The organism is Idiomarina sp. X4, from assembly GCF_002808045.1.
Classification (GTDB): domain Bacteria; phylum Pseudomonadota; class Gammaproteobacteria; order Enterobacterales; family Alteromonadaceae; genus Idiomarina.
Genome location: NZ_CP025000.1, coordinates 2,291,678 through 2,349,348 on the forward strand (window position 1 = coordinate 2,291,678; position 57,671 = coordinate 2,349,348).

Sequence of the window (57,671 nt, forward strand, 5' to 3'; positions counted from 1 at the left end):
TATTCCGGGTTGGTTCGATAAGAGACTTACTTGGCGTCGGACTACTGGCAAGAAGTGGCCTAATGTTATTTTCATTAGTCCGTCTGAGGCGTTTATTAAGTCGTTACCTTACGGAAAAATTCCTGACCGAACCGACTTTGCTAATTTAGATGCAGCAACCCGCATGAATTACTGGCGTAAGGCAATTGACGCTGGACGCCGAATGGGTGACCAGCTACAAGACTGGGTAGAAAACGGCACGTTAAGAGAAAAAGTAAAGCTGTGGACGCCGTAGTGTATTGCTAGCTTAGAGTCCATGAGTGTCAAAACTGGCATCGCATAACTGCTCAAAACGCTCGGCGGCTAGGCGCCGGGCGCTATTAAGTTGCTTCGCTGTTAATTGGTGGATCAGTGACTGTAGCAGTTCACTTGCGCCTTCCTCACCCGCATTTTCAGCTAATGTCAGCCAGCAACACGCGTGAAAAGTGCTGTGCGGTAAATCGCGGCCTTGCATAAACATTTGCCCCAAATACAGCATGGCTTTGCTGTGTCCGAATAGTGCGGCGCGGCGGAAATGCTTAGCGGCTTCAAACGCCTGACCCTCTTTCATTAAATCGGCTGCTCGCACGTAGTGGTGTTTAGCAAAGCGCTGCCAGTATTCAGGACCGCGAACTGTGGGTTTGTTTTTAGCGGGCAGGCGAGTTTTGGCCAGCTCAATGAGCTGATCAACCTGTTGTAATAGTGCATTTTGCCATTCGTTGACGTTCGCCTGACTCATCCGGAATTGGTTATTTTTATGTTATTGTTGGCGTCAGTGTACACTATGTTTTTCAGTGGGCAAACTGCCTGACTCATAAGGACTATTCTCGCTTTCATGAAAACGCCAATTTCAAACGATAACCTTGCTGCACTGTTGAACGCAGGGACGCGGCTGAGTCTTTTTATCTGGGAAGACGTGCCCGGCTGGCCGGTGTTATTTGTTTCTGACAACGTTGAATCTTTATTGGGCTATCCTAAAAGCCGGCTGGTAAGCCGGGAAATTGAGTATAAGTCACTGGTGCACGAGGAAGATTTGCCACGGGTTTTGAAAGAAGTTGAACGGCTTACAAGCCTTGAATCAGGCGAGTCTATTACGCATGAAGACTATCGTTTGAAGCATGCACAGGGACACGACATTTGGGTGTCTGATACTACGGTTGTGATGACCGATGATAATGGCATTAATTACTTGTACGGTTACCTTATTGATATTACTGAGCGTAAACAATTAGAACTGGCGTTAGAAACAGAACGCAACCGCTTAAAGCTGCTATTGGATGCAACACGCTTAGGTACCTGGGAGTGGAACCCGCAAACCGGTGTGACTCTGTATAACGAACGCTGGGCGCAGATGTTTGGGTGGGAGTTACACGAGCTGGAAGCGCACGTAGCCAACTGGTCCAGTATTTTGCATCCGGACGATTATGAGCGGGTGTGGGAGTCGATTAAAAATCATCTTGACGGGGTAACGCCTTATTACGAGAGCGAACACCGTATTCGCCACAGAAACGGCAGCTGGGTGTATGTATTAGACCGGGGGAAGGTCATAGAGCACGACGAAAATGGCAGAGCGACACGTTTCACCGGAACGGTTACTGACTTGACCGAGCAAAAACGGTCAGAGCTTGATGCCAAACGCGCAGCGCACGCTAAAAATGTGTTTTTGGCGAATATGTCTCATGAAATAAGAACACCGCTGCACGGAATTTTGGGCGTGACTTCGGTTTTGGAAGCGTCTGAGCTTGATAGTAAGCAAAGTGAGCTGGTCGAGACGATAAAAGACAGTGGCGATTACCTGCTGACCACCTTGAACGACATTCTGGACTTGACCAAAGCAGAAGAAGGACAGTTAAAGCTGGTACTGGGCTCTCACTCACCGAAAAAAGTGCTTGAACACATTGCGCACTTATTTGAAAAGCCAATAACCGATAAGGGCGTCAAGTTTACTTTGAATATAGCCGATGACATTCCGGCAGTGACACAGATGGATCAGTCGCGTACAGCTCAGGTTGTCAGTAACTTGGTTAACAATGCGATGAAGTTTACTGAAACCGGTGAAATTAGTCTTTCGGCTCGCTGGAACGAAGAGTCGAGTTATGCGGGCGAACTCATTATAGAAGTTAAAGATACCGGCTTGGGCATAGAAGATACACAACGTATTTGGCAATTGTTCGAGCAGGAACAATACGGACTGAACAGGCCAAAAGGTGGTAGTGGTTTGGGTCTGGCTATTGTTCGTAGCCTTGTGCAATTGCTTGATGGCACCATCAGAGTGGATAGCGTGCCGGGTGAGGGGTCTTGCTTTACTGTTGAACTGCCCATGAGAACACAAAGTGGGGCTAGTGCTCATGCGCTTAAAAAAGAGTTACCGAATTTATCCACGCACCGGGTGCTGGTTGTTGATGACAATAGAGTTAACCAATTAATTATTAAAGAAATGCTGAGATCGCTAGGGCAAAAAGTGGAAATTGTCAGTGATGCTAAGCAGGCGTTTAAATTGTTTGCGACACATTCGTACGATGCACTCTTTATGGATGTACACATGCCGGGGATTGATGGGATGCAGGCGACACAGAAATTGCGGGGGATGAATATTAGGCAACCTTATATCGTGGCGCTAACCGCGGATGCTTTCCCGGAAACACGCAAGCAAGCGATGAACGCCGGTATGGATGATTATGTCACTAAACCCTTTGTTAAAATGGATATTGCGCAGGCCCTTAAGCGTTACGAAGCTCGTCAGAACTCGCACTTGCACAAACGTTTGCGATAGTATGTGCATCACTTTTAAGTCAGAACAGATAATAGGATCGCCGAATGGAGTTTAACAGTCGTTCTTACGTCGTATCTAAAGAGCTGGCGACAGCCGTCAATGCAGCAGTAACATTGGAGAAGCCTTTACTATTAAAAGGCGAGCCAGGTACCGGAAAAACACGTTTGGCTGAAGAGTTGGCCGATGCTTTAAATACCGAATTACTAACATGGTCTATCAAATCAACGACCAAAGCTCAGCAAGGGCTGTATGAATATGATGCAGTATCACGTTTGCGCGACAGCCAGTTAGGCAGCGACAAGGTTCACGATATTAGCAACTATATTCGCCCGGGAAAGTTGTGGCAGGCATTTACCGCTGACAGACGTCCTGTGCTGTTAATTGATGAAATTGATAAAGCCGATGTGGAGTTTCCTAACGATCTACTGCATGAGTTGGACCAAATGGCTTTTCATGTTTATGAAACAGGCGAGCAGGTTAAGGCCAGGGTGCGACCGATTGTACTCATCACCTCTAACAACGAAAAAGCGTTGCCGGATGCGTTTCTGAGACGCTGTTTCTTCCATTATATTCAGTTCCCTGATGAGGCAACGCTAAAACAAATTGTCGATGTGCATTATCCGGACATTCAAAAAGAGCTGATAGATGCGGCTTTGTCGCTATTTTTTGACTTGCGTGAAGTGCCGGGGCTTAAGAAAAAACCGTCAACGTCTGAGTTGCTCGACTGGCTGCGCCTGCTGCTGACGGAAGATATCAATGCTGAACAATTACAGCAAAGTCAGCAAACTGGCGACCTCTTACCGTTGTCTGGGGCGTTATTGAAACACGAGCAGGACATTGAACGAGTCACTGAACTTGCCCGCATGAAACGCCGGTAGTCGCCATGTTTGTTGAGTTTTTCCAAACATTACGGCGTCATGGTTTAAAAACCAGCATTACCGAATGGCTGGATTTACTGGCGGCCATGAAAGCTAATTTAGCGTTTGCTGATGTTGATCAGTTTTACCATTTGTCGCGATTAATACTGGTAAAAGACGAGTCTTACTACGATAAGTTTGACCGGGCGTTCGGCGAGTACGTCGAAAAGGTGTCAAAAACTGATGTTGCTGAAAAAATCCCGAACGACTGGCTTGAAAACGCGTTAAAGCGAGAGCTCAGTGAAGAAGAAAAGCAGAAAATTCAGCAGCTGGGCAGTTTGGAAGAGTTGATTAACACCTTTCATGAACGCTTGAAAGAGCAGCAAAAACGGCATCAGGGTGGCTCAAAATGGATAGGTACCGGGGGGACGTCTCCGTTTGGCGCTTACGGGTATCACCCTGGCGGTATTCGCATTGGTCAGGAGGGCAATCGTAATCGCAGTGCCTCCAAGGTCTGGGACAGGCGTGAATTTAAAGACTTAGATCGAAATGCCAGATTAGAGCAACGAGGGTTTCAGGTCGCGTTGCGTAAACTCAGGCAGTTTGCTCGCACCGGCGCCGCATCAGAGCTTGATTTGGATGAAACCATTGCTGCAACGTCAAGAAAAGGCGGTTTGCTTGATTTAAAATGGCGGGCAGAGCGTCACAATGCCGTTAAAATTATATTGCTGTTGGATGTTGGCGGCTCAATGGATGACTACATTTATCAATGTGAACAGCTATTTACCGCATTGAAAAATGAGTTTAAGCATTTAGAACTGTTTTATTTTCATAACTGCGTGTACGAAGGGGTATGGCGCGCGAACAGTCGCCGCCGGGAAGAGCAAATTCCGACCCAACAGCTGATACAAACGTACGGTGAGGATTATAAGCTGTTGTTTGTGGGGGATGCCACCATGGGCCCGTACGAAATAGCTTATCCGGGCGGCAGTGTCGAGCACTGGAATGAAGAGCCGGGCCAGGCATGGCTGGAGCGTTTAACTCGACATTTTGATAAAGTGGCTTGGCTGAATCCGCAACCTAAACAATACTGGCAGTACTATATGTCGGTTCGAATGATTAACGACTTAATGGCTGGTCGCATGTACCCGCTGACCATTGAAGGACTTGAAGAGGCGATGGAAAAGCTACGATGACATCAAAGGTTAACGTTGCACAGGTAAGTCAGTTTCAGCTGCTGTCAGATGCGCACCAGGCGTTGATCGAGCGGGTGAAACTGCTGCGCTCCGCAAAGAAACATATCGCGATGCAATACTACCTGTGGCGGCCGGACACCAGTGGGTTAACCCTCTTGAAGGAACTGCTGAATGCGGTAGAACGGGGAGTGACTGTCGACTTACTGCTGGATGATCATCACAGCAGACCCATAGAACCATTGTTGCGTGACTTATCCCGCCGTAGCAACTTTAACGTGAAGTTTTTCAATCCGTTTCGACATCGTCGCTGGCGCTGGGTGAATTGGCTGACCGATTTCAAGCGTATGAACCGACGTATGCATAACAAGGCGTTGGTTATTGACCAGCAAATAGCGATAGTGGGCGGGCGTAACGTTGGTGATGAGTACTTCGGAACTCATGCCGGTCAGCTTTTTTCTGATTTGGATGTTATTGCCCGAGGTCCGGTGGTCGCTAAAGTGCTGGAAGATTGGCGTCATTATTGGCAATGCGCTCTGTCTAAATCGGTTGGTTTGATAAAGCGAACTCATCGCAGTCGACTGTTTGAAGAAATATGGAAAGTGTTTGAGTCCAAGCCGGAAACGCAAGATTTAAACAAGTATGTGTTGTCGGACGAACAGTTAAATGATGATACCAAAGCATTGCCTGAATTTTCAGCATCAGCGCAGGTCGTCAGTGATGACCCCTTAAAAGCGGACTTGACCTCAAAACCTAAACGTTCGTTAACGCAGCAAATAGCCAAAACCATCGGCTCTGCGACTCATTCTATCTTGTTAGTCTCGCCATATTTTGTCCCCACGGCAACCGGTGTAAAAGAATTAGAAAGTTTAGCTGAGCAAGGTGTTGAAGTACGTGTTTTGACAAACTCATTAGCCGTTACCGACGTGCCGGCCGTGCATGCAGGATATCAGCGCCGTCGTCGTCGTTTGTTGTTGGCAGGCATTAAATTGTTTGAGTTACGCCGAACGGAAGAGAAAAAACTACGAAAAGACATGAAACCTTACTTTCGCCGCTCTGCGTCAAGTCTGCATGCCAAAACCGTTACTGTAGACGGCAGCAAAGTCTTCGTAGGTTCATTTAATTTCGATCCACGATCAGCGCAGATCAATACAGAATCCGGAATTATTATTGAGTCGGTCGCTATGGCACAGCGTATTAACTCAATGTTTGATCATGAGCTTCCTATGCGTGCTTATGAAGCAAGATTGAACCGTTTTTATAAACTGTATTGGTTGGATAAAAGCCAAATTCCGGCGCAAAAGCTCTATAAAGAGCCCGGCGCTGGTATTGGCAGACGCTTAACGGTTTGGTTGACTGCGCGTCTGCCGGTGGACCACTTACTCTAAAGCCGTTCGGCTATCCAGCGTCTGACTTTTTGTTCCAGAATGACAAGTGGCACAGCGCCGTCTTCTAAAATGACCCGGTGAAACGCCTTAATATCAAATTTGTCGCCGAGTTTGCTTTCGGCACGGCGGCGTAACTCGCTGATTTTTAGTTCACCCACTTTATAGGCCAGTGCTTGCCCTGGTAATGCCATGAAACGTTCTGCTTCCGAAACAGCACGTGCTTCAGCAACTGGTGCATTTTCGTACATGTAGTCGAGCACTTGCTGACGCGACCAGCCTTTGAAATGAATACCGGTATCGACAACTAATCGAATAGAGCGCCACAATTCAGCAGCGAGTTGGCCAAAGCGTTGGTATGGGTCATCGTATAGGCCTAAATCGTAACCGAGTGCCTCAGAATACAGTCCCCAGCCCTCGGTATAAGCGGTTTCTCGACCGTACTTACGAAACTCGGGTAAGTCTTCAAGCTCCTGTTGAATGGAAATTTGGAAGTGGTGACCCGGCGCTGCTTCATGCAAAAACAGGGCGGTTTTGGCCCAGTTAGGGCGTGACCCTAAATCATAGGTGTTCAGGTAAAATATTGCCGGGCGTGAGTCATCTGCAGGTGCTGATTGATAAGAACCTGAACTGGCTGACTGCTCACGAAATTCTTCAACTTTTCTGACTTCGTAGTCGGCTTTCGGAAAAATATTGAAAAGCTTACTAACACGTTCATCAACTGTGCTGCGTAGTGCTCGGTAGTCCTCGACCATTGCTTCACGACTTTCGTAAATAAACTGAGGGTCGTTGGTCATAAAGTCAAAGAATTGTGACAGGTCACCGTCGAATTTAATTTCCTCCATAATGTCTCGCATTTGTGAATGAATGCGCGCCACTTCGCTTTTTCCTATTTTATGAATGCGGTCGGCGTTAAGTTGCGTTGACGTATTGGCCTCTATCTTATGTTGGTACCAGGCATCGCCGCCGGGTAATTGGCCAAGACCGAAAGTTTCGGTGCGAGTATGAGGTAAATAGTGATCTTCCAAATAACTGGCTAACATTTTGTAGGCAGGTATTACGGCATCGCTTAATACCTTTTTATAGCGCTGCTTTATCGCCTCTGCTTCTGAGCCTGAAATAGTCTCAGGCATATTGGCTATGGGCGTCCAAAAGAGAGTGTTCTCCACATTATTATCAATATGTGCCGTAATTTGCGGTATGGCCTTTTCAATTAATACGCGCGGTTGAACAATGTCTTTCTCCACGCCTTTTTTCATGTTGGCAATGGCTTGCTCGAATAGGCGCGGAATTTGTTCCATTCGCGAGGCCCAATTTTCATAGTCCTGAACCGTTTTAAACGGTTGCGCCGACTCACCGGATCCCAGCATGGCTAAACGACCCGCCAGATTATAAAACTGATTAATTGGAATAAGGTGCTCCGGGTACTGCAGCCCTTCAAGCTCTAACTCCATTTTACGTTTGAAAATGTCGTAGCTGATGCGTTGGCTGCGTGAGAGTTGCTCGGCATTAATGCCGGATATTTTATCCAGGAAGCGTTGGTTTAACTTACGTTGCTTTTCAATGTGTTGTTCGGACAAGTAATTGGGCAGCAGGTCGTTATAGCGCTTGTCGCCAATGTATGTCGCTAGTAGCGGGTTAAGCTTCAGGTTCTGCTCAAAGTAGTTGTTGTAAATGGCATCAAGCTGTTCAGAGACGGACGATTGCTTAATAACGGAACCAGCGCTTTCCGAGCCTGAGTTGTTTGTCGCTTCGCCACAACCGCCTAGAAGTAAAGAAATAGAAACCGCAATCAGTGTCTTTTTCATCGTTGAACCTTTCATTGTCGTTATTGTTGCTAAAATACTAGGTGTTTGGCTGCTATGGTGCAATCCAAAAGACAAAACGAACAGTAGAAGTAATACACCGTTTCAAGAAGGAGTTTTTATGACTAAGGCATACGCAGCGGAATCTGAACAGTCAGGTTTAGCCCCTTATGGTATTGAGCGTCGTGAATTGAGAAGTGACGACGTTGCTATTGATATTCTTTATTGTGGTGTATGTCACACCGACATTCACTATGCTGAAAATGACTGGGGCGGCACCATCTACCCGGTGGTTCCGGGTCATGAAATTATTGGCCGTGTGACCTCTGTTGGTAAAGACGTCAACAACTACAAAGAAGGTGACTTGGTTGGTGTTGGCTGTATGGTCGATTCTTGCCGCAAATGCAGTTCTTGCGCTCAGGGCCTAGAGCAGTACTGCTTAAACGGCATGGTGCCAACCTATAACGGTGAAGACCTGCACGATAAAAGCATTACCTATGGCGGCTATTCCGAAAAAATTGTGGTCAGCGATCGTTTCGTGGTGCGCGTGCCTGAAAAACTGGATGCGGCAAAAGCGGCTCCTCTGCTATGTGCGGGCATTACCACCTACTCACCGTTGCGCCATTTTGGCGTGAAAGAAGGCCATAAGGTTGGTGTTATTGGTATGGGTGGCTTAGGTCACATGGGTGTAAAGTTTGCCAAAGCCATGGGTGCTGAAGTCACCATTTTCACTCGTTCAGAAAGTAAGGTCAGCGAAGCGAAAAAGCAAGGCGCTGATCACGTTATTATCTCGACCGATGAAAAGCAGATGGAAGCGGCGGCGGAAACGTTCGATTTCTTGTTAGATACGGTGCCTGTTCAGCATGACTTAAATCCGTACATTAACTGCCTGAAAGTAGACGGCACGCACATTTTGGTTGGTTTACTGGAGCCGGTAGACCCTGCTTTACAAGCTGGCCAACTAGTAATGAAGCGTCGAGTCTTAGCTGGCTCGCTCATTGGTGGAATTCCTGAAACTCAGGAAATGTTGGACTTCTGTGCCGAGCATGACATTCACTGTGATATTGAAATGCTGGATATTAAGAACATTAATGACGCGTTCAAACGAATGAAAAAAGGCGATGTGAAGTACCGTTTCGTCATTGATATGGACACGTTAAAGCAGTCGTAGATTGAATATAAACCGCATTTTGTGGTTTACTAGAGTCTGGAAGAGGCGCGGTACTCAGGCAGCTTAGCAACCATCTACCAAAGAGCTAAGTGAGGGGAGTAACCGCCGAGGCGCAAGTGCATGGCATGGCTTGCGTCGGCTGTTGAGTTTGAACACTTGCGGCTGTCACCGTTAGGTGGAGAGCTTCTGGAGACCCTCCTTTTTAAGCTCTCTGAACGTTGTTGTATTCAGTTCAGGGGAAACTATGTTACCCATTCATGTTGCAAAGTTCGGCGGTACCAGTATGGCCAATGCCGAGTCGATACAAGCTTGTGTCGAGGTTGTCGAACGCCAGAATAACCCAACCTTGGTTGTAGTCAGTGCCTGTGCCGGCGTCACTAATCGGTTAGTGGCAATCAGCCATTCTCACACACAAACTGAACGCCAACGTTTATTGGATGAAATTGTCAATATTCATTGGCAGGCAGCGTCAGCATTGCCTAAAGACGATGCGGTGCATCATCATCTTGCACAGTTACATCAGTTATTAGGTATGTTGGTAGAGCAAGCGCCGGCGGCTTTGGAAAGCCATCAGCGCCAGAGCCGCGATGACATTTTAAGTTTTGGCGAGCGGTGCTCGTCACGCTTGTTTTCAGCCTATTGGTCGCGAGCGACTGGTGTAACTACTGATGTGGCAGATGCCCGCTCTTTGCTTGTCACAAACAGTAACTTTGGTAATGCGCTACCCAATATAGAGAAAACCCGGGAGTACTGCGTTACGTTGCGAGCATGCTTAACGGAAGGTGCCAGGATAGTGACGCAAGGCTTTATTGGTGCTAGCGAAGACGGCAGCACTACAACCTTAGGCCGCGGAGGTAGTGACTACAGTGCAGCAATACTGGCGGCTGCGATGGACGCGGAGCAGTTGAATATCTGGACGGATGTGGCAGGTATTTACACTACTGACCCGCGTATTTGTTCCGAGGCGAGACCCTTAGAGCAAATTAGCTTTGCCGAGGCTGCAGAGCTGGCGACCTTTGGTGCAAAAGTACTGCATCCTAAGAGTTTAAAGCCGGCCATTGAAAGCGGGATTAAGGTTTTTGTGGGTCACAGTCGTTACCCGGAAAAAGGCGGAACGCTTATTTTGCCAGAGCCAGATGAACGTCCCTCGATTCGCGCACTGGCGCGCCGAAAGAACCAGACATTACTAACGGTGAATAGTGTCGATATGCTGCACGCAACGGGTTTTTTAGCACGTTTGTTCGACATTCTTGCACGCTATGACATTAGTGTGGATTTGGTGACAACCTCTGAGGTCAGCATTGCTTTAACTCTGGACGAAGAAGGCTCTCAGGCAAATGGGTTGTCTATGTTACCGGAGGCTATGCTGGATGAGTTGCGAGAATTTGCCACAGTAACGATTGAACGCGGACTGAGCCTAATTGCAGTCATTGGCAACGATATTGGGCACTTTGGGGATATCTCTCCGTGGGTGTTAGAAGCGGCATCACCGGTGCCAATACGCTTGATTTGTCAGGGGGCTAGTCGGCATAACTTGTGCTTTTTAGTCGCTGACGAACAAGCGGAAAACATCATTAAAAAACTTCATGCAAAACTATGACGTTGGTGTCCAGTTCGGTCTATAATGCTCAACAATTTTTGGACAATAAAAGACAAAGAGCGAGTCGTTAAATGGAGCTGTGGCAAGCCATCATACTAGGGATAGTGCAGGGCATTACCGAGTTTTTACCCATTTCCAGTTCAGCGCACTTAATTCTCATGCCAGTGCTGACCGGCTGGAATGATCAGGGTGTTGGGTTTGATTTATCAGTGCATGTAGGCACCTTGCTGGCGGTAATTCTCTATTTCCGTAAAGACGTTGCCGCATTGTTTACGGACGGGCTTCGTTCAATTCCGGCTCGCCAAAATGTCGGACAAAGCAAATTGGGCTGGATGGTTGTTATTGCCACCATTCCGGCCTGCGTTTTTGGCGTGTTGCTGCTTGACTATATTGACACGGTATTGCGAGCGGTATGGGTGATTATCACGACCACGGTGGTGTTTGCAGTACTACTTGCCGTTGCTGACCGGTGGGGACGGGGCCGTCGCCAGCTCGAGTCAATTGGTTTAAAAGACGCCATTATTGTTGGTTTAGCACAGGCCGTTGCACTTATCCCTGGCACGTCGCGCTCTGGAGCGACCATTACTGCCGGGTTATTCATGGGGCTTGATCGCGAAACGGCTTCAAAGTTTTCTTTTTTTATGGCCATACCCATTACGACAGCGGCCGCTTTAATTAAGCTGCTAAGCATCTATAGCGAAGGGATAGCCGTTGACTGGCATGGCTTTATTGTAGGCGGTGTGGCTTCGTTTGTAACGGCAATTACAGCCATTCACTTCTTTTTGAAGTGTCTTAACGACTTTGGCATGTGGCCTTATGTTATTTACCGCCTGGTGCTTGCGGTTGTCTTATTTTGGGTGTTCGTGTAAACCATGTACGAGAATCTAAAAAAACAATTATTTGAGCTTAAAAGTAATCGTATTTTTGAGTTTGCGGTTATTGCTGTCATTATCATTTCAGCACTGGAAATTGGTGCGAAAACTTATGAGCTTCCGGGCATCGCTAATAACCTATTGTTGGGCTTGGACTGGTTTATTACCGTTTTTTTTGTGGTGGAAATTAGTATCCGCTTTATTGCTGACCATGACAAAAAGAACTTCTTTAAAAATGGCTGGAATGTTTTTGATACCTTAGTTGTTGTGGTCAGCCTGATACCAATAAATGACTCAGAACTGGCGCTTTTAGCCCGCTTAGTGCGAATATTCCGAGTGCTTCGGATGATTTCTATTATCCCCGAGCTTCGCACCCTTATTACCTCTCTATTGAAAGCTTTGCCGCAAATGGGCTATGTGGTTTTGCTGATGTTTATTATCTTCTACATTTATGCCGCAGTAGGCAGTTATTTGTTTGCAGATATCAACCCGTTTTTATGGGATAACATTGCAACGTCTATGTTAACGCTTTTTAGGGTTATGACGTTTGAAGACTGGACAGATATTCAATATGAAACCATGGAAGTGTATCCATGGAGCTGGCTGTTTTATATGACGTTTATATTCCTGACGGCTTTTGCCTTTTTGAATATGGTTATTGGTATTGTCGTTAATGTTATGGACAAAGAGAGCCAGGCTGAAGCTGAAGAATTGCGTCAGCAGCTTGAGGAAGAGCAGGGACCTGAGCCAACCATGCGTGAGCTGCAGGACGAAATTCGTGAGCTTAAATTGCTATTGCAATCGCAACGGCAGAACACCGAGTAAGTTATGCACATCGGCGGCTGCAAAATTGAAGTTACCCGCAAGCGCATAAAGCATCTTTATTTAAGGATGAAAGAACCCGGCTGTGTTGAGGTGTCGGCGCCTAAGCACTGGCCGGGTGGTTATATTCAGTCAGTTTTAGAAGCGAGAAGTGACTGGATAAAAGAGCAGCAACAAAAGCTATTGCAGCGGCAATTAGCGACCCCTAAATTTCAGTCCTATGAAGACCATGCAGAGGTATTTTTTGAAGGGCAAAGCTATCGCTTGAATGCGGTACTTAAAAGCGCCTTTCCTCACCTTGGCGCAGTGACGCTTTGCCAAAAGAACAAGACATTAACCTTAAGCCTGTCTGATCCTTCGAACTTAGATGCCCGTAAAAAACAGTTAGATAAATGGCTTCGCGCTCAGTTAAAAGGGCGTATTACGCAGCTACTGGAACAGTGGCAACCCATTATGGAGGTTGCCGCCAGTGACTTTGGTGTGAGAAAAATGAAGACTCGCTGGGGCAGCTGCAACATTCGTACTCATAAGATCTGGTTAAATTTCGACTTGATTGCGAAAGCCCCGGAAAGCTTGGAGTACGTGGTCGTGCACGAACTCACACACTTATATGAGCGTTACCATAATAAGCGGTTTTACAGCCTTATGGATCATTATCTCCCCGACTGGCGAGAACGAAAACAGCGGCTCAATAGTTAGCGAAGATCTTGCCCTAGCTGATTTTGCGCGATAAGTCTGAAAACATAAGCGACTTTAAATAAGCCCGCTAAAATAACTTGAGATAAGTGCAAAAATACCAGCAGCATAAGTGGCAGGTTTTCTTCCTGAAACCAGGCCAAATAAAACACAACAATTGAAAGTAGTAAGAACACCACCATAGAGGTGTTAGAGGTTTTTAACAGTGTTAGAGGTTTCATAATAAACATTCCTAATGCATGTTTAATAAATGCATCTTATATGCATCTTTAATATAGATCAAGAAAAGTGTTCAAGGAGCAGGCAATGCGGTATTTACATACCATGGTTAGAGTGCACGATTTGGAGCGTTCATTGCACTTCTATTGCAATTTACTCGGCATGAAAGAAGTGTCGCGCAAGGAAGTTGAGAAGGGGCGGTTTACCCTAGTTTACCTTGCCGCAGAAGATGATTATGAACGTGCTGAAAGCGAACGTTCTCCTGAACTGGAGCTGACCTGTAACTGGGATCCTGAAACGTATAGCGGTGGTCGTAATTTCGGACACTTAGCGTTCGAGGTAGATAATATTTATGATCTTTGCCAGAAGTTGAAGGATAACGGGGTTATTATTAATCGTCCCCCGCGCGACGGTCACATGGCGTTTGTCCGTTCACCCGATAATATTTCTATCGAACTACTCCAAAAAGGCGAAAGCCTTCCGGAACAAGAACCCTGGGCGTCAATGGAGAATATCGGTACATGGTAATTGAGGGCTAAATCGCCTATAATCTTGCCACCTTTTTTTGCATATTTACTTTAGGTCCAACGAATAGGAATGACTATGTCGACTGATAAAGCAAAGATTATTTACACTGAAACGGACGAGGCGCCACGCTTGGCGACATACTCGTTATTACCGATTATTGAAGCTTTCACAAAAGCGGCCGGTGTTTCAGTGGAGACCCGCGATATTTCTTTGGCTGGTCGTATTATTTCGCAGTTTCCGGAGTACCTGACCGAAGAACAACGTCAGTCAGACGCTTTAGCTGAGCTGGGCGAAATGGCGAAAACTGCAGAAGCAAACATTATTAAGCTGCCAAACATTAGTGCGTCTATTCCACAAATGACGGCATGTATTAAAGAGCTACAGGAACAAGGTTACAAACTGCCGGACTTTCCGTTTGACCCGCAAACAGACGAAGAAAAAGACGTTCGTGCACGTTACGACAAAGTAAAAGGCAGTGCGGTAAACCCAGTGTTGCGTGAAGGTAACTCTGACCGCCGTGCACCAAGTGCAGTAAAAAATTATGCGAAAAAGAACCCACATCGCATGGGTGAGTGGTCAAAAGACTCAAAGTCTCACGTTGCGCACATGAGCGATGGCGACTTTTACAGCAGCGAAAAATCAATGACATCGGCTACCGATGACAGCTTCAAAATTGTTTTAGAAGCGAATGGTGAGCAAAAAGTTTTGAAAGGGTCTGTGCCTGTCTTGGCAGGTGAAGTTGTTGATGCAGCCACTATGAGCAAAAAGCAATTGCAGGCGTTCTTTGAAAAGGAAACCGCTGCCGCAAAAGAAGAAGGCGTTTTACTGTCTCTGCACTTAAAAGCGACCATGATGAAAGTGTCCGACCCAATCATGTTTGGTCATGCGGTACGTGTTTTCTTTAAAGATGTTCTTGAAAAGCATGCCGACGTGATGAAAGACATTGAGTTTGACGCCAGCAACGGTATTGGCGACCTGTATAACAAACTTGAGAAATTGGACGCAGACAAGCGCGCTGAGATTGAGTCTGATCTGGAAGCGGTTTACTCAAGCCAGCCTGAATTGGCGATGGTTAACTCGCACAAGGGTATTACCAACCTGCACGTTCCAAGTGACGTCATTATTGATGCGTCTATGCCTGCGATGATCCGTGACTCGGGCAAAATGTGGGACAAAAACGACAGTCGTCAAGATGCTAAAGCAATGATTCCTGATCGCTGCTATGCCGGTCTTTACCAAGAAACCATTAACTTCTGCAAAGAAAATGGCGCATTTGACCCATCCACTATGGGTACAGTACCTAACGTTGGCTTAATGGCGCAAAAAGCAGAAGAGTACGGTTCGCACGATAAAACCTTCGAAATTCCAGCTGACGGCGTTGTGAAAGTGTTGAATAAGGCCGGTGATGTTGTGTTCGAACATAACGTTGAGGAAGGTGATATCTGGCGTATGTGTCAGGTAAAAGACGCTCCTATCCGCGACTGGGTGAAACTGGCAGTGACCCGTTCACGCTTAAGTGGCATGCCAGCGGTATTCTGGTTAGACAGCAACCGTGCGCACGACGCTCAGTTAATTAAGAAAGTCGAAGAGTACTTAAAAGAGCACGACACTGACGGTCTTGATATCCAAATTATGGCGCCGGTAGAAGCAACTCGCCACACACTACAGCGTGTGAAAGAAGGTAAAGATACCATTTCTGTAACTGGTAACGTTCTGCGTGACTACCTGACCGACTTATTCCCAATTCTGGAACTGGGTACGTCAGCGAAAATGCTGTCAATTGTGCCGTTGATGAATGGCGGTGGTTTGTTTGAAACGGGCGCAGGGGGCTCAGCACCTAAGCACGTCCAGCAATTTGTGGAAGAAAACCACTTACGTTGGGACTCTCTAGGCGAGTTCCTGGCATTAGCGGCCTCTCTTGAACACTTAAGCCGTACGTTTGATAACAAGCGTGCACAAGTTCTGGCTGACAGTCTTGACGTTGCAACAGCTAAGTTCTTAGACGAGAACAAGTCACCGTCACGTAAAGCCGGTGAAATTGATAACCGCGGTTCACATTTCTATCTGGCCATGTACTGGGCAGAAGCACTGGCAAATCAGAACGACGATGCTGAACTGAAAGAACGTTTCAGTAAGCTGTCTGACAAACTGTCTGGTAATGAGCAAGCCATTATTGATGAACTGAACGGCGTTCAGGGCGTGAAAGTGGATATTGGCGGTTATTACCAGCCAAACCCTGAGAAAGTGTCTGCAGCAATGCGTCCTTGCTCAGTATTGAATGAAACCTTAGCGAGCTTATAATTGAGCAGTCTAAGCTAATAAAAAAGCAGGCTTTGGCCTGCTTTTTTTATGCCTATAATTTGTCAATTCGACTTCCGGGAGAGAGAATAGTGGCCAATGGCAATTACTTAATAAACTTATACGAACGCTGTTTAAAAATGCCGTTTGGGCGCAATATATTCTCAACCATGTTTGCCCGAAAAGCGCCTTATTTTGAAACCATTAAGCCGCTTATTACTGAATTAGAGCCTAATTTTTGTCAGCTTACGTTCAAAAAGCGCAAAGCCGTTCAGAACCACATTGGTACGGTGCATGCTATTGCGGTGTGTAATGGCATGGAAATGGCCATGGGCGCGGTTGCGGAGGCTTCTATTCCAAAGCATCTGCGTTGGATACCCAAGGGGATGAATGTTCAGTATTTGGCAAAAACAAACAGTGACGTGACTATTGAGGCGAAGGCATCAGAGCAGACCTGGCGAGTGGGTGAACAACCGATAACCGTGGAAGCGAAACGGGATGATGGTACTGTGGTTGCTGCTGGTGAGATTATTATCTACGTGTCGGAAAAGCCTAAAAAATAAATCGGGCATAATAAAAAGGGACCTGAAAGGTCCCTTTTTTACATGCTAAATGATTAGCCTCTATTAAGGCTTGCTAACCGGTTCGTTAGCATCAATAACTGCACCTGGGTGCTCGTCTTCACCGTCGTCCGGCGCCAGCTTTTCCCACTTGCGGGTAAACAGGGCCAGTACGAATACCGCCGCACCAACGCTCACACCGAACACAAAGATAGTCCAGTAAAGCTCAGGCATCGCCTGTGGGTTGTTCGGGTCAAGACCACCAGCCAACAAGCCGGCAACAACGTTACCGATAGAGTAGGTGAGTACGAAGATACCCATCATCTGGCCTGCCATGCGCTTCGGTGACAACTTACTCACAGCACTCAGGGCAACTGGGCTTAAGCACAACTCACCAACGGTATGAATAAAGTACACCGCAACCAACCAATATGGCGCCACTTTAAGTCCGCTAGCTGCTGCCTGGGACGCAAAGAACATGACAATAAATCCCGTCGCCATAATGATAAGGCCTATCGCACTCTTAAAACCGTACGATGGGTTGATCATGCGCTTGCTTAGGTTAATCCATAGCGCGGCAAAAAACGGCGACATGATGACCAGGAATATCGAGTTCAGTGACTGGAACCAAGTGGTCGGGATTTCAAAATCACCGACCATGCGGTCGGTTAAGTCGCGGGCAAACAGGTTGAATGAAGAACCTGCTTGTTCAAAACCTGCCCAGAACATCGTTGACGCAATACACACCAAGAATAGTGCACCGAGTCGCTTCATTTCGTCTCGAGTCAGCTTCCCGAAGATAAAAACGGACAGGTAGTACAGGAAAAATATCACCGTGAAAATAATGGCAACGTTTCCGGCAACGACGGTTGGATCAATCGTGACGTAGTCATTCAAGGCTAAAAAGGTATAAACCGCTAAACCCGCTAGTAATAGCCAAATGATGCTCCAGCTACGCTTAGTCGCTTTTGGGCTCATTGGTTTAGGTGGTTTCTCACCAACGCCTTTCAACTTAGACTGAGTCAGTTTGTACTGAATAAGACCGAATGCCATACCAACAGCTGCTGCACCAAAGCCCCAATGGTAACCTGCATTTTCCATGAGGTAACCGGTGACGAAGTAACCGATGATTGAACCAATATTGATACCCATGTAATACAGGGTATAGCCGCCATCTCGACGGTCATCATCGGAGCTGTACAGTTGCCCGACCATAGCGGTAATGTTTGGTTTCAATAAGCCTGTACCCAGTACCACTAAAATCATGCCAACGAAGAAGCCGGCTTCACTAGGAATGGCCAAAACAATGTGGCCAAGCATAATGATGATACCGCCGTACCAAGTGGCGCGTTGACCGCCTAACAAGCGGTCAGCGATCCAGCCACCCGGCAAGCCCATGAAATAGACAGCGCCGGTGTATAGACCGTAAATAGCCGTTGCAGAGGCAACGGTTATCGCGAGGCCACCTTCTTGCAAACTGGCGGTCATGAATAAAACGAGCAGCGCGCGCATGCCGTAGTAACTCATGCGCTCCCACATTTCGGTAAAGAACAGGGTTTGTAATCCCCCTGGCTGTCCGAAAAAGCTTGAGTCTTTATCGACTATATTCTTAGGATCCATTCTTGTTATCCATTTTGTTATTTAACATCAAATAGTTATGTCTATTTTTAGCTTATTCGACTAAAGTCGGAGTCGAAAAAGGTGGCAATACTTTACTAGTGGTCGCCATATAATGGAACCGAAAACGACGAATTCGTTAGTTTTCACGATGCGTCGCCCGGTATTCCTTTGCGTAATTTGACGGGTTCTCGTTTAGAGCGGCGTTTTCTAACTTTTATATTTAGCATTTCTACCGTAAGCGAGAACGCCATAGCGAAGTAAACGTAGCCTTTTGGTACGTGGAAACCAAAACCTTCACCTACCAGTGTCATACCAATAAGAATCAAAAAGCTCAGCGCAAGCATTTTAATCGTTGGGTGTTGGTCGACAAATTCACTCACCGATTTGGCGGCGAGCAGCATAACGCCGACGGAAATAACAACAGCGATAACCATGACGGATAAATGTTCAGCTAAACCAACTGCTGTAATGACAGAGTCAAGGGAAAAAACAATATCCAGAATGGATATTTGAACGATGATGGATACAAAAGACGCTGAAACGATGGCTGTCTTTGTCTCGTCAGGCCCCTCAAGCGAGTGGTGAATTTCTAACGTCGACTTTCCTAAGAGAAAAAGCCCCCCGAGTAAGAGAATCAAGTCTCTTCCGGATATTTCTTCTGAAAACACAGTGAAGAGCGGTTCGGTTAGAGTCATCACCCAAGTAAGAGAAAAGAGCAGTAACAAGCGCGAGACCATTGCTAATACGAGACCAAGGGTTCTTGCTTTATCTCTTTGAGATTCCGGTAAGCGACCAACCAGTATTGAAATAAAGATGATATTATCAATACCTAGGACTATTTCCAGGGCAGTTAAAGTGGCAAGAGCTATCCAAGCCTCTGGCATCGTTACCCATTCAAACATAAAAAGCACCCAAGAGAGTTGTTATTTGAAGTGCTTACTATGCTTACGAAAGTCAGGTTCTGCAACTGGCTTACTGAATAAATAGCCCTGAAAGTAATCACAGCCAAGTGAAGAGAGGTAGTCAAAATGTTTCTCTGTTTCTACACCCTCAGCCACCACTTTAAGACCCAGGTTATGCGCCAACTGAACAATAGTTTGTACAATGGCTTCTTTCTGTTCGGACTGAAACATATCGCGCACGAAAGACACATCGATTTTGAGCACATCGAACGGCAGCTTCATTAAGTAGGATAGTGATGAATAGCCTGTTCCAAAATCGTCTAGCGCAAATTGGATACCCAGCTGCTTCAACTCCTTAATTTTATGAATAACGTCATCCAGGTTTTGCATTAGTACGCTTTCTGTCAATTCAAGCTTAAGTTGACCAGCAGGCACTTCATATTGTTTTAGCAGAGAGTTTAATTTGTCGACAAAATCCATTTGCTGGAATTGTGGGGCACTGACGTTAATTGAAAGTACCAAGTCGGTTAGCCCTAATTGTTGCCACTGACGTATAATCTGGCAGGCTTGTTCATTAATTAAGTCACCCAAGCCGATAATAAGTCCAGTTTCCTCCGCCAGTGGAATAAACTCTGCTGGCGACACCATGCCTCGTTCACTATGATGCCAGCGAATCAGTGCTTCTGCGCCAATGACTTGACGGTTTGTATCAAGTTGGGGTTGTAAATACAGTTCCAGCCCATCGCGTGTTTCTATAGCCTGGCGCAATTCTGCTTCCAGTTTCACTCGCTTTTCTATCGCGTCGGCCATTTCAGGATGATACAAGCGAATTTCACCCATACCATTACGTTTTGCCTCTGCTAAGGCCAGCGCAGCCTGAACAAGAATGTCCTCAGACGACTTTTTAAAACTATCAACAACAGTGACACCAAAACTCATTGAGCACTGGTGACGGTAGTCTTTGAGCGAGTAGGGGGCTTGCAATTCTTGTTGCAACGTTTTGGCCATACTGAGCGCGTGAGACTGCGCTTGTACCGGATTGTTACTTTTCTGTACCCGGGCGACCACGGCAAATTCGTTGGAGCTGGGGCGAGCCACCATGTGTACGTTTAATGCAACACGCTCTAGTCGGTGAGTAACGGACTGTAACAATAGATCACCTAAAGTCGGTCCAAGCGTGTTATTCAGCACTTTAAACTTATCGATATCGAGTAAGAACAGGACTAAGTGTTCGTTTTCCGGCGTTTCCTGCTGTTGTTGCGATAAGTAATCAAGCAATGAGCGGCGGTTTGGAAGGCCGGTTAATGTATCATTAAAGGCTAACTCCCGAATACGCTTATCTGACTGCTTGATAGCCCGGTAGTTGTGCTGGAAACGTTTATCAATAACGGATGATACCCAGGAAATCAGTGCGATCAGAGTGACAGCAACGACGATGGCGTAGATCAGCCATAAGTGTTGGTGTTGAGAACCTATTGGCAGAATTTCCGTAGAGGCTGTGGGGTAAAAGCGAGCGGCCAGCATAGCCGCGTAATGCATGCCACTAATTGCTGCAGCGATAATCAACGCGGTAACAAACTGGATTTTACGGAGTTCGTTTTTTGCACCACGAATTGTGCTCGAGCGGCTGTAGGTGCTCGTGGCGAATATGCCCAGAACGACTGCTATAAGAATTGAGGCGGCGAACCATACCGGTGAGTAGAGCAGCTCGGCGTTCAGCTGCATGGCTTCCATCCCCATGTAGTGCATTAGGCCAATGCCTGCGCCTAAAATTATGCCGGAGAGAATGTTTGTTTTTAAAGAGAACCGAGCACGCGCTTTTTTGAAGTTTGCCAACCTGTCTTCTGACAGGTGGAGTGAATACGCGTAATAATTGCCGATAACAGCAGGAACAATAGACGCCAGGGTTAGTCCCACGCTGTGAGAAACCATAACAGGTAACTGAAAAGCAATCATGCCTATAAAATGCATGCTCCATACGCCAATACCGGCGACTATTGCCGTAATCAGAGTCCAGGTTTTTTGTTGACTGACAGAGCGGTGCCGGTGCGCACGCTCAAAAATCTTTAATGCGGTAAATGACGCGATAAAGGCAACGAGGTAAGACAAAACAACCAGCCAGTGATTGTAATTGCCGGGGAGTGGAGCCTGTGCGTATTGCCCCAAATCAAAAAAGTTCATTAAAACGTCATTCATAAAAGCATCTTATCAGATCATTGGAAGGCTTAGACACGCTTAAATTACGAAAAGTTAAGCCATTTAAATTGTCGACAATATCAATCAAAACGAATTGAAAAATGCAGTTATTTCGACTACCCTAGTTGCATTGTCGACAACCAAGACGTTTTTATTAATTGAAATAACCTATGCAGACCTTTTACGATCAGCCGTACTCATTCAGATCACCCGTCACGTCAGCCGATCGTGTTTTAGTTGCGGTGCAAAAAGCCATTGTTGAAGGCGATATTGCTGCGGGAAGCAAAATCAGCGAAGCGGGCCTTGCTAAACAGTTTAATGTGAGTAGGGCGCCGTTGCGTGAAGCACTGGCGCGGTTAGAACGCTGTCATTTGGTGGAACGTACTCCAAACGCCGGCGCTCGCGTTGTCACGCTGACCTACGAAGGCCTAATTGCCTTGTATCAAATACGGGAGGAGCTGGAAGGGTTAGCCTGTCGGCTTGCGGCAGAGCAAATGGCTAATGATGAAATTGAGGCGCTGTCTAAGTTGTTAGAGCAGCACTTGGAAAGCCAGCGAGTGCGCGAGGGCGAAAGCTATTATCAAGAAGCGGGCGACGTCGACTTTCATTACCGCATTATTCTTGCCAGTAAAAACCAATACTTAATTAACATGTTGTGTGACGAGCTGTATTTTTTGGTTCGCATGTATCGTGTGCAGTTGGGAATGAATGGGCCGCGGGTGTCGCGTGCCTTTGACGAGCATAAAGCCATTATTACGGCCATTGCTAACCGCGATGGTGAACTTGCCGATTTGTTGATGCGCCGGCATATAAGTGCATCACGCAAAAACATTGAAACAAAACTACAAGCACATAAGGAAGTATCATGAGTCATTTAGAAAGCCCAGGCGCTAAATTGCGCCAAGCCGTAGCCGATGAGAGTCCACTACAAATTGTCGGTACCATTAATGCTTACACCGCCATGATGGCAGAAAAGGTGGGTCATAAAGCGCTTTATCTGTCCGGTGCCGGTGTTGCTAACGCTTCGTTTGGCTTACCTGACTTGGGTATGACTTCATTGAACGACGTGTGTGAAGACATCCGTCGTATTACCGGTGCCAGCGACTTGCCACTTTTAGTTGATGCTGATACCGGTTGGGGCGGCGCATTCAACATCGCCCGCACGGTTAAAGAAATGAGCCGCGCTGGTGCTGCTGGCTTCCATATCGAAGATCAGGTCGCGCAAAAGCGTTGTGGTCACCGTCCTAATAAAGAAATTGTCAGCCAGCAGGAAATGGTTGACCGCGTTAAAGCGGCTGTTGACGCGCGTATCGATGAGCAGTTCTACATCATGGCGCGTACGGACGCGTTCCAACAGGAAGGTATCGATGCGGCAATTGAGCGCGCACAAGCTTGTGTTGATGTTGGTGCGGATGCCATTTTTGCTGAAGCGGTGCACACGCTGGAGCACTATAAAGCCTTTACAGACGCATTAGACGTGCCGGTACTGGCTAACATTACTGAGTTTGGTGCTACGCCACTGTTCAATAAACAAGAGTTGGCCGATGTCGGCGTTGAGATTGTGCTTTATCCATTAAGTGCCTTCCGAGCTATGAACAAAGCGGCACTGAACGTCTACAATAGTATTCTAGAAAACGGCGACCAAAAAGCCGTTGTTGATGACATGCAAACCCGAGCGGAATTGTATGACTTTTTGAACTATCACGATTTCGAAGAAAAACTCGATCAATTATTTAAAAAATAAACAAAATTAAGAAGGGAAAAATCATGGCAGAGAAGAAACTAAGTGGCGCAGGCTTGCGCGGACAATCAGCCGGCGAAACGGCATTATGTACTGTTGGCAAAAGTGGCTCAGGCTTAACCTACCGAGGTTATGACATCAAAGAACTGGCTGAAAAAGTCAGCTTTGAGGAAGTGGCCTACCTGTTGGCAAAAGGCGAATTGCCCACTCAGTCGCAACTTGACGATTACCGCAAACGCTTAAAATCACTGCGCGTATTACCACAAGAAGTAAAAGACGTGCTGGAGCGCATTCCTAAATCAGCGCACCCAATGGACGTTATGCGTACCGGTTGCTCAATGCTGGGTAACCTGGAAACGGAAGAAAGTTTTGATGAAGCCGACGACCACATTGAGCGCTTTCTAGCGACATTCCCGGGTATCGTGCTTTATTGGTATCGTTTCACTCACGACGGCGTTCGTATCGATACGGACTCAGAAGAAGAATCTATCGGCGCGCATTTCTTACGCTTATTGCACGACAAGAAGCCATCGCAATTGCATGCCGATGTAATGAACACGTCATTAATTCTGTATGCAGAGCACGAATTTAATGCATCAACCTTTACGGCGCGTGTTTGTGCCTCAACACTGTCTGACATTCACTCGTGTGTTACCGGTGCAATTGGCTCATTGCGTGGCCCACTGCACGGCGGTGCGAATGAAGCAGCAATGGAGCTTATCGAAGACATGAAAGACGCGGAAGATGCCGAACAAACGTTGATGGGCATGTTAGAGCGCAAAGAAAAAATCATGGGCTTCGGTCATGCCATCTACAAAGAGTTTGATCCCCGTAACGACATCATCAAAGCGTGGTCGAAGAAACTGTCTGAAGAAGTCGGTGACAGCCGTTTATATGACGTGTCTGTGCGTTGTGAAGAAGTCATGTGGCGCGAGAAGAAACTATTCCCGAATGCAGACTTCTTCCATGCGTCGGCTTATAACTACATGGGCATTCCAACCAAACTGTTTACCCCAATCTTTGTTATGTCGCGGGTAACCGGCTGGACAGCACACGTTAAAGAACAACGTGCGAACAACCGTATTATTCGTCCGTCGGCGGACTACACTGGTCCAGAGGCACGTCCAGTACCTGCAATTGGTGACCGTTAATATGAATAATGAGTATCGCAAAAAGTTAGACGGCACGACGCTCGAGTATTTTGATACTCGTGCTGCCGTTGAAGCTATTGAACCGGGCGCTTACGAAAAACTGCCGTACACCTCGCGTGTATTGGCAGAAAACTTAGTTCGTCGTTGCCCGCCTGAGATTCTAACGCAGTCGCTAGAGCAGCTAATTTACGGCAAAAAAGAGCATGATTTTCCGTGGTTCCCGGCGCGTGTGGTTTGCCACGATATTTTGGGTCAAACGGCATTGGTTGACTTAGCCGGTCTGCGTGATGCGATTGCAGAGAAGGGCGGTGACCCAGCCAAAGTAAACCCGGTTGTGCCCACGCAGCTGATTGTCGACCATTCATTGGCGGTTGAACACGCAGGTTTTGAAAAAGACGCGTTTGAGAAAAACCGTGCCATTGAAGACCGTCGTAACGACGATCGCTTCCATTTTATTAACTGGACCAAAACGGCTTTTAAAAACGTTGACGTGATTCCACCCGGTAACGGGATTATGCACCAGATTAACCTGGAGAAAATGTCGCCAGTGGTGCAGGTTCGTGACAATGTGGCCTTTGTTGATACCTGTGTTGGTACTGACAGCCACACGCCAATGGTGGACGCTTTAGGCGTTATTTCTGTTGGTGTCGGTGGTCTTGAAGCAGAAAGTGTCATGCTAGGCCGTGCCTCTTATATGCGCCTGCCGGATATCGTAGGTGTTGAGTTAACCGGCAAATTGCGTCCGGGCATTACCGGTACTGATTTGGTTTTAGCGCTGACTGAATTCTTGCGTCGCGAACGTGTGGTTGGTGCTTACCTTGAGTTCTTCGGTGAAGGCGCAGAAGCATTGACCGTTGGCGACCGTGCGACGATTTCGAACATGACGCCGGAGTACGGTGCAACCGCGGCGATGTTCTATATCGATGATCAAACCATCGATTACTTAAAACTGACCGGCCGTGATGATGACCAGGTCGAATTGGTTGAGAAGTTCGCCAAAGAAACCGGCTTGTGGGGCGACAGTCTGAAAACCGCAGAGTACGGTCGTGTCTTACGTTTTGACTTATCGAAAGTTGAACGTAACTTAGCTGGACCGTCTAACCCGCACGCTTTGCTACCAGCAGCAGAGCTTTCTGAGCGCGGCGTAGCTAAGCATATTGAATACCCTGAAAACGGTAAAATGCCGGATGGCGCAGTCATTATTGCGGCGATTACCAGTTGTACCAATACCAGTAACCCTCGCAATATGATTGCAGCTGGCTTAATTGCGCGTAACGCTAATAAACTAGGCTTAACGCGTAAGCCTTGGGTTAAATCGTCTCTGGCGCCTGGCTCCAAAACCGTCAAAATGTACCTGGAAGAGGCTGACTTATTGCCGGAACTGGAAGATTTAGGTTTTGGTGTGGTGGCGTTTGCTTGTACCACTTGTAACGGCATGAGTGGTGCACTGGATCCGAAAATCCAACAAGAAATCATCGACCGTGACCTGTTCTCGACCGCCGTTTTGTCGGGTAACCGCAATTTTGATGGTCGTATTCATCCGTATGCGAAACAAGCATTCCTGGCGTCACCACCGTTGGTAGTGGCCTACGCTATCGCGGGTACCATTCGCTTTGATATCGAAAAAGATGTACTAGGGTATGACCATGACGGTAATCCGGTAACGCTTAAGGACATCTGGCCGAGCGACGAAGAAATCGATCGCATCGTCAAACAGAGCGTTAAGCCGGAGCAATTCCGCAAAGTGTATGACCCGATGTTCAATCTGAGCGTCGACTACGGTGAGAAAAATAATCCGTTGTATGAATGGCGAGAAATGAGCACCTATATCCGCCGTCCGCCATACTGGGAAGGCGCTTTGGCTGCAGAAAATAGCTTAACCGGCTTACGGCCTCTGGCGGTCCTGGGTGATAACATCACCACTGACCATTTGTCACCGTCGAATGCCATCATGGCAGACAGTGCCGCCGGCGAATATCTGGCCAAGATGGGCGTACCGGAAGAAGACTTTAACTCGTATGCGACGCACCGCGGCGATCACTTGACCGCACAACGGGCTACGTTCGCTAACCCGAAGTTGTTTAACGAAATGGTGCGCGATGACAATGGCGATGTCATTCAGGGCTCGCTGGCGCGGATTGAGCCAGAGGGCAAAGTTGTGCGCATGTGGGAAGCGATTGAGCATTACATGACCAATAAACAACCGCTGATTATCGTGGCGGGTGCGGATTATGGTCAGGGTTCTTCACGCGACTGGGCGGCGAAAGGTGTTCGCTTAGCGGGTGTTGAGGTCATTGTTGCCGAAGGCTTCGAGCGTATTCACCGTACCAACTTAATTGGTATGGGTGTGTTGCCATTGCAGTTTGAAGAAGGCACCACACGTAAGACGTTGAATATTGATGGTACGGAAACCTTTGACGTGAAAGGAACGCCAGCTCCGGGTGCGGTATTGCAGCTGACCATACACCGTAAAGACGGGTCGTCGCAGCAAGTTCCGGTCATTTGTCGTCTGGACACCAAAGAGGAAGTCTCTATTTACGAGGCCGGTGGTGTATTACAGCGCTTTGCGCAGGACTTTTTAGAAGCGGAAGCAAGCTAAGGAGTTTGAGCTATGGCGTTTAAACCACAAATTAAAATTCCCGCCACCTACATGCGTGGCGGGACCTCGAAAGGTGTGTTTTTCCGTTTGCAGGACTTGCCCGAAGCTGCACAGCAACCCGGCGCAGTCCGCGATGCAATTTTACTGCGTGTTATTGGTAGCCCCGATCCTTATGCTAAGCACACTGACGGCATGGGCGGTGCGACGTCGAGCACCAGTAAAACGGTCATCGTTTCTAAGAGCGAACAGCCGGATCATGATGTTGATTACCTGTTTGGTCAGGTGTCGATTGATAAGCCATTTGTCGACTGGAGTGGTAACTGCGGTAACTTATCGTCAGCGGTAGGCCCTTTTGCCATTGCGAATGGTTTGGTAGCGCCTGAACGCATCCCCGAAAACGGTATTTGCGAAGTCCGTATTTGGCAGGCGAATATTGGCAAAACGATTGTTAATAAAGTGCCTATGGTGGATGGTGAAGTACAGGAAACCGGTGACTTTATTCTGGATGGGGTTACTTTCCCGGCAGCGGAAGTGCCGGTGGAATTTATGGACCCATCAGCAGATGGCGAGTCGATGTTTCCGACCGGTAATCTGATCGATGATTTAGACGTTCCTGGTATCGGTACCTTAAAAGCAACGTTGATTAACGCCGGTATCCCAACCATTTTTCTGAATGCGGAAGAAATTGGCTACGACGGTACCGAATTACAGGAAGCCATTAATGGCGACTCTGTGGCTTTGGAGCGTTTCGAAACTATTCGTGCGTACGGTGCCGTAAAAATGGGGCTGATTGACGATGTTTCAGAAGCAGCTAATCGCCAGCATACGCCGAAAGTGGCGTTTGTCGCGTCGCCGAAAGACTATATCGCTTCCAGTGGTAAGAAGATTAGAGCGACTGAGGTCGATTTACTGGTACGTGCGATGTCGATGGGGAAACTGCATCATGCCATGATGGGCACCGCAGCAGTGGCTATTGGAGCCGCCGCAGCAATTCCCGGCACGACCGTAAACCTTGCGGCGGGTGGCAATGACCGTACCATGGTTAATTTTGGTCACCCTTCAGGTACCTTACAGGTGGGCGCTGAGTGCAAACAGGTTAACGGACAATGGACCGCCATAAAAGCCATTATGAGCCGTAGCGCGCGGGTCTTAATGGAAGGCAATGTCCGTATCCCGGGTGACGTTCTTTAAATGGAGCAAACCACGCAAGTCAAACTGCTTAAAATTGCCATGATTACAGGTATCAGCCTGATTTTATTAGGTCACGTCGTGTTGGTAGTAACCTTTGGTAATGATGATATTGATTTTCGTGGTTATATTTTGGGGGCGGCGATGAATGCCATCGGTATTATTTTATCGCTGCCCACCAAAATTTATCTCACCTTAGTGCTTATGGAAAAGGAAGAGCGAGATAATAAAAATACGCATTGGAGTGATCGTTAATAAAAAAGGTCGTCAAAGTATGACGACCTTTTGTGCAGACTAGGAAATCATTCACCTATATGTTTATCAAAAAACGTTTCCAACTTTTTATATAACTCAAATTTATTGCCTTCTTTTTGGAATCCATGTCCTTCGTCTTCTTTGACGAACGTTTGGTAAGGCTTATTTACACGGTCTAATGCTTGAGTGAGTGCATTATAATGTTCAATTGGAACACGAACATCTTTTTCTCCGTGTACAAGTAAAATATCAGCTTTCATCTTCTCAACTAGGTTAACAGGGGAGTTCGCTTTTAATACCTCCATGTCAGTGCCAAGAACTCGCTCTAAATATTTTTCACCTGATTGGTTGCGTGAAATATCACCGGCATCATACATTAGAGGAAGTGAATATACGCCTACATAACCAACTCCGCACTGGTATAAATCAGGCTCTTTAGCTATCCCCATCATGGCTGAATAACCACCATAACTACCGCCATAAATACAAATGCGTTCGGGATCCGCATAACCTTGTTCAATAGCCCATAGGGTGGCATCAGTTACGTCATCTTGCATTGAACGCCCCCATTCTCCATAACCGGCTTGGAGAAATTCAGAACCATAACCTCCAGAGCCTCGGAAGTTAACTTGTAAAACTGCATAACCTCTATTAGCAAAAAACTGGTTTTCTGCGCTAAACCCCCACATGTCACGAGGACCATGTGGACCACCGTGAACATTAACGATCATTGGCAATTTGTCGCCTTTCTCAGCCCCTTTGGGTAACGTGATGTATCCTGGCAGCTCAAGCCCATCACGCGCAGTAATTGTAAATGGGCGCATTGGAGCTAATTGATTAGGGTTGAGCTTTTTATTAGGTGCAGCGATAAAACTGGCTTTCATGGTTTTTGTATTAAATAAAAAGTAAGAACCTGGATTAGTGTCCGAGCGGACATACACGACGGCAAGTTCTCCGTCTTTTGCACTACTGGTAATGGAGACACGTTGTCCGGGAAATGCGTTATCAAGGTTTTTCATTAACGCTGTACTTTCGCTATTGTCAGTGTACACCCGCTTGATTTTATCGGGCATAAAGTCAAAACCAATAATATCGCCTTTGACATCAAGTACTGGCGATAATACATCGGATGATGAATTTTTTGTTAAACGCTCGATGTTGTCGGTCTGAGTATCAAACTGATAAACCTCAGCAACTTTGCTTTCAAAATCAGTACCGAAGTAGGCATAACGGTTATCAGGAGAGAAACCATAAAAATTCAGTGTCTGACCGTCTTCGTAACCTTCGAGCTCTAATTTCTTCCATTCTCCTCCAGTAACGGGTTTAAAGTAAATACTTAAGTCCCCTTTACCATAAGCATCTTCGTCATCCTCTTCATAGGCGAAACTAAGGCGAAGGTTACCATCGTTATCTGCAATGAGTTGATCTGCCTTGGGTGGCTGTTCGCCCATATAATAGGAGCGTGCTGAGTTTACGTTAATTCGGTGGGCTTTGGCTTCACCGCGGTCAGAATAATGGTATTTGTTAATCATGATGTGATCAGGGTCATTTGGCATCATGCTTAACAATGAGTAACCTGATACTCCCCAACTAAACAATTCACGACGATGGCTTCCATCCGCGTTTATTGCATAAAGGTTTGGTGGCTGTTCTTGCTCATCCCAAAGGCCAACGCGCTTGCGACTTTCGAAGATAAAACGTTCATCAGTTACCCAGTTTATTTTACTAAAACGTTGATACTGTCCTAATTCAAAACTTGCGGTTAACTCATTGTCAGACCGTCGAATAACCATTAACTGATCGCGATCTCCTGCGTCGGCTTTTATCGCATAATAAGTGCCTTCTGGAGAAATAACCACATCAGTATAAAGGGTATTAGAGAAGAAATCTTCAACAGGGATTTCAGGGACTGAATCAGCTGAATTTTGTGCTATTACTTCAGCTGACGGTAACGCTAAAGTTATTGACAAGCCAAGCATAAAAGCTGACTTTTGCTTTTTACTCAATAAATCGCTCTGCTTAAATAGTGATAGGAGCATGGTGGTTTACCCGATTTTAATTTGTAGTTTTTATAAAATAATGTGCTTTTCCTTTTCTATTATGTCAGTTCTTCACATTAGCTTTAAACGCAAAATGTTACAAATTGTTGCCATTTTGTTGCATTGATAATTTTAATCAGCATAGCCCCATGGCGTAGGCGGTGTATCAACTGTTTCTGTTAAATCAAAATCAACCCGAAACTCTCTGCCTTCGCGAATTAAGCGGTAAGTAAAAGTGTCGTCATGAATATACATTTGCCAAATATTCGTGTTCGATTGAGGTACTCCGAGTTCAATAAATAATTCCTTTGAATAGGCGTCAGCAGGGAAAGACTGAGCAGTTGGGTAACCCTTATCTATCGTATGTCCCCCGTACATCGTTAACGGATCATAATTTCCGTCCGGTTTGCGATGGTCATGCTTAAGGCTAATACCAGAGCCTGTTTGGGTTAGAATCCAAGTACGTGAATGGTCACTTCCAACGTGAAAAGGAATTTCTATTTTTGCGTCGCCGCATTTGCGCACGTGCATAATGAGTGGGCCTTCAAAACCGTCGCTGGCCGGCGTATCAACAGTCACCTCACCAGCGTATGAATTCCCGCAATGTTCATTAATGGCCGCAAAAAATTCAGCCTGGGCTTGGGTTGTCACCTGTGGTGCCGGTTTTATAACTTGAGCAGAGCTAAAAGGGACAAAGCTTGCGACGGCAATTGACGTAAGAAAAACAATATTCTTCATTTTTAGACCATTGGATAATGTTTAATTTTGAATTATATGAGAAAGTAAAACCTGACACGAATCAAAGGCACATGCCAGTATTTTTACGTAAACTTATGATACCAAGTGCAGTAACCGAAATTTCCGATCTCCAACATATTCTGGATAGTCTCGACGCTCTCAGATAAAAGTAGTCTAGGGCAGCCAAATATCTCCAATGGCGGTTTCTGGCGAAAAGTGATGCGCAATTTGTGCTTGCAGCAACTCACCACAGGCAAGCGCGTCTGTCATGGCATCATGGGGAGCATAAAAGGGCAGGTTATAGCGCTGCCGACTGTCAGCTAAACGGATAGATACGGGCTTTTTACCGGTTATTTTGTCCCATAAACTTCGCTTTTGGCGATGGAAGCGTGCTTCAATTTCCATCGTATCGATAACTGGAAAATGAATGGTCTCGTTTAAACGTTCTTTAAAGCCCCCTTGTAAAAAAGGGCGCTCAATACCGTTGTAGTGAACCACCCATACCTTGCCGGCGACAGCCTCTAGAAGTGGGTCAATGACTTGGGCTAAATCCGGTGCCCGCTCTATTTCACTGTGCGTTATGCCGTGAATAGTGACCGATTCTTCGGTTAATAACCGTCGGGGTTTTACCACCCATTGCCTGGCCTGACTCATGTCGATTCGTCCCAGTGTCATAGGAATAACCGCGATACTAATAATGCCGTGCTTGTCAGGATCAAGACCGGTCGTTTCGAAGTCAACAGCAACCATCGGCACGTCTTTAATTGGTGTTTCAGCCGCAGCAATTGCGGCTTCGTAGTAGCGCTTAAGGGCGGGGTGCTTTGCTTTCTCCGCAAGTTCCTGAAATCGCTTTGGCCAGTTTGCCGTGCTTCTTCTCTGCTTATTCTCGGCGTCTGGTGGCAAATACAGCATAATTAGCCTCCAGAGTATTTATAACGCAGGTATTTCTGCGCATTACTGAGAATTTGGAAAGCATCTTTCAAGTTTTTACGCTCAAAGTCAGACAGGTCTTCAGGCGCCACATTGTTATCTGGCGTATCACCTGCCTCCAGAGCTAACGCCTGGTGACGAATTCGAACCATAGAAATTAATTCTAATGCATCCCGTAAATCAGGACCGCGACCTTTGGGTAAGATATTGGCATCAATAATTTCTTCGAGGCGAGCAAACGAATTTTGCCGTTGTGCACCAATAGCTAGAGCGTGTACACGAATTAAGTCGGCCACCGGGCCGGTGCCGCGACGCTTTGTGTTTATACTGTCACGGTGCTTACCGTCTTTCTCCATGACAAAGTCTTTAAAAAAGCCGAGTGGGGGAGTACGGTTTAACGCATTGCGAGCCATCGATCCCAAAAAACGCTTATGTTTCGGCGCCTTTTTTCGAATGAGCTGGTTTAATTCTTTTGCAAAACGCATCTCACCACTGACGCCATCTAAGTCGAAGAAAATGGACGAATGCAGAAGCTTTTCTGGTGACGGGTTTTCTATCCAGTCGGTGAAGTATTCTTTCCATTTTGATAACGGCTGACGCCAATTAGGGTTGGTTGCCATTATATCGCCTGTGCAATACGTATAACCGCAAGCGTTTAACCCGTCAGAAACAAACTGCGCAATATTTAAAAAGTATTTGTCATGCAATTTAGGTTCAAAGCTGTCATCCAGAACCATTGCATTGTCCTGGTCGGTCACAACGGTTTGTTCATCACGAGCCATGGAGCCGAGAGCCAGGAAACAGTATGGTACAGGAGGCGGACCATACTTTTCCTCAGCCAACTCTAATAAGCGTTGTTTAAAGCTGCGCCCAATGGTCGCCATGGCCGACCCGATTATGCGAGAGTTCGCGTCTTCTTCAACCATACGCACAAAGCTTTTGTGGACATCTGGAACTAATTGGGAGAGTTCTTCAATACTGGTTTGTTTAAAGATACTCGACACAATGTACAGACTGCTTTGTGATTCATGTCTCGCTACGTCTGACAAAGCAATAACACCTATGACTTTGGACTGACGTAATACCGGTAAGTGGTGTAAGTTGGTGCGTAGCATCGTCAAGAACGCTTCAAAAACCCGATTATTATGCTGAACAAAAACTAAATTTTCCGACATAATGTCGGCCACTGGATCGGAGGCGTCTTTGTCCACTGCAAGCACGCGTTTTCGCAAATCTTTGTCGGTTATTATTCCGGTGGGGATATCCCGTTTTTCATCGTCATAAATGAGCAAAGACGAAACTTTCTCATCGGTCATTAAGCAAGCAGCTTCACGTATTGATGCACTTTTGTTAATCGCGATTGGCTCGCGTGTAATTAACGTTTCCACTCGAGCGGACAACGTACGATTGCGGCTTTCATGCGTTTTTACCGCGTGACTGACCCGACGTTGCTCTTCAACTTCAACGGCGTCGGCAAAAGCATCGTATTCATCATAAAAACGATTGAATAAATCGCCTGGGATATAGTAGAGCAAAGTGTCTTCAATGGTTTTTACGGGAAAGCGGACTCGGCCTTTGCGAAGTAAGCCGGCTTCTCCAAAAAAACCGCCTTCATCTAAGCGGTTAAACAACGAGCCGTCTTTGTGATAAGTCTCTATAGAGCCACTTCTGACAACGTGAAGTGCATCAATGTGTTGATTAAATTCAAGGATTTGAGTGTCCGCTTTAAAGTAAGCAACAGAGGTGTTTTGTGCCGTTAATTGAAGTTCTTCTTCCGGTAGCTCGTTAAAAGGAGAGTACTTGCGTAAGAAGTTCAGTATTTCTACGTGCTCAGCTTCCATATAAGCACCTTAAAAGGTGAGCGACACCCAGAGGTGCCGCTCGTGGTCGATTATTTTGTGGTTTTACCAACTCGTGGTTCAGAGCGCAAGCCCTGGACTAGCGCAACACACGCCGCGAGTAGAACGATCGTAAATGGAAGTCCCGCTGATACCGCCATCGCCTGCAAGGCAACAAGGCCACCGCCAAGGATTAGAGCAATAGCGACTAATCCTTCAAAAGTACACCAGAATACTTTCTGAGTGGTTGGTGCGTGAACTTTACCGCCCGCACTGATGGTATCAATAACCAATGAGCCAGAGTCAGATGACGTAATGAAGAACACCATGACAAGGACAATGGCTACGAAGGATGTGATGCCCGTCCAGGGCAGGCCTTCCAACATCACAAACAGTTGTAATGATAAGTCAACTTCTGCGACCTTTTCTGCGCCGGCAAGGAATTGCTCAATAGCCGCGGTACCAAATACGCTCATCCAGAACACACAAGCCAGTGATGGAATCAGCAGCACTGAAACTAAGAATTCACGTACAGTACGACCGCGAGAAACACGAGCAATGAACATGCCTACAAAAGGTGACCATGCTATCCACCACGCCCAATAGAATGAAGTCCAGCCTTGTGAGTAGTTTAAGTCTTCCCGACCAACGGGGTTAGACAGTGCAGGTAAGTTCACAACGTAGTTATACAGGTTATCGACGAAACCAGTCAGAATAGCAACCGTTGGCCCCACTATAATAACAAAGAGCATTAACAGTGCGGCGAGTGTCATATTGATTTGCGATAAACGCTGAACACCAGATTCAAGGCCGGCTAAAACAGAGACTAAAGCGACAGCGGTAATACCGATAACCAGCAACACTTGCGTTGTACTGCCCTGGTCCCAACCGAATAAAAAGTTAAAGCCGGAAGCCGCTTGAGAGGCGCCTAAACCCAGTGATGTAGCTAAGCCGAACAACGTAGCCAAAATGGCAATGATGTCAATGATATGGCCTGGCCAGCCCCAAACACGCTCTCCCAAAATGGGGTAGAAAATAGAGCGAATGGTTAATGGTAATCCCTTATTAAAAGAGAACAGTGCCAAGCCTAAAGCCAGAACTGCGTATATGGCCCAAGGGTGTAAAGCCCAATGGAAAATGGTTGCAGCCATACCAAGGGCAATGGCTTTTTCTTCATTTCCTCCGGCAGCGCCAAGCGGCGCCCAGTCGGTGCGAATACCATCCGCGTTAACTTCCGTTCCGCCAAGAGCGGTACTGAAGTGCGTTATAGGCTCGGACACACCATAAAACATGAGTCCAATACCCATGCCTGCCGCAAATAACATTGAGAACCAGCCCAGGTAAGAGAAGTCAGGTTTTGCTTCTGTACCCCCAATTCGGACTCTTCCTAATGGGGAAAATACTAAGAACAAACAAAGTAAGACAAATATGTTTGCAGCCCCAATAAAGAACCAGTCTAAATTCGCTGTTAACCAGTTTTTCGTGCTGGTAAATATTGGCTCTGCCTGATTCTGAAATGCTAACGTAATAAATACGAAAGCGATAATGGCTAGCCCTGAAATAGCAAAAACGCGGTTATGAAAATCAAGCCCGAATGGACCTACTTTCATGACCACGTTGTCTTGTCCAATTTGGTAGTCCGTATTTATGGGGTTAACTTCCCCGTCTGGAATCATTGGGTCTGACGCTTGGCGCTCTCGTTCTACATCTTTGTCGCCGCGCAGTACCTCTTCTTCTTTTTTTTTGGTCATTTAGCTTCCCCTTTATTAAAAATAGGCGCTATTACGCATTTGAATTTAAAGCTTTATTTTTAAATTCATGAGTAGAGTATAGAAGCTACGGAGAATTCTTAAAGTTAGATCGGTAGGAAATTAGAATTGTTTTTCAAATAACTGATGAATAAAAACCAGATGACTGGCGTATAACCATGTATACGCCAGTTTTTATGTTATTTAGAAGCTGTAACGGACGCTCGCACCGATGGTATCGATGTCCTGATCAATCTCATCTAAATCATACAATTTATAACCAACACCCAGCGATAAGTTGCGCGTTAGGTGAAAAAACGCTGATGCGTCATAACGAATAGCGTTTTCATCTTCAATATCCAGATAGTCAGCTTTGACAGAGAGTTCGAAAAAGTCGGTTATCATAGAGCGTATACCCAGCCCAGCACCATAGCCAGATTCGTCAAATGACTCTGAGCCAATAGCATCGATAGAGCCGACAAGTTCAAGCTTCTCATAGGTTACAGTCGCGAAAATGTCGGTTGAGTCGGTAATACCATGATTGAAACCTAAACCTGCATTCAGTGAATCTAAATCCACGTCACCAAAGTCTGACTCGTCGCCAACTGAGTCGAAGTTGGCTAAAACAAAAACTGAGTCACTGAGTGAAAGCGAGCCAGACACAGCATAACCATCCATTGAAATGTCTTCATCAAGGGGCGTTTCAATGTCCGTTTCGATATAGGTCGCCTGAATTTTATCCCAGTTAGGAGAGTCCGCTAAAGCGCCTGTTGAAGTTCCAATTAAAGCGAGTGCAATGATTGTCTTTTTCATGATGCTTCCTTACTGTTTGGTTTCTATACATGTTGCTTTTCTTTTCACATCAATAACGCTATAGCCTAGGTAGCAAAGCTTCAACGGTATTTACGAAACCTTTAATCGAGGCGATTTATAAGGGAAATTAAAGCGGCTTCTGCGACACGTTTTATGTTATCGCGATCTTCGTTGTCACTGACTTCATAGGTCACTGCGTGAGCCGCGAACTTGTCGGTAATAAACTGTTTGAACACACCGCTTTCAGGGTGCGCGCCAGGTTGATAATCAAGCTCAACCGAGTCGACTATTTCAGTGACTTCTTCTATCCAGTTATAGACCCTCTGAGGATCCCGTAGGGGTGCTCCAGAAATAGGCTCATAGCCTTTGGGAATGGTGTAAAAAACGTTGCGGCGAGTCGAGTGAAAATCAATCGCAAATTCAATTTTTCCACCATCTTCTGCCACATTTTCTAGGTATTTTGTCAGGGCTTGAGTCTCTGGAAGCGTTTGGTTCTTCCAGTCCCTGTTCATATCAACTCCAGCGGCGGTTAAGCGCCAATTGCCATGATATACCCCGTCGGGATTCATGTTAGGAACAAGCAGTATGTTGTAGTTTTTTCGGAAGTCTGAAACGTATTTCTCATCGCTGAATAACAGTTCCCCAAAGTGAAGAAGCGCGATTGCACCAGTGACTTCTGGTGGGTGTTGACGGCCGATAAGTATCAGCCACTTATCGCTTGAAGAGACCGTATGCTCTAAGGCTGCCAGGTTTCTCCCTTCGCTGGAGACCCCTAGAGAAATGACTTTTGAGCGTTCTGGCTCTTTAATTAAACTACTTAACCATTCTATATAGTGGACGTTATCGATGATTTCTTGCCCAGCGATAATTTCCTTCTCTTTTGCGGGCAGAGTAACCTCAAACTTTAACCAGCCATCGCCTTCTGAAAAAGGAATAGGGTGCCACATGTCTTCACCGATACCGCTACGTTTCGGCTTATACCTAGAAATACCTTTTTCTGCGAATAGGGTAATAGTAAAGGTCTTGCTTTTATCCGTCATGTTTTCAACTGCAAACGCATACCAAGGGCTGGGGTTTATGTCTTTTTTCTCTGGTCTTAAGTAGAGTTTAAATTGACCTTCCTGTTCTCGCTCACAATGATGTAAACGTCCCGCAGCAAAGTCAGTTGTAAACTTGACTTGCTCGAACGAGCAGCCATCAGGATTCCTCGGTTTGTCGTCCTGAGGCTGCTGAAGCGTTAATTGACTGAATAACGCAACGCTGGCTAAAGAGAGCATTTATTCCTCTAAAATGCCCAGGACAAGGTTGCGTAAGTGTAACGTCCGCGATTTGAATGGACGTCTGAGAAATAACCAAAGCTTTCATCGGCAATAGGCGGTTTCTTGTTGGCTATGTTTCGGGCGCCTAATCGGATACTGAGCCCGTCGAGAGATCTTTGGCTGAAGTGGTAGTCGAGATAGATGTCGGTTGTTGTCCAGCTATCTATCGGCATCATATCTCCTTCGGATGTGGTGACACTGGTTTCGTAAAAGTCATCAATGTAGTTGACTCGAACACCCGCGCCCCAGTTCCCCAGGTCCCAATCTAGACGAGCAAATGCACGCCATTTAGGATTACCGTTTATTTGCCGTAAGTCACCCGCACCAACTACTGGTATGTCAACGGGGACAGCTGGGTTTCCACTTTTTTGAGCCTCCAAAACGATAGCACTGATAGGATCTGGAGTTTGCATAAACTTACGTAAATGAGCGGCATTGATGGAGAAATCAAAAAGGCCATAGTTATCACTGTTTACTTGATAGCCGACACTAATATCTGTCCCCGAGATTTCTCGGACTTCTAAGTTATCGTATTGGTTATTGACATAAACGACTTCTAGTTCGTCATTACGAATCACCGCAGGGTTTGACTCATCCTGGGAACGAAGCAGTGAATCGTATAGCAGGTGAGTTTGGCTATTTAGAATACCGACGACGCCTTCTTGTTTAATTCGCCATCTGTCAACGGTAATGAGAAAGCTATCGAATGGAGTAATCGCAATGCCGAAATTATATATTTCGTCATCTTCTGGTTTGAGGTCGCTGTTGCCACCTCGTACTTCCGTTATGCTGTACCTATCATCAATGACGGGATCTGTTCGGGTGTTTGTGCGGGAGACACTTTCTTCAACTACCTGAGGAAGATTGGGGGCTCTGAAGCCACCGGAATAAGAAGCTCTTAATTGAAGCCACCCGACAGGGAGCCAGCTTAACGCCAGCTTAGGTTTGGTCACGCTGCCGACATCGGAAAAACTTTCATAGCGCAACGCCACCTGCATATCGAATGTTTCATGGAAAGGGACAAGCAGTTCTGTATAGGCGGAAAATATATTACGACTGCCTTGTGCATCGGGTGTCGAACTGCTGCCAAGCACGTCAGAATTTGTCATTAGTTCGCCGGTTACCTGATCATAAAATGGTGCCGAGCCATCCAGAAGTGGGTGTCTGTCGTCAGCGTAGGATTCATAGCGATACTCAACTCCGGCTGCAAGCCCAATGTCTCCGGCATACCAGTTGGCAAGTGTGGGGTTTGAGAGTTTAAAGTCCCATTGAGCAAGCTCAGTAGAACTATCCCGGGTAATATTATCGGTTAAGTTTGCTATCACGTCAGGCGCGTTGTAAGCGCTCGTTCCACTGTTTAGATTATTTGGGTCTCCACCTATAAATGGATTATAGGCCTCTTCTGGATTGGTTGAGTTTATTGCTTGCTGTAATGCGCTGACGCGTATCCTGTTATAACCGGTATCCAGAGTGTCCGCTCTGGAATAAAGCAAGGCTGATTCCCACTCCCAGGTTTTTGTGTAACCACGCAGTCCCGCTAAAAGGCGGTAGCTGGAGTCTTCAACTTCAATTCTTCTCGGGCCAACGTCCATTGGTCGAATATTGCGTAATGTAACGGTTTCTCCAAAGGGGTTGTATGCAGCATCTTCGCTAATGGTAAAACGTTGTGCGGTTAAATTAGCGTTCTGTTCTCTACGGCGTTTTGATATAGCGTCATAGTAAAGCGCTTCACCGAACAACTCGAGATTTGGGCTAAGGGAGTGGGTGTAATAGGCGAATAAGTTAACCCGGTCAACAGCGGAAGTCATGCTTTGATCCTGAAGCGCAGAGTCATAACGCATTTCTCGTGGGATAGGGCCTTCAGCGGCGCAGACGCCGTCAGAAATGACCTGAAAACAGTCACCCATTGACTCAGGGCGAATATGGAAGCGCCCAATGTTTTCACCGTCAAAAATTGCCCACGGGCTGGAAAGAGAACGATTGTCTAATTGTGTATCGCCTATAAACTCCGGTGGAACCCTACCATTAAAACGCCTATCTTCGCTTGCTGAGTAAGACCGTTCATTAGCGCCAATTTCATCTCGGGTATAATAGGCAAATGATAGGCTTAAATGACTTTTATTATCATTGAAGTAAAAGCCTGTCGATCCGCTTGCCAAGTATTGTTGCATTGAGGTGCCTTCAGCATTACCGGCGTTAAGCTTTAATTCTGACTGAGTTACTTCCTTTTTGAGAACATAATTAACAACGCCAGCAACGGCGTCAGTACCATAAAGCGCGGATGCTCCGTCCCTAAGTACCTCCAGTCGACGCAGCCCCGATACCGGTAACGTGTTTGAATTGACGGTTGTGACTGGAACAAAGTTTTCCGTTTGGGTCCCCGGGTGCAACACTAAGCGGCGACCGTTCAAAAGGGTGAGCGTGTTACCAGTACCTATGCCTCTTAAATTGATGGAAGCAACATCCCCTCGGGCGTCATTAACACCACCAATGGCTCGTTCGTTATTAAAGCTAATGTCTCCCACTTGAGGCACTGATCGTAATAACTCGTCCCCGGTTACTGCTCCAGTATTGGTTATGTCGTCGGCATTGAGGACTGTAACTGGTAGTCTTCCGGCAGCTTGTGCGCCTCTAATATTGCTGCCCACGACAGTAATTTTTTCCATAGATTCTGCTTGATCAGAACTGGGCTGAGATTGTTTTTCTATTTTGCGTTGAATAATAAATGTATTCTCAGACTGACGTATAACCTCAAGGTCAGTTCCTGTTAGTAACCGCTCTAGTGCCTCTAGAGGTGCGAAGTCCCCCTCTAAGGGCGCAGCACTGTAACCATCAACAACCTCTGGAGAGAATATAACTTGCGTGCCTGTTTGCTCGGCGAGATCAAGTAACGACGCGCTTAACGGTTGTTCTGCAAGCGATATTGACTGGTCGGGGTCTTGAGGAATAATCGGCGCTGCTTGAGCTGATAGGGAAATACAGCTTAAGGCCGCGCAGGTACAAAGTGCGATGTAACTTTGTTTATGCTTAATCATAATCAGTACCTTTTTATTTATTGAAGGTTTACTGCGTCTTTAAAGGCATATACGCACTGAACTTGAATGTCCTCCATTATTTTTTGGAAAGCTCAATAGCATGCTCTGTTTCGTGAACTTTAACTGGAAGAGTTGCTGTGATGGCGTTTAAAACACTATCATCGTCACTCAGTCGGAATACGCCACTAATGCGGAATTGCTCTTGTTGAGCAAAACCCATTTTAATTTGCTTCGAGCGATAACGATTCAATTCAGAGATGACTTCACTTAAAGGGGCATTATCAAACCGAAGAACGCCCTTAATCCAACCCGGCTGCTGATTGTTGCTGTTTGTGCGAGTTAATGAGATTTTTTTGTGTTTGTTCTCGTACGTTGCGATATCACCTGATGTTAATAGGCGAATGGTTTTGTTTGTGTTGGTTTTAAGGGTATCAAATTCAACGACACCCTCTATAACCGATATTTTTAGTGAGTCTTCAGCGGTGTTCTTACGAACAGTGAAGCGAGTGCCCAGAACGGTTATTCTTTGTTCCCCGGTGTTAATAATGAAAGGTCTGGAATTTTCCTTTTGAATGTCAAAGAACACTTCACCCCGGTGCAGTTCAACCAAACGTTGTTCACTGGTTAGCATAACGGAAATTTCGCTATCGGTATTTAAAGTAACCGTTGAACCATCCGGCAAGTCAACCTGACGAACTTCACCTACGCTGGACTGAAAGGCTTTAGTCATGATGATTGGGTTGTGAACCTTATTTGTTAAAAGCTGGTTCCTCTTAACTTCTTGAGAAGCGGGTGAAAAATAGGGAAGGGCGTTTATTAAAAAGTAGACAGTGATAGCGGTTATAAGAATAGATGCAGCGAATGAGAAAGATCGTTTTAAATGAGAAGCACGTTTAGTTGAACGGTATGCCACTTCACTGTGTTGCCAAATTGCGAGTATCGCATTGAATTCTCGCTTATGAGAGATGTCTTCATTAAGCCACTTTTGTATCTCGCGCTCTTCACTGGCGGTTAACTCACCGGAAAATAACCGCGTGACATAGTAGGCGGCTTGTTTTTGCACTTTTTCGTCACGGTTCATAACTTAATCTCACCATTTGCCGACTCAAGACCTTCCGTTGCCTTCCTTATTTCACGTAAAGCGGAGGAAATGTATTTTTCTACGGTGCTAACTGAAACATCCAGTTGATCACTTATTTCTCTGTAACTCATTCCGTTAATTCTACTCAATAAAAACGCTTGCCTGTGTTCTTGCTTCAGGTGACCTAAAGCTAGCTCGATACGCTCTAACATGGCTTTGTTGGTATAAGCACGCTCAGGTGATGTTAAATCTGTAAAGTGAAGCTCTTCAATTTGAGAAATGTGGTCTGAGGCGCACCGTGAAGCACTACGACGAGCTCTGTCAATAATGACGTGGTTAGCAATTTGTAATAGGTAATTTTTTACTGTCGACATTCTGCCTGACAGCCGTTTGTGAAGATCTGAAATTTGACTGAGTTTTACATATATTTCCTGCATTACGTCATCGTCCTCATCAAACTGACCCGTTCTTACACGAACAAATCGACGCAGGGTAATATCGTACTCATTGACAAGCCGCTCGATGAGTTTGTTACTTGCTGTTGTTGAAAATATCGCTTTAGATTTAAACAAAGTGACAAGATGCCTTATTCAAGAAGCGTGTTATCTATAGATATATACGTAGCGTGATATTTTTACCTCCACATTTATTTTTCCTTAACATTTGGAAGAATTTCAGGGGTAAATAAGAACCTTCCGATTAACCCAATCTGTTTTTCGAATCTATCTGAACCTACCGAAATTGTTGGTTTGGTCTATTATTATTTGCGCCCAAACTGGTGTTTAACAAAAAGGTAATAAACCATGTTTAAGAAAACACTTCCTTTACTTTCTGCGGTATCAATTGCGGTATCGTTGTCAGTGGCTTCTGGTGTTGCTAGTGCACAGGACAATATGTCTTACGATGTAAACAAGCCAGAGCCTAAATCCAATGAATTCTGGTGGCCTAACAAGTTGAACCTTGAGCCATTGCGTCAGCACAGTCCTGAGTCAGATCCTTACGGTGACGACTTTGATTATGCGGAAGCGTTTAGCAAACTAGACCTTGAACAGGTTAAAAAAGATATTGAAGAATTAATGACATCGGATCAGGACTGGTGGCCAGCTGACTATGGCCATTATGGTCCTTTCTTTATTCGTATGGCCTGGCACGGTGCAGGTACTTATCGAGTACAAGATGGTCGTGGTGGTGCCGCTGGCGCTCAACAACGTTTTGAGCCACTAAATAGCTGGCCGGACAATGTTAGCTTAGACAAAGCGCGACGTTTGTTATGGCCCGTGAAGCAAAAATACGGCCGTAGCTTGTCATGGGCCGACTTAATGGTGTTAACAGGAAACGTTGCTTTAGAGTCGATGGGCTTTGAAACCTATGGCTTCGCTGGTGGCCGGGAAGACGCCTGGGAGCCGGACATCGTCTATTGGGGACCTGAGACTGAGTGGCTTGGCGGCGACAAACGCTACAAAGGTGATCGTAAGCTGGAAAACCCATTAGCAGCAGTACAGATGGGACTCATTTATGTCAATCCGGAAGGTCCTAATGGAAAACCTGACCCGCTTTTAGCGGCAAAGGACATTCGTGATACTTTTGGTCGCATGGCAATGAATGACGAAGAAACTGTGGCGCTTATTGCCGGTGGCCATACCTTTGGTAAAGCACACGGTGCGCATAAGCCAGAAGAATGTTTAGAAGCTGAGCCAGCGGCTGCCCCTGTTGAGCAGCAGGGCCTTGGCTGGAAAAACAAATGTGGTAAAGGCAACGCTGAAGACACTATTACCAGTGGCTTAGAAGGTGCGTGGTCAGTCAATCCAACCGCATGGACGACACAATACCTGGATAACCTGTTTGGCTTTGAGTGGGAACAAACTAAGAGTCCGGCGGGCGCTATTCAGTGGATCCCTGTGGATGGTCAGGCATCTAACTTAGTGCCGGACGCGCACGTCGAGGGTAAACGGCATGCGCCAATTATGTTTACCACTGACTTGTCACTGAAGTTTGACCCTGAGTACCGCAAAATAGCGAAACGCTTCCATGAGAATCCGGAAGAGTTTGAAAGAGCGTTTGCAAAAGCTTGGTTTAAACTGACTCACCGTGACATGGGGCCGAACCAACGTTACTTAGGTAATATGGCGCCAACGGAAGATTTGATTTGGCAGGATCCTATTCCAGATGTTGATTTCGAAATTATTGATTCGAACGACGTAGCGGAGTTGAAAGAGGCACTTCTGAATTCAGGTCTGACGGTTCAGCAGTTAGTTCGTACCGCTTGGGCGTCGGCTTCAAGCTTCCGCGGCACAGATATGCGTGGCGGTGCAAATGGCGCACGTATTGCATTAGAGCCGCAAATTAACTGGGAAGCGAACAATCCGACAGAGCTGAAAAAAGTTCTGGCAACGTTGAAAGAAGTGCATAAGGACTTTAACGATGACTTGTCAGGAAATAAGTACGTGTCACTGGCTGACGTCATTGTGCTGGGTGGTGCTGCAGCAGTTGAGAAAGCAGCTGCCGACGCAGGCTACGACGTGATGGTTCCATTTGAGCCGGGTCGCACTGATGCCACTCAGAAAATGACCGACGTTAACTCGTTCTCTTTCTTAGAGCCGAAAGCCGATGCATTCCGTAATTACTTTGGTGAAGACAACCGCTTGTCACCGGCGCAAATGATGGTCGATAAAGCGGATCAGTTGACTCTGACGGTACCGGAAATGACAGTTCTGATTGGCGGCCTGCGCACCATTGGAGCGAATTACGACGGGTCTGAGCACGGCGTATTAACTGAACAACCGGGTACGTTGAATAATGATTTCTTCGTTAACCTGTTAACGATGGATAACGAGTGGAAGAAATCAGAAGACAACGAAGCGGTGTACGAAGGTTATGATCGCGAAACGGGCAAACTGAAGTTTACAGCAAGCCCGGTTGATCTTATCTTTGGTTCAAACTCTGAACTACGTGCGGTCTCTGAAGTTTATGCAATGAGCGACGCTAACGAGAAGTTCGTTAATGACTTTATTCAGGCATGGACAAAAGTGATGCAGTTGGATCGCTTTGACCTGAAATAAGCCAAAATACTCAAAAAACGGAAGCGGCGCTATTTTTTAGCGTCGCTTTTTTTGTGGTTTTTACCAATCCCCGCACTAATGGTTAGCTGCAGGGCTTCGGCTGGCTTCATATCGAGGGATTCCACGCAATCCTTTGGCACCATAATCATGTAACCACCAACGTTATAGCTCATTGGCAAAAAGACGGCGACTTGTTCGTCATCGAGAATTTCCGATAATTTGTCGTCGCTAGCACCTGCTTTTTTCGTCACAATGCCTATCAGTTTTGTATTGCTGTTTGGTAATGTCACCATAACGACGGATTCGTCAGCAAAATCTTTACCCGACATCATTTCAAACACGTCATTAACCGTGCCGTATAAGCTTCGCAGCAGCGGCATTTTGTTCATGAGTTTGCCCGGCAACTGCCAAATAGAATTGAACAGGTTCCAACGAGAACTAAAGCCAACGAGTAGGGCAAGTACTAAGAAACTTATAAACGCGAGGCCTGGGAAATAGTAAGCGTCACCACCAAGCGCCATCCAAACCGGTTTTAAGGACTGTTCAATAGTGACCAGCAACCAGCGAATGAGGTAAACAGTAATGACTATCGGCAGTAAGATCGCCAAGCCCTTCAGAAAGTAATTCAGTATTTTTTTCATAAGCCCGCTTTTTTATGAGGTTCGGATACAAGCTTAGCGGTTTTTTACCGTTCGTGAAATTCTTTACGGTTTGTTAATGTAAGGGGATATTAATACACAAATTAAAAAGGACAGGCTATGAGTTAGCGCTGTTCAGCGCCGAGCGGTTACTGATAGCCCGCACGTAAAATGCGGGCTGTTCATGAACAAGATGGTGGTAAAACCTCGATTAATAATATTACAGCTTAACCAACAACTTCCCTTTATTATCCCCTCTAAAGAACAGGTTCAGACCGTCGATGGCCGACTCAAGGCCTTCCAGCGTGTGCGCACGGTATTTAATTTTGCCGTTCATGACATACGGGGTGAGTTTCTCCAGTAAGCTAGGCACTTCGTGGAAGTGATCCGGCATGGTGAAGCCCTGAATGCTTAAACGCTTTTTAATGATAGGCACCCAGCTTGGACCGGGCGCGGGCTCGGCTTTGTCGTAGTCGGCGATCATGCCACACACCACAATGCGTCCGTGGGCATTCATATTCTGCATCACATGGTGCTGAATAGGGCCACCGGTATTTTCAAAGTATAAATCGATGCCATTAGGTGTGAGTTCTTGTAGTTTGGCACTTAAGTCGTCGGTTTTGTAGTTTATAGCGCCGTCAAAGCCTAATTCGCTGGTTATCCACTCGGCTTTTTCGTCACTGCCGACGACGCCAATGACGCGTAAGCCATCGGCTTTGGCAAGCTGCCCAACAATAGAGCCGACTGAGCCAGCGGCTCCTGTAACCACCAGAGTCTCGCCAGACTTTGGCTTGCCAACGTTGAACAAACCTTGGGTGGCGGTTAAGCCGGGTAGGGCGAACACGGACAGAACCATTTCGTCGGGCACGTCAGCTTGTACTTTATTAATGCCTTGGCCGTCGCTCAGCGCGTATTCTTGCCAACCCATCATGCCCATTACGCGGTCGCCTTTAGCAAAGTCCGGATGCTTGCTTTCCAAGACTTCACCAACGCCCGAGCTGCGCATGACAGTATTGAGCTCAACCGGCGGAATGTAACTTTCGGTATCGGGACTCATCCAGCCAAACATGGCCGGGTCTAACGACATGTGAGTTTGCTTAATTAAAAACTGACCGTCGTTAACTGTTGGTAGTTCTTTTTCCACCACTTCAAAAATATCCGCACTGACTGGACCCGGATTCGGGCGCTTAACCAAGTTAATTGCTTTGTAAGTTGTCATGTTGTTCCTTATTACGCCTTTATTGTGTGCCATTAGCTTAACGCTGTGGCTTGCCTGGGTAAAAGGAAAATAAACGGGTGTTTGAATTGATTGAACTCTGTTTAGACAAAATTATTTAGCAGGAGAAGTCCGACATTGCCCGAGGTTATTACTGTTTGTTTGAATAGAAACGTTAAAAATGAATTTAAAAGAAGCCTGATGGTAAAGCTTAGAAAAGTGGTGCGTCCTAGTAGACTCGAACTACCGACCTCTGCCATGTCAAGGCAGCGCTCTAACCAACTGAGCTAAGGACGCACATTTTGGGGTGTGTCGTGAAGACGGGCGGTATATTAGTTATTTGCGGCCGCTCGTGCAAGTCATTTTTTGCAAAAAGTCACTGTTTGTCGAATTTCTAGTCAGGCGCAGGGGTGAAATTACACGCGCTGTAAAACCGCTGCCAGGGGCGAACAAAGTGGACAGTGGCATCGGTTAACACTTTGCTGAGCTTACCGAGCTCTGCAATATAGCTTTTTAGCGCTGGTTGCGGAGCTATTCCTTGTAAGTTTTCAAGGGTCATTAATAGCCGCTGATGTTGTTCAATCACTTCGGCAATGTCGCCCTGCATTTCTTTTATGTATATGTTGTTAAATGCGTCGCGCAATTGCTCGGCTTTTTTCGGAACGTTTCCATTAGGACAGTGCAGGAACTCTGGAATTTCCGGTAACTGTTCACGCATGGCCTCTAGCTTGTGTGCATAGTCCAGCATGGTTCTGAATAAGTCGGGTAAATAGTTACTGCGTTCAAGTCGGCCCAGCATTTTTATCATCTCGGACGGATCATCCGCTTCTTTTGTGTAATTCCAACGCTCTAAAATTCGGGTGAAGCGCTCTAGCGCGTTAACGGCATAGTTGTATTCGGTGACATGAATTTGTGGCAGTGAATTGTTGCCAATAGACAGCGCTTTACGCAGGCCTTCTTCGTAGGCAAAGGCATTGGCGAGGCTGGCATTTAACTGCGACTGTTTGTGTGTTAACGCTTCTTCTAACTGGGGTTTAATATCGCCAGACTCAGGGTGTTCAATGCACTCTTTTAGTGCTTGTATCATGGTTAAGTCGGCATGATACCTGCTGAAGCCGTCTTTTAATTTGCCCAGCGAGCTGTTGTTTTCAGCAATTTCCTGACCCAGTCTACAATGATTCAGACGCATACTGTCCATAAAACCAAGGCTGGTGCGCGAGATGTCACGTTTGAGTTCACTTTTTGCCGGATACTGAAGTGCTGGCTTTTCAGGTGTTATAGAACGCGCAGGTAACTCGAGTGTTTGGTTTACTTCACTATGTAGCGTGTCTGCGTATTCGGTTAAGCCGGGTTTGTCGGAGCAGGCGGCCATACTCAGTACGCTAAAGGCAATGAGTGCATAGCCAACGGGCTTAAAAATAAGTACACTTCGAGTCATTTCTCCGGTTCCTTGTCACATGGGTGGTTCATGTTTACAGGTATTGTTCAAACACAAGCTACGATATTTTCAGTCTCTGACCAAACTTCTTTTCGACATATTGTGGTCGAAACTGAACCTAAATTCTTAAAAGACTTAGCTATTGGTGCCAGTATAGCGATTAACGGTTGCTGTTTAACGGTCGTTGAATTCAGTGACAGACAGGTGCATTTTGATGTTATCGATGAAACCCTGCGTCTAACCAACTTAGGCAAGTTGAAAGAAGGTGACAAGGTTAATTTCGAGCGTTCACTGCGGGTTGGTGATGAAATCGGCGGCCACGGCGTGTCTGGGCATATTCACTGTAAGGGCGAAGTAACTGAAGTACAGCTGTCAGAAAACAATTGCGCGATGTGGATACAAATACCGGAAAAGCACAGTCGCTACCTGTTTGATAAGGGGTTTATCAGCGTCAACGGTGCCAGTTTGACCATTGGTCAGGTTGAAAACAACCGCTTTTCCTTACACCTTATTCCAGAAACCTTACGCATTACAAATTTAGGTGAATGTGAAGCTGGCTCAGAGGTCAACATTGAGCTTGACCAGCAGACGATAACAACGGTTGATACGGTAGAGCGAGTGTTGGCGAAACGTCAGTAAAATTGCTCATCGTTACCGTCGACTTTAATGCGCGCCTGTTGGTTAATTTCATCGACTTGTAATTGCACATGAATGAGATCACCACAGGCCGAGCACTCTTCCTGATAGTCCTGGTTTCCCTCTGACGCATCAATATCCAAAAAGGTATTGTGACCACAATGCGGGCATTTCACGGGGACGCTTTTTAAATTTTCTTCGTTCATACAGAGCTCCTTATTTCCTTTTACTATAGAAATAAAATAGCTATTCCGCCTAATGATACCAAGGCACCAGTGGCTGAGCGCACGGTAATACGTTGTTTTTTCAGTAAAGAAATCGGTATTAAAAAGAGAGGCGCGGTAGAGAGCAGTGTTTGGGTGAGGCCCGGGTTGATATTGGCAATAGATACCTGTTGTAACCAAATAGCCAGGAAGGTGCCAAAAACAATGGCGCCTAGCAGTGGCAAGGGGTTAATGGTGCGAAACTGTTTGATGATAGCTTTGTAGGCTCCTTGTTTTGACAGGCCGACAATGGCAGCAAGTAAAATAGAGCCTGCAGCAAGTCGAACAAAGGCAGCGTCAATGGCATTCATTTGTTCGGCCTGTAATACGGAAAAAGCCATGACCAGTCCGGTTGCCTGACACAATGCCGCGCCGCACCCGAAAAAAATCCCTGACAAGGAAAGAGCCGGCTGTTTGTCTGGTGCTTTTTCAGTAACCACCCATAGCACGCCACTTAACGTGATAACAGCGCCGGTTATTTCAAGGGTAGAGAGGTTATCGGCTAAAAAGACCCAGGCCATAAAAGCAGCGAGCGGCGGAGCCAAATACTCAAGTAACATGGCGTGCCACGGACCAAGTCTGCGCAGTGCCGCAAAATGACAGCTGTCCCCAACGGTAATGCCAATAACGCCGCTTAGCGCTAATACCCAGAACCCGGAGCTTATTACCAGCGAATTACCCAGCAACAAACTAACAATAAATAACAGGGGCGTAGCGATAACCCCTTTTACCAAATTCATTTGTAGTGGCGAAAAGTGACTACCGGCGCGATGATACAAAACCGTAGCGACCGCCCAAAAGCTGGCAGCTAATAAAGCGGCTAATTGGCCGGTGATTTCGGCGGTAAACTCAGACATTGGAAGGCTCTAAGGTTGCTCTAAAGGAAGCGGTCGATTATAGTAGCGTCTTGCGTTCGATGGTACCGAACGCACCAAATTTCAATAAATAGAGCATGTGGCACTTGGTAGGTGTCACCACTGGATAGGAAGGAAGTTTCATGCCTGTAATTACTCTCCCTGACGGAAGTCAACGCGAATTTGAACAACCGGTTTCAATCATGGATATCGCTATGGATATCGGGCCTGGTCTGGCGAAAGCGACTGTTGCTGGTCGCATCGACGGCGAGTTGGCCGATGCCTGCGATAAGATTGAACACGACGCCAAAGTAGAAATTGTCACACCGAAAGACGACGATGGCGTTCATATTATTCGCCACTCGTGCGCTCACTTAATGGGTCACGCAGTTAAGCAGCTGTGGCCTGATGCGAAAATGGCGATTGGTCCGGTTATCGATAACGGTTTTTACTATGATATCGACGTTGACCATACCTTCACCGACGAAGACTTAGAAAAAATTGAAAAGCGAATGAAAGAGTTGGCTAAAACCAACTATCAAGTCGTTAAAAATAACGTCAGCTGGAAAGAAGCGCGTGAAACCTTTGTTGACCGTCATGAGCCCTACAAAATTGAGATTTTAGACGAGAACATTCCAACCGATTCTCGACCGGCGCTCTACCACCATGAAGAATACATTGATATGTGCCGGGGACCGCATGTGCCTAGCATGAAATTCTGCGAACACTTTAAAGTCATGAAAATGGCTGGCGCGTATTGGCGCGGCAACTCTGACAACAAAATGTTACAGCGTATTTACGGCACTGCCTGGGCAGACAAGAAACAGTTAAAAGCTTATTTGAAGCGCTTGGAAGAAGCGGAAAAACGCGATCACCGTAAAATTGGTAAGAACCAGGACTTGTTCCACTGGCAGGAAGAAGCGCCGGGCATGGTGTTCTGGCACCACAACGGCTGGACGATTTTCCGCGAGCTGGAAGAGTTTGTACGCGAAAAGCTGCGTGAATACGATTATCAGGAAGTCAAAGGTCCAATGATGATGGACCGTGTGTTGTGGGAAAAATCAGGCCATTGGGAGAAATTCTCTGACCTGATGTTCACAACGGCGTCAGAAAATCGTGAGTATGCCGTTAAACCGATGAACTGCCCGGGACACGTACAAATCTTTAACCAGGGGTTAAAGTCTTACCGTGATTTGCCTTTGCGTATGGCAGAATTTGGCTCGTGCCATCGAAATGAACCTTCGGGCGCATTGCATGGTCTGATGCGTGTACGTGGCTTTACTCAGGATGACGCGCACGTTTTCTGTACTGAAGACCAAGTACAGCCCGAGGTAGCAGCCTGTATTAAGATGGTTTACGAGACCTATGAAACCTTTGGTTTCGACAAAATCGATGTAAAGCTGTCGACGCGTCCTGAAAAGCGTTTAGGCGATGATGCAACTTGGGATCGTAGTGAAAAAGCCTTGGCTGACGCGCTGAAAGCGCACGATATCGACTTTGAATACTTGCCAGGCGAGGGCGCATTCTACGGCCCGAAAATCGAATTCACGTTATTCGACTGCTTAGGTCGTGCTTGGCAGTGTGGTACTATTCAGTTGGACTTTGCCCTACCAGGGCGCTTAGGTGCGACTTACGTAGGTGAAGACAACGAGCGTCATACGCCGGTAATGATTCACCGTGCTATTTTAGGCTCACTGGAGCGTTTCATGGGTATTCTGATTGAAGAATACGCAGGGCATTTCCCGGTTTGGTTAGCACCGACGCAAGTCGTTTTGATGAATATCACCGATAATCAGAGCGATTATGTGAAAAAGGTGGTAAAATCACTGAATGAAAAGGGAATTCGTGCCACGGCTGACTTGAGAAATGAGAAGATTGGCTTTAAAATCCGTGAGCATACTCTTAAACGAGTTCCTTATTTGCTGGTTGTCGGCGACAAAGAAGTCGAGGCTGGCGAGGTTGCGGTTCGTACTCGTAGCGGTGAAGACCTGGGTAAACTGGCTCTGGAAGACTTCATTGCAAAAATTGAAGACGAAGTACGGACTCGCAAAATTTAATAATTACTTGGAGGAATAAACCATTAAAGGCGGAAAAAGAACTCAAAAAGCTGCAGATAAAAACCGTATCAACGACCAAATTACCGGTGTTGATGAAGTTCGCTTAATCGGAACCGATGGTGAACAAGCTGGTGTCGTCAGTATTAACGAGGCTCTTGATGCAGCAGCGGAAGCTGGTGTTGATTTGGTGGAGATGAGCCCTAACGCGGAGCCACCGGTCTGTCGCTTAATGGATTACGGTAAGTTCCTCTTCGAGAAGAGTAAAGAACAGAAAGAACAGAAGAAAAAGCAGAAACAGATTCAGGTTAAGGAAGTGAAATTCCGACCTGGCACAGATGAGGGCGACTACCAGGTAAAACTGCGCAACCTGCGTCGCTTCCTCGAGGGAGGTGACAAAACGAAAGTCACTATCCGTTTCCGTGGCCGGGAAATGGCACACCAAGAGTTGGGTATTGACCTGCTAAACCGTGTTAAAGCGGATTTAGAAGAAATCTCAACTGTTGAGTCGTTCCCTAAAAGGGCTGAAGGTCGCCAGATGATTATGGTTCTGGCACCGGTTAAGAAGTGATCGTGGTCTACAAGTAGGCAGCTTGCTGTCTCACCCTTTCACACTTTCAATCAACAATGCGGAGTTTAATTTCATGCCAAAAATGAAATCAAACAAAGGCGCTTCTAAGCGCTTCAAAAAGACTGCTTCAGGCGGTTATAAGTGCAAGCAATCTCACTTGCGTCACATTCTGACTAAGAAAACTCCTAAGCGTAAGCGTCAGCTGCGTGCTAAGAGCATGGTCCACGAAGCGGACATTAAATTAGTCGATCGTATGTTACCGTACGCATAAGGGGAGATTAGCAAATGGCACGAGTAAAACGTGGTGTAATCGCGAGAGCGCGTCACAAAAAAGTCCTGAAGCAGGCGAAAGGTTATTATGGTGCCCGTAGTCGCGTTTATCGCGTTGCGGTACAGGCAGTCACTAAAGCAGGTCAATATGCATACCGTGACCGTCGCAACAAGAAACGTCAATTCCGTCAATTATGGATTGTTCGTATCAACGCTGCGGCACGTCAAAACGGTTTGTCTTACAGCCGCTTTATCAACGGCCTTAAAAAAGCATCAGTAGAAATCGATCGCAAGATCCTTGCTGATATCGCAGTTCACGATCAAAACGGCTTTGCTGCTTTGGTTGAGAAGGCGAAAGGCGCACTGTAAACAACGACTTTTTAAGTTCGTTTAAACAGATTTCAAAGGGAGCCATTAGGCTCCCTTTTTTGATCGTTTTTCTGATAGAATAACGCCTTTAAAAATCACGCTATAAAAGCCTATTGTCAGTGTTGAGGGAAACAATGCAATTAGAGGAAATCGTCGCACAAGCCGAAGCGGCCATCGCCAATGCGGATAACCCGCAAGCGTTGGATGACGTTCGCGTTCAATACATGGGGAAAAAAGGCCAATTAACAGAGCTGTTAAAAGGCTTAGGAAAGCTCGACCCATCTGAACGTCGCGAGGCCGGTCAGAAAATTAACGAAGCGAAGCAGCAAGTACAAGCGAGTATTAACACGCGCAAAGAGCTGCTTAAGGCAGAAGAGCTTAAAGCCAAGTTGGACGCTGAGCGTATTGATGTCACTTTACCAGGCCGTAACGCTGCGGTTGGTGGTGTACACCCGGTTACGCAAACTATTCGCCGCATTGAACAATTTTTTGGTGACTTGGGCTTTAGTGTTAAAGAAGGTCCTGAAGTGGAAGACGGTTTTCATAATTTCGATGCATTGAACATTCCGGCGAATCATCCGGCTCGTGCAGACCACGATACCTTCTATTTTACTCCCTCAACGATGCTGCGTACTCAGACTTCGGGTGTTCAAATTCGTACCATGGAAGTGGAACAGCCGCCATTGCGTATTATCTCGCCAGGCCGCGTTTATCGTAACGACTACGATCAAACCCACACGCCAATGTTCCATCAGGTTGAAGGCTTGATGGTTGATACCGATGTGTCGTTTACACAGTTAAAAGGCATTTTAGAAGATTTCCTGACTCACTTTTTTGAAGAGTCATTGCAAGTGCGTTTCCGTCCGTCTTACTTCCCATTCACAGAGCCTTCAGCAGAGGTCGATGTCATGGGTAAAGACGGCAAATGGTTAGAGGTACTGGGCTGCGGCATGGTACACCCTAACGTGTTGAAAGCGGTTGGCATTGACCCGGAAAAGTACACCGGCTTTGCCTTTGGTATGGGCGTTGAGCGTCTGACTATGTTGCGTTACGGCGTAACCGACCTGCGCGCGTTTTTTGAAAACGACTTACGTTTCTTAAAACAATTCAACTAATAAAGAATTCAGAAGGCATTTGCAGAATGAAATTAAGTGAACAGTGGTTAAGAGAATGGGTTAACCCGGCCGTAGACAGCAATGAACTTAGCGAGCAATTGAGCATGGCTGGCCTTGAAGTCGACGGTGTCGAGCCAGTTGCAGCAGACTTCCATACGGTTGTGGTGGGTGAAGTGGTTGAGTGTGGACCACACCCGGATGCGGACAAGCTGCAAGTCACTAAGGTGAACACTAACGACGGTGAGCTGCTAGACATAGTATGTGGTGCGCCAAACTGTCGTCAGGGTATTAAGGTGGTTGTCGCTAAAGTTGGTGCCGTTTTGCCGGGCGACTTCAAAATTAAAAAAGCGAAACTACGTGGGCATCCGTCGCACGGTATGCTTTGCTCGTTCAAAGAGCTGGGCTTAATTGACGAACATGAAGGCATCATTGAACTGCCGGAAGATGCCCCAGTTGGCAAAGATTACCGTGAGTACTTAGGTCTTGAAGATCACAGTATTGATATCGACTTAACGCCAAACCGCGGTGACTGTTTGAGTGTTCGTGGTATAGCTCGTGAGCTAGGTGTATTGAATCGACTGGATGTTAACGAGCCCGAAATTAAGGACGTTGCAGCCAAGGTTGATGATCAAAAAGCAATTCATTTAGACGCGCGGGAGCAGTGCCCGCGTTATTTAGGTCGCGTGATAAAAGGCATTGATGTGTCACGTCCAACGCCTATCTGGATGAGTGAAAAACTGCGTCGGAGCGGCATCCGCAGTATTGACCCTGTGGTCGATATTACCAACTATGTATTACTTGAGTTGGGGCACCCAATGCACGCGTTCGACTTAGACGCGCTACAAGGTGATATCCACGTGCGTTTGGCTGCAACTAAGGAAAAGCTGACGCTGCTAGATGGTGAAGAAGTTGAGCTCGATGAAGACGTATTAGTGATAGCCGACGAACAAAAAGCATTGGCAATGGCAGGTGTCTACGGCGGTAAAGAAAGTGGTGTGACCGTTGAAAGCAAAAACATTTTCTTAGAAAGTGCGTTTTTTGCGCCGGACGCTATTTTAGGTAAAGCACGCCGTTTTGGTCTGCATACGGATGCATCTCATCGCTACGAGCGTGGTGTTGACCCGCAATTGCAACGCACTGCTATGGAGCGTGCAACGCAGTTATTGCTAGATATTTGTGGTGGCGAAGCAGGGCCGGTTACTGAAGCGGTGTCTGAGAAACACCTGCCGGAGCGCGCTAACGTCAAATTACGCAGCGCTCGTTTGAGCAAAGTTCTGGGCGTGCAAATTGCCGATGACGAAGTTACGGAAATTCTGCAGCGTTTGGGTCTGGACGTTGACTACAATAATGGCGAATGGCAGGTTCAAGTGCCGTCATACCGTTTTGACATTGCCATTGAGGAAGACTTAATTGAAGAAGTGGCGCGTGTGTACGGTTACAACGCTATTAAAGCAGCGGCACCCGCGGCACAGCTTCGCATGACTGATCGCAAAGAAGCTTCGGTTAGTCGCCATACCTTAACGAATGCGCTGGTTGAGCGTGGTTATCAAGAAGCCATTACTTACAGCTTTGTGGATCCAAAACATCAGGCGATGCTGTTTAATGAAACGGCCGCGCTGACGTTGCCGCATCCAATCTCCGTTGATATGTCGTCTATGCGTGTAAGCCTTTGGCCAGGTTTGTCAGGAGCGGTGGCACACAACCAAAAACGTCAGCAGGCGGTATTAGCGTTTGTTGAAACCGGTTTACGTTTTATTCCAGATGAAAGCGCTGAAAACGGTGTGCGACAGGAGCCTGTATTGGGCGGTATTCGTGCTGGTAAAGCGCATACTGAGCACTGGTCAGAAGGTGAGCGCGCCGTCGACTTTTTCGATGTAAAAGGCGATGTTGAAGCTCTACTAGAAAAAACCGGCGAAGCGCATTTATTCCGCTTTGTGGCTGACCAGCACGATGCGTTGCACCCAGGGCAGTCTGCGGCGATTTATAAAGGAGAACGTAAAGTCGGCTTTATGGGCGCTTTGCATCCACAGCATGAAAAAGCGTTAGGTTTAAACCAACGGGCTTTTGTGTTTGAAATTGAATTGGATGCTATCGCTGTTCGTCGTATTCCTGTAGCGCAGCCGGTGTCGCGTTACCCCAGCATTCGTCGTGACTTAGCCGTCATTGTTGATAAGCATGTTGCGGCAGGCGAACTGTTGGCTGCGATGGAAAATATTGGCGTAAAACAGTTAGTTGACCTAAACTTATTTGACGTATACGAGGGTGACGGCGTGCCTGAAAACAAACGTAGCTTGGCGCTGTCTGTAACATTACAGGACGCTGACAAGACGTTAGAAGAGGCCGACGTTACCGATATTATGACTCAATTTATAGACACCTTAAGAAGTGAGTTTAATGCAACACTGAGGGATTAAACTATGGCGCTAACCAAAGCAGAATTGGCGGAAGTCCTGTTTGAGAAACACGGTATTAGTAAGCAAGACGCAAAAACGCTTGTTGAAGATTTTTTTGAGGAAATACGCACTGCTTTGGAAAGTGGTGAGCAGGTGAAGTTATCGGGCTTTGGTAATTTCGAGTTGCGAACCAAGGGCCAACGTCCGGGAAGAAACCCGAAAACCGGTGAAGAAATCCCAATTAAGGCTCGCCGAGTGGTAAGCTTTAAGCCAGGTCAAAAGTTTAAGAGTCGTGTAGAGAATGCAGAGCCTGAGTAAAATCAGGCTCTTTTTTTATCGCTGAGGTTAAGCTCTAAAGAATAAGCTGCTGAATGGGTTAAGCAACCGGCTGATGCCAGAGGTGAAATGCAGTGGGGCATCCAAAGTTGCTAACGTCAGACAGTCCTGCTCCTGAGTTTCTGGTGTGTGTGTTTTTGATGGATCAAGCAACACAAAGTCACCGTCTTTATACTCATCTTTTTCATCATTAAACACACCGTCCAATACCAGTGTTGCTTCCTGACCCTTGTGTGTATGCTCAGGAACTCTGGCACCAGGTGCCATATAAATTAGGTTCGTCTGATTACCATTTTCCAGCGTCAGCGGAGCTCTCCACAATTTCCCAACCAATTTTGACCAGTCGCCAATACGGTGACTGTTGTGTGCTAAGGTTCTAGGTAGTGTGAAACGTCGACCTTCAAGATATAAAATATCGTTAGGCTCGTTTTCTACTTTGTTGCAAACCGAAGACTCAAAAATAGCTTCA

Annotated in this window: 50 protein-coding genes, 1 tRNA gene and 1 riboswitch (2 of these 52 running past the window's edge); of the genes, 28 read left to right on the forward strand and 23 right to left on the reverse strand. The window is 46.5% G+C overall.

Annotated features, from left to right (window positions below; translation table 11 throughout):
* Nucleotides 1-274, forward strand: the 3' end of a protein-coding gene (locus tag CWC33_RS11120) for an alpha/beta hydrolase (RefSeq protein ID WP_100691981.1). 794 nt of this gene lie to the left of the window's left edge; only the last 274 of its 1,068 coding nucleotides appear in the window; the start codon falls outside the window, past its left edge; it ends in the stop codon at nucleotides 272-274.
* Nucleotides 275-286: 12 nt separating this feature from the next.
* Here the strand turns inward: CWC33_RS11120 and CWC33_RS11125 are convergent, their stop codons facing one another.
* Nucleotides 287-757 (reverse strand): hypothetical protein, encoded by a 471-nt coding sequence (locus tag CWC33_RS11125; RefSeq protein WP_100691982.1) that lies wholly within the window; start codon nucleotides 755-757, stop codon nucleotides 287-289.
* 96 nt (nucleotides 758-853) lie between these two features.
* Here CWC33_RS11125 and CWC33_RS11130 point away from each other — a divergent pair, with 96 nt between their 5' ends.
* From CWC33_RS11130 to CWC33_RS11145, 4 genes are read left to right on the forward strand one after another with little or no spacing between them, the layout of a single operon-like run.
* Complete coding sequence (locus tag CWC33_RS11130) at nucleotides 854-2,791, forward strand: hybrid sensor histidine kinase/response regulator (protein ID WP_100691983.1); 1,938 nt, start codon at nucleotides 854-856, stop codon at nucleotides 2,789-2,791.
* Between the two features lie 44 nt (nucleotides 2,792-2,835).
* The gene (locus tag CWC33_RS11135; RefSeq protein WP_100691984.1) at nucleotides 2,836-3,669 is read left to right on the forward strand and encodes an AAA family ATPase; all 834 of its coding nucleotides are present in this window, start codon (nucleotides 2,836-2,838) and stop codon (nucleotides 3,667-3,669) included.
* A gap of 5 nt (nucleotides 3,670-3,674) precedes the next feature.
* Nucleotides 3,675-4,844 carry a vWA domain-containing protein gene (locus CWC33_RS11140; protein ID WP_100691985.1) on the forward strand — a complete coding sequence of 390 codons (1,170 nt, stop codon included), beginning with the start codon at nucleotides 3,675-3,677 and terminating at the stop codon, nucleotides 4,842-4,844.
* Nucleotides 4,841-6,229 (forward strand): phospholipase D-like domain-containing protein, encoded by a 1,389-nt coding sequence (locus CWC33_RS11145; RefSeq protein WP_100691986.1) that lies wholly within the window; start codon nucleotides 4,841-4,843, stop codon nucleotides 6,227-6,229. The genes CWC33_RS11140 and CWC33_RS11145 overlap by 4 nt, the downstream gene beginning before the upstream one ends.
* Here CWC33_RS11145 and CWC33_RS11150 read toward each other — a convergent pair.
* The gene (locus CWC33_RS11150) at nucleotides 6,226-8,034 is read right to left on the reverse strand and encodes a DUF885 domain-containing protein (protein ID WP_100691987.1); all 1,809 of its coding nucleotides are present in this window, start codon (nucleotides 8,032-8,034) and stop codon (nucleotides 6,226-6,228) included. The genes CWC33_RS11145 and CWC33_RS11150 overlap by 4 nt on opposite strands.
* Before the next feature lie 118 nt (nucleotides 8,035-8,152).
* Between CWC33_RS11150 and CWC33_RS11155 the strand changes: the two genes are divergently transcribed.
* The 5 genes from CWC33_RS11155 (at nucleotide 8,153) to CWC33_RS11175 (ending at nucleotide 13,195) form a co-directional block, all read left to right on the forward strand.
* The gene (locus CWC33_RS11155; protein ID WP_100691988.1) at nucleotides 8,153-9,202 is read left to right on the forward strand and encodes an NAD(P)-dependent alcohol dehydrogenase; all 1,050 of its coding nucleotides are present in this window, start codon (nucleotides 8,153-8,155) and stop codon (nucleotides 9,200-9,202) included.
* Nucleotides 9,203-9,234: 32 nt separating this feature from the next.
* Nucleotides 9,235-9,396: riboswitch (Lysine riboswitch) on the forward strand.
* Between the two features lie 50 nt (nucleotides 9,397-9,446).
* Nucleotides 9,447-10,802: a lysine-sensitive aspartokinase 3 gene (gene lysC / locus CWC33_RS11160; protein ID WP_100691989.1), complete on the forward strand. Its 1,356-nt coding sequence runs from the start codon at nucleotides 9,447-9,449 to the stop codon at nucleotides 10,800-10,802.
* Between the two features lie 71 nt (nucleotides 10,803-10,873).
* Nucleotides 10,874-11,671: an undecaprenyl-diphosphate phosphatase gene (locus CWC33_RS11165; protein WP_100691990.1), complete on the forward strand. Its 798-nt coding sequence runs from the start codon at nucleotides 10,874-10,876 to the stop codon at nucleotides 11,669-11,671.
* 3 nt (nucleotides 11,672-11,674) lie between these two features.
* Nucleotides 11,675-12,499, forward strand: coding sequence for an ion transporter (locus tag CWC33_RS11170; RefSeq protein ID WP_100691991.1), 825 nt, complete (start codon nucleotides 11,675-11,677; stop codon nucleotides 12,497-12,499).
* A gap of 66 nt (nucleotides 12,500-12,565) precedes the next feature.
* Nucleotides 12,566-13,195 carry a M48 family metallopeptidase gene (locus CWC33_RS11175; protein WP_198511822.1) on the forward strand — a complete coding sequence of 210 codons (630 nt, stop codon included), beginning with the start codon at nucleotides 12,566-12,568 and terminating at the stop codon, nucleotides 13,193-13,195.
* On the opposite strand, the gene CWC33_RS11180 is transcribed toward CWC33_RS11175, so the two are convergent.
* On the reverse strand, nucleotides 13,192-13,413 hold the full coding sequence (locus CWC33_RS11180; RefSeq protein ID WP_088768048.1) for a hypothetical protein: 222 nt from the start codon (nucleotides 13,411-13,413) through the stop codon (nucleotides 13,192-13,194). The two genes, CWC33_RS11175 and CWC33_RS11180, sit on opposite strands and share 4 nt — an antisense overlap.
* Before the next feature lie 85 nt (nucleotides 13,414-13,498).
* Here CWC33_RS11180 and gloA point away from each other — a divergent pair, with 85 nt between their 5' ends.
* From gloA to CWC33_RS11195, 3 genes are all read left to right on the forward strand, one after another.
* A complete protein-coding gene (gloA, locus tag CWC33_RS11185) occupies nucleotides 13,499-13,939 on the forward strand; it encodes a lactoylglutathione lyase (RefSeq protein ID WP_100691993.1) in 441 nt (146 codons plus the stop codon).
* Nucleotides 13,940-14,014: 75 nt separating this feature from the next.
* On the forward strand, nucleotides 14,015-16,240 hold the full coding sequence (locus CWC33_RS11190) for an NADP-dependent isocitrate dehydrogenase (protein ID WP_100691994.1): 2,226 nt from the start codon (nucleotides 14,015-14,017) through the stop codon (nucleotides 16,238-16,240).
* 89 nt (nucleotides 16,241-16,329) lie between these two features.
* Nucleotides 16,330-16,800, forward strand: a complete 471-nt coding sequence (locus CWC33_RS11195; protein ID WP_100691995.1) for a hotdog fold domain-containing protein — start codon at nucleotides 16,330-16,332, stop codon at nucleotides 16,798-16,800.
* 63 nt (nucleotides 16,801-16,863) lie between these two features.
* Here the strand turns inward: CWC33_RS11195 and CWC33_RS11200 are convergent, their stop codons facing one another.
* From CWC33_RS11200 to CWC33_RS11210, 3 genes are all read right to left on the reverse strand, one after another.
* Nucleotides 16,864-18,417, reverse strand: a complete 1,554-nt coding sequence (locus tag CWC33_RS11200; protein WP_100691996.1) for a peptide MFS transporter — start codon at nucleotides 18,415-18,417, stop codon at nucleotides 16,864-16,866.
* 143 nt (nucleotides 18,418-18,560) lie between these two features.
* Nucleotides 18,561-19,319 carry a TerC family protein gene (locus CWC33_RS11205; RefSeq protein WP_088768053.1) on the reverse strand — a complete coding sequence of 253 codons (759 nt, stop codon included), beginning with the start codon at nucleotides 19,317-19,319 and terminating at the stop codon, nucleotides 18,561-18,563.
* Between the two features lie 21 nt (nucleotides 19,320-19,340).
* A complete protein-coding gene (locus CWC33_RS11210) occupies nucleotides 19,341-21,515 on the reverse strand; it encodes a putative bifunctional diguanylate cyclase/phosphodiesterase (protein ID WP_100691997.1) in 2,175 nt (724 codons plus the stop codon).
* 170 nt (nucleotides 21,516-21,685) lie between these two features.
* Between CWC33_RS11210 and CWC33_RS11215 the strand changes: the two genes are divergently transcribed.
* From CWC33_RS11215 to CWC33_RS11240, 6 genes are read left to right on the forward strand one after another with little or no spacing between them, the layout of a single operon-like run.
* Complete coding sequence (locus CWC33_RS11215; protein ID WP_088768055.1) at nucleotides 21,686-22,384, forward strand: GntR family transcriptional regulator; 699 nt, start codon at nucleotides 21,686-21,688, stop codon at nucleotides 22,382-22,384.
* Nucleotides 22,381-23,259, forward strand: coding sequence for a methylisocitrate lyase (prpB, locus tag CWC33_RS11220; RefSeq protein ID WP_100691998.1), 879 nt, complete (start codon nucleotides 22,381-22,383; stop codon nucleotides 23,257-23,259). The genes CWC33_RS11215 and prpB overlap by 4 nt, the downstream gene beginning before the upstream one ends.
* A 23-nt stretch (nucleotides 23,260-23,282) precedes the next feature.
* Nucleotides 23,283-24,407 (forward strand): bifunctional 2-methylcitrate synthase/citrate synthase, encoded by a 1,125-nt coding sequence (gene prpC, locus CWC33_RS11225; RefSeq protein ID WP_100691999.1) that lies wholly within the window; start codon nucleotides 23,283-23,285, stop codon nucleotides 24,405-24,407.
* A gap of 1 nt (nucleotide 24,408) precedes the next feature.
* Complete coding sequence (gene acnD / locus CWC33_RS11230) at nucleotides 24,409-27,006, forward strand: Fe/S-dependent 2-methylisocitrate dehydratase AcnD (RefSeq protein ID WP_100692000.1); 2,598 nt, start codon at nucleotides 24,409-24,411, stop codon at nucleotides 27,004-27,006.
* A 12-nt stretch (nucleotides 27,007-27,018) separates the two neighbouring features.
* Nucleotides 27,019-28,197 carry a 2-methylaconitate cis-trans isomerase PrpF gene (prpF, locus tag CWC33_RS11235; RefSeq protein ID WP_100692001.1) on the forward strand — a complete coding sequence of 393 codons (1,179 nt, stop codon included), beginning with the start codon at nucleotides 27,019-27,021 and terminating at the stop codon, nucleotides 28,195-28,197.
* Complete coding sequence (locus CWC33_RS11240) at nucleotides 28,198-28,449, forward strand: hypothetical protein (RefSeq protein WP_100692002.1); 252 nt, start codon at nucleotides 28,198-28,200, stop codon at nucleotides 28,447-28,449.
* A 47-nt stretch (nucleotides 28,450-28,496) separates the two neighbouring features.
* On the opposite strand, the gene CWC33_RS11245 is transcribed toward CWC33_RS11240, so the two are convergent.
* The 10 genes from CWC33_RS11245 to CWC33_RS11290 form a co-directional block, all read right to left on the reverse strand.
* Nucleotides 28,497-30,455: an alpha/beta hydrolase family protein gene (locus CWC33_RS11245; protein WP_157803494.1), complete on the reverse strand. Its 1,959-nt coding sequence runs from the start codon at nucleotides 30,453-30,455 to the stop codon at nucleotides 28,497-28,499.
* A gap of 165 nt (nucleotides 30,456-30,620) precedes the next feature.
* Nucleotides 30,621-31,226: a hypothetical protein gene (locus CWC33_RS11250; protein ID WP_100692004.1), complete on the reverse strand. Its 606-nt coding sequence runs from the start codon at nucleotides 31,224-31,226 to the stop codon at nucleotides 30,621-30,623.
* 174 nt (nucleotides 31,227-31,400) lie between these two features.
* Nucleotides 31,401-32,138, reverse strand: a complete 738-nt coding sequence (locus CWC33_RS11255; protein WP_100692005.1) for a 3'-5' exonuclease — start codon at nucleotides 32,136-32,138, stop codon at nucleotides 31,401-31,403.
* Nucleotides 32,139-32,140: 2 nt separating this feature from the next.
* The gene (locus tag CWC33_RS11260) at nucleotides 32,141-33,997 is read right to left on the reverse strand and encodes a DUF294 nucleotidyltransferase-like domain-containing protein (RefSeq protein ID WP_100692006.1); all 1,857 of its coding nucleotides are present in this window, start codon (nucleotides 33,995-33,997) and stop codon (nucleotides 32,141-32,143) included.
* 50 nt (nucleotides 33,998-34,047) lie between these two features.
* Nucleotides 34,048-35,670: a BCCT family transporter gene (locus CWC33_RS11265; protein WP_232709875.1), complete on the reverse strand. Its 1,623-nt coding sequence runs from the start codon at nucleotides 35,668-35,670 to the stop codon at nucleotides 34,048-34,050.
* Nucleotides 35,671-35,946: 276 nt separating this feature from the next.
* Nucleotides 35,947-36,555 carry an outer membrane protein gene (locus CWC33_RS11270; RefSeq protein ID WP_100692008.1) on the reverse strand — a complete coding sequence of 203 codons (609 nt, stop codon included), beginning with the start codon at nucleotides 36,553-36,555 and terminating at the stop codon, nucleotides 35,947-35,949.
* Nucleotides 36,556-36,656: 101 nt separating this feature from the next.
* A complete protein-coding gene (locus CWC33_RS11275; protein WP_100692009.1) occupies nucleotides 36,657-37,832 on the reverse strand; it encodes a M14 family metallopeptidase in 1,176 nt (391 codons plus the stop codon).
* Nucleotides 37,833-37,840: 8 nt separating this feature from the next.
* Nucleotides 37,841-40,909 carry a TonB-dependent receptor gene (locus CWC33_RS11280; RefSeq protein WP_232709799.1) on the reverse strand — a complete coding sequence of 1,023 codons (3,069 nt, stop codon included), beginning with the start codon at nucleotides 40,907-40,909 and terminating at the stop codon, nucleotides 37,841-37,843.
* A gap of 76 nt (nucleotides 40,910-40,985) precedes the next feature.
* Nucleotides 40,986-41,990 (reverse strand): FecR family protein, encoded by a 1,005-nt coding sequence (locus tag CWC33_RS11285; RefSeq protein ID WP_100692010.1) that lies wholly within the window; start codon nucleotides 41,988-41,990, stop codon nucleotides 40,986-40,988.
* Entirely contained in the window at nucleotides 41,987-42,562 is a 576-nt protein-coding gene (locus tag CWC33_RS11290) for an RNA polymerase sigma factor (RefSeq protein WP_232709800.1), read from the reverse strand. The genes CWC33_RS11285 and CWC33_RS11290 overlap by 4 nt, the downstream gene beginning before the upstream one ends.
* Before the next feature lie 231 nt (nucleotides 42,563-42,793).
* Here CWC33_RS11290 and katG point away from each other — a divergent pair, with 231 nt between their 5' ends.
* Complete coding sequence (gene katG / locus CWC33_RS11295; protein ID WP_100692012.1) at nucleotides 42,794-45,049, forward strand: catalase/peroxidase HPI; 2,256 nt, start codon at nucleotides 42,794-42,796, stop codon at nucleotides 45,047-45,049.
* 29 nt (nucleotides 45,050-45,078) lie between these two features.
* Here katG and CWC33_RS11300 read toward each other — a convergent pair whose 3' ends face one another.
* The 4 genes from CWC33_RS11300 to CWC33_RS11315 all read right to left on the reverse strand — a co-directional run bounded on the left by CWC33_RS11300 (nucleotide 45,079) and on the right by CWC33_RS11315 (nucleotide 48,341).
* On the reverse strand, nucleotides 45,079-45,690 hold the full coding sequence (locus CWC33_RS11300) for a DUF502 domain-containing protein (protein ID WP_100692013.1): 612 nt from the start codon (nucleotides 45,688-45,690) through the stop codon (nucleotides 45,079-45,081).
* A 217-nt stretch (nucleotides 45,691-45,907) separates the two neighbouring features.
* Nucleotides 45,908-46,906: an NADP-dependent oxidoreductase gene (locus CWC33_RS11305; protein WP_100692014.1), complete on the reverse strand. Its 999-nt coding sequence runs from the start codon at nucleotides 46,904-46,906 to the stop codon at nucleotides 45,908-45,910.
* 217 nt (nucleotides 46,907-47,123) lie between these two features.
* Nucleotides 47,124-47,200, reverse strand: a tRNA-Val gene (locus CWC33_RS11310).
* Nucleotides 47,201-47,297: 97 nt separating this feature from the next.
* On the reverse strand, nucleotides 47,298-48,341 hold the full coding sequence (locus CWC33_RS11315) for a DUF3080 domain-containing protein (RefSeq protein ID WP_100692015.1): 1,044 nt from the start codon (nucleotides 48,339-48,341) through the stop codon (nucleotides 47,298-47,300).
* Between the two features lie 30 nt (nucleotides 48,342-48,371).
* On the opposite strand from CWC33_RS11315, the gene CWC33_RS11320 reads away from it, so the two are divergent.
* Entirely contained in the window at nucleotides 48,372-48,980 is a 609-nt protein-coding gene (locus CWC33_RS11320) for a riboflavin synthase subunit alpha (RefSeq protein WP_100692016.1), read from the forward strand.
* Here CWC33_RS11320 and CWC33_RS11325 read toward each other — a convergent pair.
* Together CWC33_RS11325 and CWC33_RS11330 are read right to left on the reverse strand one after the other, a co-directional pair.
* Nucleotides 48,974-49,183 (reverse strand): CPXCG motif-containing cysteine-rich protein, encoded by a 210-nt coding sequence (locus tag CWC33_RS11325; protein WP_053953839.1) that lies wholly within the window; start codon nucleotides 49,181-49,183, stop codon nucleotides 48,974-48,976. The genes CWC33_RS11320 and CWC33_RS11325 overlap by 7 nt on opposite strands.
* Before the next feature lie 23 nt (nucleotides 49,184-49,206).
* Nucleotides 49,207-50,097: a DMT family transporter gene (locus tag CWC33_RS11330; RefSeq protein WP_100692017.1), complete on the reverse strand. Its 891-nt coding sequence runs from the start codon at nucleotides 50,095-50,097 to the stop codon at nucleotides 49,207-49,209.
* Nucleotides 50,098-50,237: 140 nt separating this feature from the next.
* Here CWC33_RS11330 and thrS point away from each other — a divergent pair, with 140 nt between their 5' ends.
* From thrS to CWC33_RS11365, 7 genes are all read left to right on the forward strand, one after another.
* Nucleotides 50,238-52,151: a threonine--tRNA ligase gene (gene thrS / locus CWC33_RS11335; protein ID WP_100692018.1), complete on the forward strand. Its 1,914-nt coding sequence runs from the start codon at nucleotides 50,238-50,240 to the stop codon at nucleotides 52,149-52,151.
* Nucleotides 52,152-52,173: 22 nt separating this feature from the next.
* Nucleotides 52,174-52,719 carry a translation initiation factor IF-3 gene (gene infC, locus CWC33_RS11340; RefSeq protein WP_088768076.1) on the forward strand — a complete coding sequence of 182 codons (546 nt, stop codon included), beginning with the start codon at nucleotides 52,174-52,176 and terminating at the stop codon, nucleotides 52,717-52,719.
* A 73-nt stretch (nucleotides 52,720-52,792) separates the two neighbouring features.
* The gene (gene rpmI / locus CWC33_RS11345; protein ID WP_053953836.1) at nucleotides 52,793-52,990 is read left to right on the forward strand and encodes a 50S ribosomal protein L35; all 198 of its coding nucleotides are present in this window, start codon (nucleotides 52,793-52,795) and stop codon (nucleotides 52,988-52,990) included.
* A gap of 14 nt (nucleotides 52,991-53,004) precedes the next feature.
* Nucleotides 53,005-53,358: a 50S ribosomal protein L20 gene (rplT, locus tag CWC33_RS11350; protein WP_053953835.1), complete on the forward strand. Its 354-nt coding sequence runs from the start codon at nucleotides 53,005-53,007 to the stop codon at nucleotides 53,356-53,358.
* Between the two features lie 134 nt (nucleotides 53,359-53,492).
* A complete protein-coding gene (gene pheS / locus CWC33_RS11355; RefSeq protein WP_100692019.1) occupies nucleotides 53,493-54,473 on the forward strand; it encodes a phenylalanine--tRNA ligase subunit alpha in 981 nt (326 codons plus the stop codon).
* Nucleotides 54,474-54,499: 26 nt separating this feature from the next.
* Nucleotides 54,500-56,887 (forward strand): phenylalanine--tRNA ligase subunit beta, encoded by a 2,388-nt coding sequence (gene pheT / locus CWC33_RS11360; RefSeq protein ID WP_100692020.1) that lies wholly within the window; start codon nucleotides 54,500-54,502, stop codon nucleotides 56,885-56,887.
* A gap of 3 nt (nucleotides 56,888-56,890) precedes the next feature.
* Nucleotides 56,891-57,184, forward strand: a complete 294-nt coding sequence (locus tag CWC33_RS11365; protein ID WP_100692021.1) for an integration host factor subunit alpha — start codon at nucleotides 56,891-56,893, stop codon at nucleotides 57,182-57,184.
* A 27-nt stretch (nucleotides 57,185-57,211) separates the two neighbouring features.
* Here the strand turns inward: CWC33_RS11365 and CWC33_RS11370 are convergent, their stop codons facing one another.
* On the reverse strand, nucleotides 57,212-57,671 hold the 3' portion of the coding sequence (locus tag CWC33_RS11370) for a ChrR family anti-sigma-E factor (protein ID WP_100692022.1). Its footprint extends 221 nt past the window's final position; the window shows 460 of its 681 coding nt (coding positions 222-681); the start codon falls outside the window, past its right edge; it ends in the stop codon at nucleotides 57,212-57,214.

Bases quoted from the DNA above. Each gene is read 5' to 3' on its own strand.
- CWC33_RS11125 (WP_100691982.1), bottom strand. From the start codon at position 757: ATGAGTCAGGCGAACGTCAACGAATGGCAAAATGCACTATTACAACAG.
- CWC33_RS11130 (WP_100691983.1), top strand. From the start codon at position 854: ATGAAAACGCCAATTTCAAACGATAACCTTGCTGCACTGTTGAACGCA.
- CWC33_RS11135 (WP_100691984.1), top strand. From the start codon at position 2,836: ATGGAGTTTAACAGTCGTTCTTACGTCGTATCTAAAGAGCTGGCGACA.
- CWC33_RS11140 (WP_100691985.1), top strand. From the start codon at position 3,675: ATGTTTGTTGAGTTTTTCCAAACATTACGGCGTCATGGTTTAAAAACC.
- CWC33_RS11145 (WP_100691986.1), top strand. From the start codon at position 4,841: ATGACATCAAAGGTTAACGTTGCACAGGTAAGTCAGTTTCAGCTGCTG.
- CWC33_RS11150 (WP_100691987.1), bottom strand. From the start codon at position 8,034: ATGAAAAAGACACTGATTGCGGTTTCTATTTCTTTACTTCTAGGCGGT.
- CWC33_RS11155 (WP_100691988.1), top strand. From the start codon at position 8,153: ATGACTAAGGCATACGCAGCGGAATCTGAACAGTCAGGTTTAGCCCCT.
- lysC (WP_100691989.1), top strand. From the start codon at position 9,447: ATGTTACCCATTCATGTTGCAAAGTTCGGCGGTACCAGTATGGCCAAT.
- CWC33_RS11165 (WP_100691990.1), top strand. From the start codon at position 10,874: ATGGAGCTGTGGCAAGCCATCATACTAGGGATAGTGCAGGGCATTACC.
- CWC33_RS11170 (WP_100691991.1), top strand. From the start codon at position 11,675: ATGTACGAGAATCTAAAAAAACAATTATTTGAGCTTAAAAGTAATCGT.
- CWC33_RS11175 (WP_198511822.1), top strand. From the start codon at position 12,566: ATGAAAGAACCCGGCTGTGTTGAGGTGTCGGCGCCTAAGCACTGGCCG.
- CWC33_RS11180 (WP_088768048.1), bottom strand. From the start codon at position 13,413: ATGAAACCTCTAACACTGTTAAAAACCTCTAACACCTCTATGGTGGTG.
- gloA (WP_100691993.1), top strand. From the start codon at position 13,499: ATGCGGTATTTACATACCATGGTTAGAGTGCACGATTTGGAGCGTTCA.
- CWC33_RS11190 (WP_100691994.1), top strand. From the start codon at position 14,015: ATGTCGACTGATAAAGCAAAGATTATTTACACTGAAACGGACGAGGCG.
- CWC33_RS11200 (WP_100691996.1), bottom strand. From the start codon at position 18,417: ATGGATCCTAAGAATATAGTCGATAAAGACTCAAGCTTTTTCGGACAG.
- CWC33_RS11205 (WP_088768053.1), bottom strand. From the start codon at position 19,319: ATGTTTGAATGGGTAACGATGCCAGAGGCTTGGATAGCTCTTGCCACT.
- CWC33_RS11210 (WP_100691997.1), bottom strand. From the start codon at position 21,515: ATGAATGACGTTTTAATGAACTTTTTTGATTTGGGGCAATACGCACAG.
- CWC33_RS11215 (WP_088768055.1), top strand. From the start codon at position 21,686: ATGCAGACCTTTTACGATCAGCCGTACTCATTCAGATCACCCGTCACG.
- prpB (WP_100691998.1), top strand. From the start codon at position 22,381: ATGAGTCATTTAGAAAGCCCAGGCGCTAAATTGCGCCAAGCCGTAGCC.
- prpC (WP_100691999.1), top strand. From the start codon at position 23,283: ATGGCAGAGAAGAAACTAAGTGGCGCAGGCTTGCGCGGACAATCAGCC.
- acnD (WP_100692000.1), top strand. From the start codon at position 24,409: ATGAATAATGAGTATCGCAAAAAGTTAGACGGCACGACGCTCGAGTAT.
- prpF (WP_100692001.1), top strand. From the start codon at position 27,019: ATGGCGTTTAAACCACAAATTAAAATTCCCGCCACCTACATGCGTGGC.
- CWC33_RS11240 (WP_100692002.1), top strand. From the start codon at position 28,198: ATGGAGCAAACCACGCAAGTCAAACTGCTTAAAATTGCCATGATTACA.
- CWC33_RS11250 (WP_100692004.1), bottom strand. From the start codon at position 31,226: ATGAAGAATATTGTTTTTCTTACGTCAATTGCCGTCGCAAGCTTTGTC.
- CWC33_RS11255 (WP_100692005.1), bottom strand. From the start codon at position 32,138: ATGCTGTATTTGCCACCAGACGCCGAGAATAAGCAGAGAAGAAGCACG.
- CWC33_RS11260 (WP_100692006.1), bottom strand. From the start codon at position 33,997: ATGGAAGCTGAGCACGTAGAAATACTGAACTTCTTACGCAAGTACTCT.
- CWC33_RS11265 (WP_232709875.1), bottom strand. From the start codon at position 35,670: ATGATTCCAGACGGGGAAGTTAACCCCATAAATACGGACTACCAAATT.
- CWC33_RS11270 (WP_100692008.1), bottom strand. From the start codon at position 36,555: ATGAAAAAGACAATCATTGCACTCGCTTTAATTGGAACTTCAACAGGC.
- CWC33_RS11275 (WP_100692009.1), bottom strand. From the start codon at position 37,832: ATGCTCTCTTTAGCCAGCGTTGCGTTATTCAGTCAATTAACGCTTCAG.
- CWC33_RS11280 (WP_232709799.1), bottom strand. From the start codon at position 40,909: ATGATTAAGCATAAACAAAGTTACATCGCACTTTGTACCTGCGCGGCC.
- CWC33_RS11285 (WP_100692010.1), bottom strand. From the start codon at position 41,990: ATGAACCGTGACGAAAAAGTGCAAAAACAAGCCGCCTACTATGTCACG.
- katG (WP_100692012.1), top strand. From the start codon at position 42,794: ATGTTTAAGAAAACACTTCCTTTACTTTCTGCGGTATCAATTGCGGTA.
- CWC33_RS11300 (WP_100692013.1), bottom strand. From the start codon at position 45,690: ATGAAAAAAATACTGAATTACTTTCTGAAGGGCTTGGCGATCTTACTG.
- CWC33_RS11305 (WP_100692014.1), bottom strand. From the start codon at position 46,906: ATGACAACTTACAAAGCAATTAACTTGGTTAAGCGCCCGAATCCGGGT.
- CWC33_RS11315 (WP_100692015.1), bottom strand. From the start codon at position 48,341: ATGACTCGAAGTGTACTTATTTTTAAGCCCGTTGGCTATGCACTCATT.
- CWC33_RS11320 (WP_100692016.1), top strand. From the start codon at position 48,372: ATGTTTACAGGTATTGTTCAAACACAAGCTACGATATTTTCAGTCTCT.
- CWC33_RS11325 (WP_053953839.1), bottom strand. From the start codon at position 49,183: ATGAACGAAGAAAATTTAAAAAGCGTCCCCGTGAAATGCCCGCATTGT.
- CWC33_RS11330 (WP_100692017.1), bottom strand. From the start codon at position 50,097: ATGTCTGAGTTTACCGCCGAAATCACCGGCCAATTAGCCGCTTTATTA.
- thrS (WP_100692018.1), top strand. From the start codon at position 50,238: ATGCCTGTAATTACTCTCCCTGACGGAAGTCAACGCGAATTTGAACAA.
- rpmI (WP_053953836.1), top strand. From the start codon at position 52,793: ATGCCAAAAATGAAATCAAACAAAGGCGCTTCTAAGCGCTTCAAAAAG.
- rplT (WP_053953835.1), top strand. From the start codon at position 53,005: ATGGCACGAGTAAAACGTGGTGTAATCGCGAGAGCGCGTCACAAAAAA.
- pheS (WP_100692019.1), top strand. From the start codon at position 53,493: ATGCAATTAGAGGAAATCGTCGCACAAGCCGAAGCGGCCATCGCCAAT.
- pheT (WP_100692020.1), top strand. From the start codon at position 54,500: ATGAAATTAAGTGAACAGTGGTTAAGAGAATGGGTTAACCCGGCCGTA.
- CWC33_RS11365 (WP_100692021.1), top strand. From the start codon at position 56,891: ATGGCGCTAACCAAAGCAGAATTGGCGGAAGTCCTGTTTGAGAAACAC.